Below are 56,370 nucleotides of genomic sequence, written 5' to 3' on the forward strand. Positions count from 1 at the left end.
GCCCCGCCAGCCGCGCCGCGCCGTCCGCGGCCTGGCTCGCGCCGGCGGCGAGGCTCGTGGCCCCCGCGGCCGCGGAGCGCGTGCCCGTGCCGAGCGTGCCGACTCCGTTCGCCAGCGACTGCGCGCCCGACTGCAGGCTGGCCGCTCCGGTCGCGAGCGACTGCGCGCCCGCGTCGGCCGATGAGGCGCCGTTCGCGAGGCGTGCGGCACCGGCGCTCGCGGACGCGGCGCCGTCGTCGAGATCCGATGCGCCGGCGGCGAGGTCACCGGCGCCGGCCGCGAGCTCGGACGCGCCCGCGGCGAGCTCGGCCGAGCCCTCGTGCGCCTGGCCGGCGCCGTCCGCGAGCTTCGTCGATCCGCTCGCGATCTGCGACGTCGTCACGAAGTAGAGCAGGATCATGGCCGCGAGGGCCACGCTGAGCACGATGACGGCGACACGCATGCCGACGCCGTGGGTGTGGGTTTCTGTTCTCGTCATTGAGAGCACTCCGGTTCAGCGCCTGGGGGGTAGGCGCGGTAGACGTCGACGACCGGTGATCCGGCCGCGCGGCGACACAGCGGCAGGGTGTCGGATCCCGCCTTCGTCGGAGGGGTCCGGCCTGCTGTCGCGAGTGCAGTGTATGAACGGCGCGAGTCACGCACACGGTCGTCGTCGAAGGAACCCAGTTTCAGGTGCCCTGAGACTCAGTTTCGTTGTGCGATGGGCACAATCGACGCGTGCGGGCTACAGCCGCACGACCTCGGTCACCCGCACCACTGCGGTGCCCGCCTCCTCCGACGCGGCGAGGTCCACCACGCCGCGGATGCGCCAGTCGTGATCCCCCGCCGGGTCGTCGATCGTCTGCTCCACGCGCCAGAGCCCCGACTCCGCGGCATCCGTCTCGTCCACGGTCACGAGTCGCGGCGACCGGGCCGCGCCCCCCGTGAGGATCTCGTCGTGGTCGTCGAAGTAGGCGTCGAGCGCGGCCGGCCAGTCCACCTCGGGGTCGAGCTCGACGAGCTCCTCGTCGCGCTGCAGCGCGGCGAGCTGCACCCTCCGGAACAGCTCGTTGCGCACCAGCACTCCGAACGCGCGGCGGTTGGTGAGCACCGACGGCGGGGCGGGCGGAACCACCGGCGCCGACGGATCGTCGACAGGGTTGATCAGCGCCTCCCACTCGTCGACGAGGCTCGAGTCGACCTGCCGCACGACCTCGCCGAGCCACGCGACCAGGTCGTGCAGATCATCGGTCTGCGCCTCCGCGGGCACGGTCTGGCGCACCGCACGGTACGCGTCCGACAGGTACCGCAGCACCAGTCCCTCGCTGCGGGCGAGCTGGTACAGCGAGATGAGCTCCGAGAACGACAGCGCCCGCTCGAACATGTCGCGCACGACCGACTTGGGTGACAGCTCGAAGTCGCGCACCCACGGCTGGCTCGACGCGAACACCTCGTACGACTGCGCGAGCAACTCCTCGAGCGGCTTCGGATAGGTGACCTCTTCGAGGAGGGCCATGCGCTCGTCGTACTCGATGCCGTCGGCCTTCATCGCGGCGACGGCCTCGCCGCGCGCCTTGAACTCCTGCTGCGACAGGATCGGCCGCGGGTCGTCGAGCGTCGCCTCGATGACGCTCACGACGTCGAGCGCGTAATGCCCCGTCCCCGTGCCGCCACCGGTCACTGAGCCTGTCGACGTGTCGTCGGGGTCGAGCAGCTCGATCGCGGCGAGGGCGAACGGCGACAGCGGCTGGTTCAACGCGAAGTTGGGCTGCAGATCGACGGTGAGACGGATGCTGGGCTCCGAGGCATCCGGACCCGCCGAGCGGTCGATCTCGACCACGTCGGCGGTCAGCAGCGTCCGGAAGATCGCGATCGCGCGCCGCGCGAGCTCGTACCGCCGGGCGCGCGGCTCGTGGTTGTCGAACACGAGGCTGCGCACATTCGCGAACACGTCGCCGCCGCGGGCGATGACGTTGATGAGCATCGCGGCGGTGAGCTGCAGCTGGGGCACGAGGGGTTCGGGCTCGGCCTCGACGAGGCGCTCGAACGATCCGAGGCCCCAGTTGACGACGCCCGTCGGCGCCTTCTTGCGCACGATCTTCTTGCGCTTGGCGGGGTCGTCGCCGGCCTTGCGGAGTGCGGCCTCGTTCTCGATCTCCCACTCGGGCGCCATCACGACGACGGTGCCCGAGGTGTCGTAGCCGGCGCGTCCCGCGCGCCCGGCGACCTGGTGGAACTCGCGCGCGGAGAGCTGGCGCATCTTCGTGCCGTCGAACTTCGACAGCGCCGTGATGAGCACGGTGCGGATCGGCACGTTGATGCCGACGCCCAGGGTGTCGGTGCCGCAGATCACGCGCAGCAGGCCGCGCTGGGCGAGCGTCTCGACGAGCCGGCGGTAGCGCGGCAGCATGCCCGCGTGGTGCACGCCGATGCCCGCACGCACGTAGCGCGAGAGCGTGCGGCCGAACGCGGTGGTGAAGCGGAACCCGCCGATCGCCTCCGCGATCGCGTCCCGCTGCTCACGCGAGACGACCTTGATCGACGACAGCGCCTGCGCCCGCTCCATCGCGGCGGCCTGCGAGAAGTGCACGATGTACACCGGCGCCTCGCCGGTCTGCAGCAGTTCCTCGACGGTCTCGTGCGCGGGCGTGCGCGCGTAGGAGAAGTGCAGCGGCACCGGACGCTCGACGCCGGTGATGCGCGAGACTGTGCGACCGGTGCGGCGCTCGAGGTCCTCGGCGATCGTCGTGACGTCACCGAGTGTCGCCGACATGAGCACGAACTGCGCGCGCGGCAGGAGCAGCAGCGGCACCTGCCAGGCCCACCCGCGATCGGGGTCGCCGTAGTAGTGGAACTCGTCCATCACGACCTGGTCGACCGCGGCATCCGCGCCCTGCCGCAGCGAGAGGTTCGCGAGGATCTCCGCGGTGCAGCACACGATCGGGGCATCCGGATTCACCGACGAGTCGCCGGTCACCATGCCGACGTTCGCGGCACCGAAGATCTCGACGAGCGCGAAGAACTTCTCGCTCACGAGCGCCTTGATCGGCGCGGTGTAGTAGGTGCGACCGCCACGGGCGACGCACGCCGCGTGGGCCGCGACCGCCACCAGCGACTTGCCCGTGCCCGTCGGCGTCGACAGGATCACATGCGAGCCCGACACGATCTCGATGACCGCCTCGTCCTGCGCCGGGTACAGCGCGAAGCCCTGATCCCCCGCCCACTCCACGAACGCGTCGTACAGCGCGTCGGCGTCGGGCGCCCCCGCGGGCGCACCCGAGGCCTCGGCCGCGGCACTGATGGTCTCGAGAAGCGTCACCGTCTGAGTCTGCCAGGCCGCTGGGCCCACGCGCCCCGAGGAGAGGACGTGGGGACATCCGTCCCGGCGGTCGCCGCCGTCCCCCTGCGCTTCGCACGCACGTCGGGATGACGGATGCCGCGGGTCGCGGCATCCGTCATCCCTCGAGTCAGCGCCCGAGAACCCCGAGGATCACGTCGGTGTAGGCGGTGTACCCCGCGTACGTCGGGTGCAGGTAGCCCGCCGGGTCGCCCACCGGGTCGAGCCCGAACCACGGGTCGCTGGGCACGCCCGGCACGAGCTGCACGCCGTGCCCGGCGAACGCGTCGACCACGTCGGCGTAGTGCACGTTCGCGCCGCCCGCTGCGGCGGCGCCGACGGCGCCCTGGATCGCGGCGTTGAGCGCGTCGGTCGCACCGTTCACCGCGGCGACGAGGGCGGCGAGCTGGGCGAACTGCGGGGCGCCGGGCGGCGCCGCGAGCAGGTGCGGGTAGCCGGTGACGACGATGGTCGCATTCGGCGAGCGCTGGGCGACGGATCCGATCAGCGAGCTGAGCGGCATCACGATCCCCGGCGCGGAACCGACCGCCATCTGGATCGCAGCGAGGCACGGCGCAGGGTCTCCGCCCGCCGCGGCTGCCGCGCAGGCGCCGTAGACCTGGTCGAGGTCGAGATCGTTCGCGCCGACGGTGAGCGTGACGACAGTCGTGCCGCGGTTGACCTGCGACAGCTGCGCCATGGTGTCGGCGATCGTGGCGCCCGAGCATCCGGCGTTTCGCAGCAGGTTGAACTTCGGCGCCTGGTCGAGCTGGGCCGCGTACCCTCCGCCCGTCCGGGCGCAGGCGTCCAGTGGGACGCCGCCACCCTGGCCCGCGGCGATGGAGTCGCCGAGGGCGACGTGTTTGGCGACCAGCAGCGGCGAGGCCGTGGCAGGCCCCGCCGCCCCCGCGACGAGCACGACGGCCCCCAGTGCGACGGCCGCGAGCGCGGCCAGAATGCGTCGTTTCATGATTCCCCTTCGAATCCTCACCGGATCGATTCCCCCGAATCGGCCCGCGCAGAGTGCGGACGAGGCCGACGATAGACCCCTGGCAACCGTCCCGCCAGGGGTCCGCCTGTGCGCGCGGTGGCGGAATCGCGCGGCGGACCCGTACGTTGAGAAGGACGACGGAGGGACTGAAGTGACCGAGACGCAAACGCAGACCATCGTGACCCGCAACGACGAGGATCGCCGCTATGAGGTGCACGTCGACGATGTGCTGGCCGGCTTCACCGTTTTCCGCATCGACCCGAAGGGCCGGCTGCACTTCCCTCACACCGAGGTCGACCCCGCCTTCCGCGGCCGCGGTCTCGCGCAGATCGTCGTCTCGGAGGCGATGGCGGATGTCGCGCGCCGGGACGAGACCGTCGTGCCGCACTGCCCGGTGGTGGTGAAGTACCTCCGTACGCACGACGTACCCGGGCTCACGATCGAGTGGCCCGACCAGCCGCACCCGGAGTGATCGGGGCCGGCGACATGACCCGACTGGACGCCGACGACGCGGTCGCCACCGAATCCGCGGTCGAGTGTGCGGGTCCGCGCACTCTGCTGCTCGAGGCGCGCGAGGTGCCGCTCGGCGGCGTGCGCGCGATGTCGGTGCACCGCGCGCTCCCGCAGCGTGAGCTCCCGCTCGTGGGCGCCTGGTGCTTCCTCGACCGATTCGGCCCGCAGGAGACGCGCATGCGCGTCGAACCCCACCCGCACATCGGCCTGCAGACAGTGACCTGGCCCTACCTCGGCGATGTACGCCACCGCGACTCCGTCGGCAGCGACGTCGTCGTGCGTCGCGGAGCCCTCAACCTCATGACGAGCGGGGCGGGCATCGCCCACTCCGAGTACTCGGTCGGCGAGGATGCCGCACCCCTCGACGCCCTTCAGCTCTGGGTGGCGCTCCCCGAGTCGCGTCGCCACGGCGGACCCTCGTTCGAGCAGCATGCGGTGCTGCCCGAGGTGGAGCTCGCGCCCGTCACCGGCGACGCGGGTTCGGCCACCGTCGTGCTCGGCGAGCTCGCGGGCGTCGCGTCGCCGGCCACCGTCTACACGCCGATCGTCGGCGCTGAGCTGCGGATCCCCGCGGGCTCGACGGTGACGGTGCCGCTCGACCCCGCGTGGGAGCACGCGCTCGTCGCCGTCTACGGACAGGCCACCGTCGCGGCGGATACCGGCGACGACGTCGTGGTCGACGCGGCGCACCTCCTCTACCTCGGCACGCACCGCGACGACGTCGTGATCTCTAGCCCGGCCGGGGCGACGCTGTTCCTCCTCGGCGGCGAACCGTTCGAGGACGACGTCGTGATGTGGTGGAACTTCGTCGGCCGCACCCACGAAGAGATCGTCGAGGCCCGCGAGGCCTGGGAGGCGGGCTCCGACCGCTTCGGCCGCGTCGTCGACCACGGCGACGAGCGCATCCCCGCTCCGCCCATGCCCGCCGTGCGCCTGACCCGGCGGCGCCGGCGCCTGTAACCCCGGGCGGGGACGAGCTTCAGAGGGAATGGATGCTGCGGCCCGCAGCTGGGCCCGCGCGCCCGGAGGCTCGGGGCGACGCGCCAGCGGCGCCTGGAGGGGACGTGGGGACCACGATCCACAGACGCGAAGGGCGCCCGGGCCGAAGCCCGGGCGCCCCCGCTGTATCGGTAGGGGTTACGGCACGTCGACCGAGACCACCGTGCGCACCTGCGAGTCGCCGTAGCGGACGACGCCCAGGTAGCTGCCCTTGTCGAGACCCGACCACGACAGGTTGTACGTCGCGGGCGTGCCCTGCTGGGCGGCCAGCGTGCTCGGGTTCGCGGTGAGCGAGCCGACGCCGCCGGGGCCGACGAGCGCGCTCGTCGCCGTCCAGGTGAACGGCGCGGTGAACGCGTAGACGTTGGCCGAGATCACGTAGTACCCGGCGGTCGGATGCGTGATCTGCACCGCCTCGTCCGCGGACGCCGTGGCCGACTGCCAGCGCTCGTAGTAGCGCAGGTCGGTCGGGCTCACCACGCGGTAGACCGTGAGGTCGAGGTCGGTGCCCGAGGTGTCGACCGACGAGTTCAGCGCGAACTTCGCCACATCGATGCCCGCCGGTACCTGGATGAGCACGTTCGTGGTGCCGCCGTTCGCCTCGCCGGTCTTCTCGGTGCCGTCGATGAGCACGTCGGCCTTGGCGAGGCCGAGCACCGTCAGCGGCAGCTGCCCGGTGAAGCCCGGGGTCACGGTGATGTCGAGGTCACCCTCGGCGCCGGTGCCCGCCGCCGTCGGCGGCGCGTCGGCGCTGACCGGGTAGACCGCGATGGGAGAGCGCACCGTGTTGCCGGCGCCCGTCCACGTGAGGAAGCCGGTCGCCCACTTCTCGAGCGACGCACCGGCCGTCGTGAAGGTCACCGTGAAGGACTTCGACTCGCCGACCTCGAGGTCGAGCGTCGCGGGTTCGACCACGGCGTTCACGCCCGGGACGTTCACCGACGCCGTATAGGTGCCGGCCGTGGTGGCCGTCACCGTGCGCGTGATCGTCTGCGTGCCCGCGAGCGCGCCGATGCCGATCGAGGCGATGTTCAGGTCGCTCGGGTCGATCGGGTCGACGCCGTCGAAGTAGTCCTGCCCGAGGGCGCCCTCGAGGTACGCGGCCCAGTCGACGATGCCGTTCTCGTACACGAGACCCGGGTTGAAGTACCGCTTCGGGTCGACGTGACCCGCACCCTGCGCGAACGTGTCGGCCGTCTGCTGACCGTTCGCGTCGACGAGGTTGTACGCCGTCGTCATGAGCGCGGACTTGATCTTCGCGGGCGACGCCAGCGGCTCCTCGCCGAGGTACAGCGCACCGAGGCCGGCCACCTGCGGCGACGACATCGACGTGCCCGACTTGAAGCCGAACGTGGGCTTCTCCTTGGGACCGTTGTGGGTGGCCGCGAGGATCGCGACGCCCGGAGCCGACACGTCCGGCTTGATGACGTCACGGCCGTCCGCGAGGATCGGGCCGCGGCTCGAGAAGCCCGCGATCTGCGGGGTCGGGGTCACCTTGCCGGTCACGTTGTCGCCCACGAGCGTCGCCGTCGCGCCGGCACCCGCGGTGCGGACGTCCTCGAGCAGCGCGGCACGGTACTGCGCGTCGATGTGGACGGTCGGCACCGAGTGGAAGTCGTTGTCGAGCGATCCGGCGGTCACGTTGACGAGGATCATCGCCGTGCCACCCGCTGCCTTGACCTCCTGCGACTTCTCGACGCGGGCGTTGGTGCCGCGGTCGCAGATCACCGTCTTGCCCGCAGCCTTGGCCGGGTCGAGCGTCCCGAGGAAGCACAGCGCCGCCTCGTTCGGCGCCGCGCCCGCCTTGGCGATGTCACCCGCGTAGACGACCGGTCCGGTCAGCTCCTTGCCGAACGGCACCGTCACCGATGCGCCCGCGGCCTGGAAGCCGTTGGGCAGCTTGACCGTGCCCTCGTAGGTCGGGATGGTCGATGCCGCGACCGTCGTGTACCAGGGCGAACCGTGGTCGGCGGTCGAGGCGCCCGGGCCGTCGTTGCCGGCGCTCACCGCGACGAAGACGCCCGCCGCGGCCGCGCCGAGGAACGCGTAGTCGTCGGCGCTCAGCACGGTGGATGCCGCGCCGCCGCCGATCGAGTAGTTGATCACGTCGACGCCGTCGGCGACGGCCTTGTCGATGGCCGCGATCAGGTCGCTGCCTGCGCAGATGTCGTCGGTGGTGACCAGGTCGTCCGGTCCGACGTAGCAGGCCTTGTACGCCGCGACCTTGGCCGCCGGCGCGACACCCGAGATCTTGCCGAAGCCGATGCCCTCGACCGACGCGTCGACGCCGAAGTTGCCGGCCGCGGTGCTCGCGGTGTGCGAGCCGTGGCCGTCGCCGTCACGGGGCGACAGGAAGTCGTAGCTGAAGTCGAAGCCCGACGCCGCCGCACCCGCGGAGAAGTACTGCGCTCCGATGAGCTTGGTGTTGTAGTGGCGCTTGTCCCAGCTCTGGGCGATCGTGATCGGTCCGCGGAACTGGCCGCCGTCCGCCTTGTCGAAGACGATCGTGTCGCCGTTCTCCGTGTACGGGACGCCCGTCGCGCCCTTCTTCTTGAGCTGGTCGCCCGCGAACGAGGGGTTCTCGGGCGCGATGCCCGTGTCGATCACACCGACGACGACGCCCTTGCCGGCCTCGCCCACGCCGCCGACGGCATCCCAGATGCCGCCCGTGCCGGTCGTGTTCGAACCGAGGCCGAGGAACTCCGTCGAGGGGACGGCGGCCGTGGGGTGGTGGATCTCGTCGGGGAAGACGCCCAGCACGCCCTTGTCTGCGCTCAGCTCGGCGACCTGCTTCGCCGTCAGCGCGGCGCTGAAGCCGTTGACGGTGACGCCGTACGACTGCTGAGGCGTGACGCCGGCCTCGGCCGCGACATCCGCCTGCTGCTTCTTCAGGTGCGCGAGGTACTTCTTCGAGTTCGTCGAATTGGCGTCCAGCTGCTTGCCCTTGTCGGGCTTGGTGCGCTGGATGCCGGTAGTGCCGCCCTCGTAGGTGGCGAGGGGCGCGTCCTTGAGGAGGACGATGTACTGGCCATCCTCGGCGTTGATGGGGGTCGGGGTGTTCACCTCCTCCGGGACGCTGCCGAAACTGGCGGTGGCGGTGCCCGTGAACAGTGCGGCGAGTGTGACGACCGCGGCTGCTCTGACGGAGGATCGACCCATACGTGGCCTCCATTGATATGTGGGGAGTCGCTGCGCCACATCGTCGGGGCGCAGCGGATTCAAACGTAACTGCCAGGTGAATCTCAGTTAATGAGAGCTCAGTGAGAATCGCGAGGCCGCATCCCAGTACGCTGGGCAGGTGGCTGCCCGCACCCGGATTTCGACGAGCGTTCTGCTCACCTGCGCCGCCATCGGCGTCGCGACCGGCGTTCTGCAGGCGGGCGCGGGAGCGATCAGCGGCTTCGTCTCGGCCGGTGCGCCGATCCTCTACGGACTCGTCCTCGGCGTGCACGTGCTGCCCGGTGTCGTGGCACAGGAACTGCTGCGCCGGCCGTGGGTCGCGCTGATCACGCACATGGTCGCGGCCCTCGTCGCGAGCGCGGTCGTGCCGCTCTGGATCGGCCGCTACATCGGCACCGCCCTCCTCATCGGGGGACTGCAGGAGATCATCGCCGCGACCTCGCGCTACAAGCGCTGGGAGCCGTGGCGCTTCTTCCTCTCGGCGGTCATCGTCGGCGCCGTCATCGCGGCCGCGATCTGGTTCGCGGCCGACGTGACCCGCTTCCCCCTGTGGGGTCAGATCGTCTACGTGGCGCTGTTCATCGTCGGCCCGGTGGCATGGACCGCCGTGGGTCTCGCGATCGGCTCCGCGCTGCGGCGCGCGGGGGTCGCCCGGCGCAGTCAGCTCTGAGGCATCCGTCGCCTGGAGCCGTTTCGCCGCCGCGCGGTCGGCCGGTAGGTTAGGGAAGGCTAAGTTTCCCTCGACGATCGGATGCCCGTGTCTCCTGCCGTGCCGCTGCTGCGCGTGCGCGAGCTCGGCATCACCCACGACGGCGAGATCACCCCGGCGCCGGCATCCGTCTCCTTCGACGTCGCCCCCGGCGAGGTCGTGCTGCTGCTCGGCCCCAGTGGGTCCGGCAAGTCGACTCTGACGCTTGCCCTCAACGGGCTGCTGCCGCAGGCCGTGCCGGCGACCGTCACCGGATCGGTCGAGGTCGACGGACTCGACACGCAGGCGACGCCCGTCGCCGAGCTCAGCACCCGCGTCGGCATGGTCTTCCAGGACCCGGACGCACAGCTCGTGACCGGAACGCTCCTCGACGAAGTGGCCTTCGGGCCGGAGAATCTCCGGATGCCGGTGGCCGAGGTGCTCGCCCGCGCCGAGGAGGCTCTCCGCCGGGTGGGCCTCTGGGAGCGCCGACGCGAGAACCCCGACCGCCTGTCGGGCGGCGGACGCCAGCGGCTCGCGATCGCGTGCGCCCTCGCCATGGGATCGCCGCTCCTCGTGCTCGACGAGCCGACCGCCAATCTCGACCCCGCCGGGATCGAGGAGGTCTACGCCGCCCTCGCCGAGCTCGTCGCAGCCGGCGACCGGGCGATCCTCCTCGTCGAGCACAACCTCGACGCCGCCGTCGGCTTCGTCGACCGGGTCGTGGTGCTCGACCACGACGGCTTGATCGTCGACGACGGCTCGGTGGATGACGTGCTGCGCGGCCGCGCCGAGGACCTCCACGCGATGGGCGTGTGGCTGCCGGTCTCGACGATCGCCGCCCTGCGGCTCCGCCGCGCGGGCTTCCGCCTCGACCCGCTGCCGCTGACCCCCGACGAGCTCCGGGCGGCTCTCGACGCCGAACCCGGTGGAGACCGCGAGTCCGAAGTGCTTCGTCTGCGGGCGCCGGAGCGCCCTCCGCTCGACGACCGGGGCGCGGAGTCCCTCATCACCGTCCGAGGCCTCACGCTCCGCCGCGGCCGCACCGAGGTGCTCCACGATGTCGACCTCGACATCCCCCGCGGGGCGTTCGTCGCGGTCGTCGGGGCGAACGGCGCCGGAAAGACGAGCCTCATCCAGGCCCTCGCGGGGGTCGTCTCGCCCCCCAAGGGCACGGTGCACGTCGACGGGCTCGACGTCGGCCGCGCCGACGCCCGCACCCTGAGCTCGCGCATCGGGTTCGTGTTCCAGAACCCCGAGCATCAGTTCATCGCGCACACCGTGTTCGACGAGATCGCGCACGGACTGAGGCGCCAGCACCTCTCGGACGACGAGGTCCGCGCCCGCACCGCGGCGCTCCTCGAGCGGTTCGGCCTCACGGCCAAGGCGGAGAGCCACCCGTTCCTGCTCTCGGGTGGGCAGAAGCGCCGCCTCTCGGTCGGCACGGCCCTGGTGGCCGGCGCGCCGGTGCTCGTGCTCGACGAGCCGACGTTCGGGCAGGACCGCGCCCGTGCCGACGAGCTCCTCTCCCTTCTCTCCGAGCTCAACGCCGAGGGCACCACGATCATCGTGGTCACCCACGACATGCAGCTCGTGACCGACTACGCGGACCGCGCCGTCATCCTGGCCGACGGCCGCGTGCTCGCCGAAGGACCCACCGCCGACCTCTTCGCCGACGACGCGCTCATCGCCCGCGCGGGTCTGCGCCCGCCGCCGCTCCGCCGCGCGCTCCAGGGCGTGCAGCGGCATCCCGAGCTCTCCCGGATCGCCCGCCTCGCCGACCTCCCCGGCTCCGCCGCCGCGCGGTCCGAACTCCTCAGATTCGGCGGGCACCCGCGCGAAGACGTCGATCCGGCCCCTGCTGTCGCAGAAACTGAGGAGTTCAGACACGGCGCGACTCCGGCCCCGCACGCCACGGGAGGTGCCGCGTGACCGACACCGGCCCGCTCACCGCGGCGACGGCTGCGCACTCGACGTTCGATCCGTACGCGCGGCGGGTCGAGGCATCCGCTGTCCGCTTCCTGTACGGGATGAACCCGCTCGCGAAGCTCGCCGCGCCGCTGCCCGCGATGGCGCTGCTGGTGTTCGTGCGGGATCTCGCGACCCCTGCCGCGTTCCTCGCGCTCGCGTACGTCGTGCTGCTGGTGGGGGTGTCGTTCACGCAGCGCCTCGCGGCGATCCTGTTCCTCGCGCTGCCGCTCAGCGCGCTCGTCATCGGCTTCGGGTTCTCGCTGTGGACCGATGCCTCGAAGGTCGACCAGTCGGTCGTGGTGTGGCAGCTCGGCGGCTGGACCATGTACGGCGGCGCGCTCGAAGTGGGCTTCGCCACGGGTCTGCGCCTCGCCGCGATCCTCGCCCTCACGCTCATCGCGGGGCTCTCGACCAGCGGACCCGACCTGGTGCGCGCGTCGGTGCAGCAGCTGCGCGTGCCCTACCGCATCGGGTACACGGCGCTGGCGGCGTTCCGTTTCGTGCCGCGCTTCGGGCACGAGCTCGACGTCATCCGCCAGGCGCATCGCGTGCGCGGCGCCCACGGCGGACGCGGGCCCTTCGCCGCGATCGCCCGCTGGTTCGGGTACGTCGTGCCGCTCATGGCCGGCGCCATCCGTCACGCCGAGCGGGTCGCCCTCGCGATGGACGCCCGGGCGTTCGGCGCGCACCCCGACCGCACCGAGCGGTACCTCGTGCCGTGGCGCGTGCGCGACACCGTGTTCGTGCTCGCCTTCTGGCTCGCGTCCGCCGCACTGTTCGCCGTCTTCTTCCCCTGGGGCCTCTGACCCCCTCGCCCTCCCGACAAGGAGCATCGACATGGCTCATCCTCGACTGGTCAAGCCCGAGACGCAGGGGCTCGTGCACCTCACGGTGCTGCGCACCGAGCGCCTCTCCCCGCACTGGCTGCGCGTGACGCTCGGTGGTGGCGAGATCGATCGGTTCCGCGCGATGGGCTACGACCAGTGGTTCCGGCTGTTCCTGCCGCTCGGCGGTGACGAGGGCCTCGAGCGCCTGCCCGCGAAGGCGAACAAGATGTTCGGCTACCTCAAGTACCGCCGCATCCCCGACGGCGTGCGGCCGGTCATGCGCAACTACACCGTGCGCGCGTTCCGCCCCGCGACGGCGACCGCGGGCGCCGAGATCGACGTCGACTTCGTGCTGCACGGCTCCGCGGCCGACGGCACCGCGGGGCCCGCGTCGCGCTGGGCGGAGTCCTGCCAGGCGGGCGAGAGCGTCGTCGTGATCGACGAGGGCCTCACCTTCAACCCCGACCGCGGGACCGACCGCGTCGTCCTGGTCTCCGATGAGACCGGTCTGCCGGCGATCGCGGGCATCTGCGCCGCGCTGCCGTCGCACGCGACCGGCCTCGCGATCGTGGAGGTGCCCTCCGCCGAGGATGCGCTCGACTTCCCGCATCCGGCCGGAGTCACGGTGCGCTGGATCGTCCGCGACCACGACGTGAAGCCCGGAACCCTGGCGCTGCAGGCCCTCCGCGACGCATCGATTCCGGATGCTGCGATCCACGCGTACATCGTCGGCGAGCAGGCTCTCGCGACCGAGGGTCGCCGGCACCTCGTCGGCGAGCGCGGCGTCTCGAAGGACCTCGTGAGCTTCTGCGGCTACTGGCGCGTGGGCGCCGCGTCGCCCGCCCCGAAGTCTCAGCGCGCGACGGCCGAGGCCCACTCGTGAGCGGGCCCGCCACCCCGACGCCCGCCGCGTCCACCCCGCCGCGCAGCACCCGCGGTCGCGTCACCACCGCGTACCTGCTGACGTGCGCCGCCATCGGCGTCGCCGGCGGCGTGATGCTGTGGGGCGCCGGCTGGATCTCGACCGTGCTGTTCGCGACGGTGCCGTTCGTCTCGGTCGCGATCGCCGGGCTCTGGCTGCTCCCCGCGACGGTCGCGCTGCGCCTGCTCGAGCGCCCGCTCGCCGGCATCCTCGTCGGCGTGATCTCCGGGCTCGTCGTGTTCCCGTTCCTCGGGGCGGCGATCTGGTGGGCGTTCTTCGCCGAGCTCGCGTTCCTGGTGACCCTCTACCGCTCGTGGCGCACCTGGCAGTACTACGCCGGCGCCGTCTTCGTCGGCGCGATCTACCCCGTGCTCGCGGCCGCGTCGTTCAACCTGTGGGCGATGGAGCCGTGGGCGCTCATCACCTTCTTCGCCCTCACGATCGCCAGCTGCGTCGCGGGCGTCGCGCTCGGCATCCTCGTGGCCGACCGCCTCCGCAAGGCCGGCGTCGCCAAGCTCGCCCGCCGTCGGGGGCTGGCCTCGCGCGGCCTCGGCCGCGGTGCCGGTCCGGCCGGCCAGCACTGACCCGACGGGCTCACTGCCCCTGCACCTCGTTTCTGGCGACTCGCCAAGATGCACGGCCCTGACGGTGCTTTCCGGCGACTCGCCAAGATGCACGGCCCTGACCGCGCTCTCTGGCGACTCGCCAAATTCGAGCGTTCCAACGGCGTGCCACGGTTCTGGCCACTCGCCAAAACAGCACGGGCCTCACGGTGCTTTCTGGCGACTCGCCAAATCCGGCCAGCACTGACCCGACGGGCTCCCCCCGCACATCGTTTCTGGCGACTCGCCAAAGATGCACGGCCCTGACCGCGCTTTCTGGCGACTCGCCAAATCCGGGCGGCGCGTCGACGCCGGGGGCGACGACGAACGGATGCCGCGACCCCGTGCCTCCGCAGAGGCGCCGGGTCGCGGCATCCGTTATCGAGTGAGCGTCAGCGCTTGCCGACGATCTGGCGCGAGACCAGGTCGCGCATGATCTCGTTCGTGCCGCCGTAGATGCGGTGCACGCGGGCGTCGAGGTAGGCGCGGGCGATCGGGTACTCGGTGATGTAGCCGTAGCCGCCGTGCAGCTGCACACCGACGTCGAGGAGCTCGGCCTCGCGGTCGGTCGTCCAGAACTTGACCTTGGCTGCCTCTTCGGCGGTGAGCTTCTGGTCCTTGTAGAGCAGCATCGCGCGGTCCACGTAAGCCCACATCACGTCGACGGTCGTCGCCATGTCAGCGAGCTTGAAGCGTGTGTTCTGGAAGTCGGCGATCCGCTCGCCGAACGCCTCGCGGCTGATGACGTAGTCGCGGGTCCACGCGAACGCGGCCTCGCCGGCGGCGGCAGCGGCGACACCGATCGACAGACGCTCGAGCGGCAGGTTCATCATGAGCTGGATGAACCCGAGGCCCTCCTTGCCGCCGATGAGGTTCTCCTCCGGCACGAAGACGTCGGTGAACGAGAGCTCGGCGGTGTCCCAGCCGTGGAAGCCCATCTTCTCGAGCTTCTTGCCGTGGTCGAAGCCCTGCATGCCGTCCTCGAGGATCAGCAGGCTGAAGGCGTCGGGGCGATTGCCCTCGCCGGTCTTCACGAACGTCACGACCATGTCGGCGGTCTTGCCCGACGAGATGAACGTCTTCGCGCCGTTGACGATGTACCCGCCTTCGACGCGCTTGGCGGTGGTCTTGATGCCGCGCAGGTCGCTGCCGGCGCCGGGCTCGGTCATCGCGAGAGCGCCGAGGATCTCGCCGGTCGCCATGCCGGGGAGCCACTTCTCCTTCTGCTCCTGCGTGCCCATGTGCACGATGTACGGCACGGCGAGGTCGTCCTGGATGCCGAGCGCGCCGGCGAGCGAGCCCAGGCCTGCGCCGATCGTCTCTTCGAGCACGATCGAGCGGAAGCGGTAGTCCTGCAGCATGCCCGCGCCGCCGAACTCTTCGGGCACCGACAGGCCGATGATGCCGGCCTCGCCCGCGGCGAGCATGGTCGCGCGGTCGATCTCGCCGTCCGCGTCCCACTGCTTGCGCTTCTCGTCCGACGCGTAGCGCTTGACGAACTCCTTGACGACGTCGCGGAACGCCTCGTGGTCCTCGTCGTAGATCTCGCGCTCCATGGTGCGCCTTCCTCTCGTCTTCGAGTCTGTGTGGAGACGCACCCCCGGTGGAATTGCATCTCACCTTCAATGGTACTCAGTTTCAGTCGCGACGGATGCCTCGGCCCGCGGCATCCGTGATCCGCAGAGTAGTGGCGACGCCCGACGTCAGCCGAGGTAGTCGGGAGCCGGGTCGAGGGCGAAGAACTCCTCGAGCGAGGTCCAGCCGCCGTCGTGATAGGCCTTCGCGAGCTCAGGGCCGACGTAGCGGAGGTGCCACGGCTCGGGGAGGTAGCCGGTCACCGGCGTGGCTCCCTCGGCATAGCGGACGATCCACCCGTGCTCCCACGAGTGCTCGGCGACGAACTGACCCTGCGGCGTCGCGGCGATCTGATCGAGCGTCCCGCACGAGCCGGCGCACGCGACGACGTCGGCGCTGAGTCCCAGCTGGTGCTCGCTGTATCCGGGCCGCGCGCTCACCTGGTCGGCGCGCTCGCCCTTCTCGGCGAAGTGCCGTCCGTACGTCTGCTGCTGGGTCTGGTACGACCGGAACCCGCTCTCGAGCGCGATCTCGCCGACTCCGGCGTTGCGGGCGGCGGTGACGAGGGAGGCGAGAGCGGATGCTGCGTCAGACCGCAGCGCGCCGCCCTCGATGTTGCGCACCCCGTCGGGGAGCACGAGCGCGCTGGGGCGGTAGTCGATCGGGCTGGCCGGGCGGATCTTGTCCATGACGGTCCAGACGCGGGCGGAGTCGCCGAGGTCCACGCACGGCGCCCGGCCTTCGACGACCGCTGCGCGGAACGCCTCGCCGCCGCCGGCTGCGACGATCGCGGCCTCGTCGTCGCCGCGCTGTACCGCGGCGGCCACGTCGGGCAGCGAGCAGATGTCGGCCGCGGGCGGGGATTCCTCGACCTGGGGAACCGGAAGCTGCTCGATCTCGGGCAGCTCCATCGTCATCGTCAGCGCCGCGTCGGCGCCGGCGGCCTGCGGCTCGGACGGGAGCATCATCGCGGTCATCGCCGCCGACCCGAGCAGCAATGCGGCACCGGTGGCGAGCCCCGCCACCAGGATCAGCCGCTTCGTCAGCCGACGCGGCCGCGCATGCCGGACGGGCTGCGCACTCTCGTCGACCTCGAGCAATCCGTCGGCGCGCGCGGCACGACGCTCGCTGACGACGGGCCGGGGCGAGCGCACGGCGCGTCGGCGTCCGCGCACCCGCGCCTCGGGAACGCGGTGAGGCGTCGAGTCGGTCCGGTGCGCCGCGGCGCCCGTCGGGCGGAGGTCGAGCGGCAGCGTGGACGGTGCGCCCGCCGAGATCGAACCCGGCACGAACTCGTCGCTCGGCAACTCGAACGCCAGGAAGTCGTCGGCGGGATCGGCGACCGGCGCGCGCACGTCGGCGGGGGCGGATTCCGCTGCGCGGGCACGCCTCGCAGCCTCTTCGCGCATCGCTCGGGCTGCGCGACGAGTCTCGGGGGCGGCTCGGGGGGTAGCGAGCCCGCCAGGCTCCGTCACGTCTGCCATTCTTACCCGCGACGGCCGGTTTTGGCCAGGCAAGCGGGATCCGTCTCGTCGATGTTCTAGACACGGCAGTGCTGGTCTTGACTTAAGTTCGAAGCTTTGTTCTCATGGATGCATGCGGTGGCAAGGTCAGGAATTGGGCGTGGCGGATGCTGCGGCCCTGCCCGGCCTCGAACAGCTGAACGGCCTGGTGCGCTCGGTGACGACCCCGGAGTTCGCGGGCGTGACGTTCCACGAGGTGCTCTGCAAGTCCGCCCTCAACCACGTGCCGGGCGCCTCCGCGATGCCGTTCGACTGGACCGTGAACCCGTACAGGGGCTGCAGCCATGCCTGCGTATACTGCTTCGCCCGCGGCACCCACGAGTACCTCGAGCTCGATGCGGGGCGGGACTTCGACACGCAGGTCGTGGTGAAGGTGAACGTCGCCGAGGTGCTCGAGAAGGAGCTCCGGCGGGGCACCTGGCAACACGATCCGGTCATGCTCGGCACGAACACCGATCCGTATCAGCGCGCGGAGGGGCGCTACAAGCTGATGCCCGGGATCGTGTCGGCCCTGGCCGAGTCGGGTACGCCGTTCTCCATCCTCACGAAGGGCACGCTCCTGCGGCGAGATCTGCCTCTGCTGACGGATGCCGCGAACCAGGTGCATGTGACGATCGCGATGTCGATCGCGGTGTTCGACGACGAGCTGCAGCACCTCATCGAACCCGGCACGCCCAATGCGACCGCGCGCCTCGAGACGGTGCGCGCGGCGACCGAGGCGGGTTTCCGCGTCACGGTGTTCCTGATGCCGATCATCCCGCACCTCACCGACTCGATCGCGGCGATCGACCACGCGCTCGCCCGCATCAAAGCAGCGGGAGCGGTGCGGGTCGTCTACGGTGCACTGCACCTGCGGCCCGGCGCGAAGCAGTGGTTCCTCGAGTGGCTCGCCGAGCGGCACCCCGAGCTCGTCTCGTCGTATCGGGGGCTCTATCCTGGCGCGACGGCGTACGCGCCGAAGGCCTATCGATCCTGGCTCGCCAAGCGGGTGCGCCCGTTGCTGCGCGTCCACGGCCTCGACGGCCAGGCCGAGGAAGAGAATCCGCGTGGCGCGCCCGTGGCGGGCCTCGCCGACCGAGCCGATGCCCGCAGCGCGCCGCCGATCACCGCCCCCGCGCGGGCGCCGCCGCCGCGACGTCGTTGCGGGCGGCGTCCTCCCGCGCCCAGCCTGGGGCCGAGGCATCCGCTCGGCTCTTCTGAGTCCCGCCCGCTGACGGCGGGGAGACGGAGAGTGCCGATCGCCGCGCGCACAGAATCGGAGGTCCCGTCCGACACGCCGAGGACGAATGCCGCCACCCGGCGTGTCACCGAGGACCTCCGATTCTGTGCGCTCGAGGGCGCTACGCCGCAACCGAGACCGCGCTCGGCTCCCCGGCCGGCGCGACCTCGACGACATCTCTCGAGCGCACGGCGAGCGGAGTGCGGACGTGGCCCAGCACGGCGTCGAGCACGACGTCGTCGGTGAGGATGCGGTTGTGCCCGAGGCCCTTCGTCGCGAGCAGCTTCGCCCCGGGGTTGGCTGCGACGACCCGTCCCGCCTCGGCGAACGGCACGACGCGGTCGCCGTGGTCGTGGGCGACGAGGAGTGGCACCCCGGCCGGCAAAGGGCGCCGCACGCCCGACAGCCAGCCGAACGGGTCGGGCTCGCCGGGGAAGTACCGGGTCGCGAAGAGTTCGCGCATGCTCGCCGCGACCGCATCGGAGTACCCGAGCATGCCCTGGAACTGACTCAGCAGCAGGTCGGCGTCGGCGGGCGCGGCGATCGTCACGACGCGCGCCGCATCGATGCCGGCGGCGACGCCGACCAGCGTCGCGAGACCGCCGAACGAGTGCCCGACCATGGCGTCGAACCCGCCGTGCCGCTCCTGGAGCGCGGCGAACACGTCGAGCCAGTCGACGAGATAGGTGTGACGACCGCCCGAGCCTCCATGCGCGGGCGCGTCGAACGAGACGACCCGATACCCGTCGGCGCGGAGTTCGCGCACGAGCACCGAGAACTGGCTGGCGCGGCCGTTCCAGCCGTGCGCCAGCACGACCGTGCGCGGACCGGCGCCCCACTCGTAGGTGTCGACGTCGACACCACGGCGGTCGATGCCGGCGATGCGCACCGCCTGCCGGCGCGCACTCATCATCGTGGCCTCGTCGTCGGCGTGCACGGGTCGCGGCTTCACGACATGACCGAAGAGCGGCATGGCCACGGCGGCTCCCCACCGCGGCGAGAGGGCGGCCGCGGCGCGAACGGAGGTGCCGGCGGCGGCGAGTGCGAGATTCATGATGCTCCGATCAGAAGAATACGAACGATCGTACTTATGAACACGAACGATCGTACGGTAATCTCGAGCTGTGACACAAGCCCCCGTCGACCGACGCCGCCTCCGAGGCGACGAGTCGCGGCGCGCCGTGCTGTCGCACGCGGTCGACACCGCGACGGTCGACGGCCTGGACGGCCTCACGATCGGGCGGCTGGCGGATGCCTCGGGGCACAGCAAGAGCGGCATCGCGACCCTGTTCGGCTCGAAGGAGCAGCTGCAGCTCGCGGTCGTGGCAGCCGCGCGTGAGGTCTTCATCGACCGCGTCGTCGCGCCGGCCCGCGCGCGCACACCGCGCGGCCTGATCCGGGTGTGCACCCTACTGGGCGACTGGCTGGACTACTCCCGCGATCGCGTGTTCCGCGGCGGCTGCTTCTTCGCCGCGACCTCCGTGGAGTTCGACGCGAAGCCGGGCGTCGTGCGCGACGCGATCGTCGCAGCCTCGAGCGAGTGGGAGGACTACCTCACCGTGAGCATCGAGTACGCGATGGCTGCCGGCGAGCTGCCTCTCCTCGACGATGCGCGTCAGCTCACGTTCGAGATGGTGTCGTTCCTCGAGGCGGCGAACACCCGCTCACTGCTCCACACGAGCGAGGAGCCCTATCGTCGCGCCGAAGTCGCGCTCCGCTCGCGCCTCACCTCCCTCGGCGGCGACCCCGAGCTCATCGCCTCGATCGGCGCCGCGCCCGCCGCCTGATCCTCGCGCGCCGCCCGGCGCAGCGAGAGTGGCCATTGTGGTCGCGGCCACGACCGAAGCAGCGATAGCGACCACCTCGGCGAACCGGTGCCCGACCGGGTTGGCCGCATGCGCCCGCCGACACACAGGATTCCCGCCGAAACACGGGCCGTCACCCCCGGTCTCAGCCGAAGCCCCCTGTCTCGCCGACATCCCGTCGCACGCGACAGCGCCCACCGTCCCCGCGACCTCATCCGCCACCCCGTCCTCATTTGAGGACCAGAGCCGAAATGCGGACCCACACGCCGCACCCCGGCCCTCACATCGGCCGACGACCTCAAATGAGGAACGGACGCCCCTGGACCCGAACAACAACCGACCGCCCACAACGTCAGACGAGGAGTGGATGCTGTGGCCCCGGCCCACAACCGCCCACCCCGTCCTCAATTGAGGACCAGAGCCGAGATGCGGACCCACCCGCCGCACCCCGGCCCTCACATCGGCCCACGACCTCAAATGAGGAACGGATGCCACGCGCCGCGCTCCGACAACCCCCGACCACCCACGACCACCCACGACCTCACACGAGGAACGGATGCTGCGACCCAGCGCCCACCCCGAGCACAGCGACAGCGGGCGCCCCGACCGGGACGCCCGCTGCGCGGCGAGGGCTTCAGCGCTTCCAGGGACTGTGCTTGCCTCCGGGCACGTCGTTGCGGCTCCACCACTGCGCGGTATAGGTGACGCCGGCGTAGACGACCTGGTCGCCCTTGTCGTAGATGGTGTCGGCGTACCAGTCCTGGACGGTGGCGGGGCTCACGCCGCACGCGGTGAGCGTGGCCCACGGTCCGCGCGGCGAGGCGCCGGGCTGGTCGCCCTTCGCGTACCACTGCGCCTGGAACACACGACCGTCGAGGAACACGAGCTCGCCCCCGCGGTACGTGGTCTGCGCGTTCCAGGGCTGGGCGGCAGCATCCGGAGTCGTCGCGCACTGCAGCCCCTCCGCACCCGCGACCGGGCCGGGGGCAGCGGCGCGCAGCACCTCAGCCGACGCGGCGGAGAGGTCTCCCGCGACGTCGTTGCCGACCTCCCAGAAGTCGACGCCGCCGAGGCCCTTCGAGATCGCCCAGGAGGTCTTCTCGGCCACCGCCACCTCGTCGTCGAACGACCAGAACTGGCGGGCGGCGACGTCGTAGCCCCACGTGGCGTTGAAGCGGCCGTCGGCGGTGTACTCGTGGTGGATCTCGAGGTCGCGCGCCTTCAGCTGGTCCCACGTGATCTGGGTGAGGCCGCTGCCCGAGAGGGTCCAGGGCTGGGGTTCGGCATCCGTCCAGCCCTGGCCATAGGCGGCGAGGCCGAGGTTGAGCTGCGCCGGATCGATGCCCGCGTTGACGTACGAGGCGACGACGGTGTCGAGGCCGAGCCCCCAGTTGTGGGCGGGGTCGCCGTAGACGTTGCCTTGGTGTCCGGTCTCCGCGGTCCACGAGCCCCACAGGTCGTAGCCCTGGAGGTTCGCGAAGTCGAGGTACTCGAAGAGCTCGGGATCGTTCCAGCCGCCCGCAGCGATCTGGGTCTGTCCCGCCGGCAGGAACGCCGAGATCTCGTAGTCCTCGCCGGTCTCGGCCCCGACGGCGTTCAGCTGCGAACGGAGCTCCTTCACGAACGCGAGGAAGTTCGCCTTGTCGTTCACGGGGTCGACCGTGTTGCCGACCTCCTGCGCCCAGTCGGGGGCGCCGGGCCACTCCCAGTCGAGGTCGAACCCGTCGAAGACGCCCGCGGCCGCGCCCGCGCCGCCGCGCCCTCCGATCGCGGGCAGGTTGCCGCGGATGTAGAGGTCGATGCACGACTCGGCGAGCGCCGAGCGGAGCTCCGGCGTCGCGACCGCCTTCGAGAACGACTTCGACCACGACCAGCCGCCGAGCGACACGTTGACCTTGAGGTCGGGGTACAGGCGCTTGAGCTGGGCCAGCTGGTTGAAGTTTCCGGCGAGCTTCTGCTTCTTGGTGTCAGCGATGCCGAGGACCGACTGCGCCGCGGTGAACGCGTGCACGAAGTCGCTGTCGGCGTCGCCTGCGGTGTCGGTCTGACCGGGGCCGGGTGCCGCGGTGTCGGAGATGAAGCACGTGTACGGCTCGACGCCGTCGAGGCCCTGCACACCAGCGGCCCGTGCGGAATCGAGCGCGGCCTGGTCTCCGGCGACGTTGCCGAAGGAGTAGTTGAGGTGGGTGAGGTTCGCGCCGGCGCCGCCGTCGACGAACAGGCGCTTCAGCGTGGCCTGCGCCTCGCCGGTCGCCCGCCATTGGCCGTAGTAGCCGACGTTGCGGTACGCGTTGATGGTGGTCGTCGGGGTGGGGTCGTCCGTCGCGGCGACCGCGGGCGACGCGGCGAGGAGGCCCACGGCGAGCGCTCCGGTGATCGCGGCGGCGAGCGCCGGCAGGGGATGTTTCGACACACAAGCTCCTTCGGTTGTGGGGGGGAGGCATCCGTTCGGAATTAGGCAACCGTCCTAACAAATACCATGGTCACCATTCTGACATCGAACGCCCCTGCACCGGAAGACCTGGGCGCACACCGAGGCCCTGGTGCGTCTCCCCCGGTTGCGACACGATGTCCCAATGGCCCGATTCCTGGTGACGGCCATGCCATTCACCGGGCATGTCCTCCCGCTGCGTTCGGTCGCCCAGGCGCTGGTCGCACGCGGCCACGACGTGCGCTTCTACACCGGGAGCGCCTTCCGCGCGCTGATCGAGGCATCCGGAGCCGTCCATGTGCCGTGGCGCGCAGCGCCGGACTTCGACGAGAACGATCTGCGCGCGACCTTCCCCCGGCTCGAGGGGCGCAAGGGCCTCCGCCAGGTCTTCGCGAACCTCGAAGACGTCATGATCAACACCGCCCCGGCACAGGTCGCCGACCTGCAGGCGGAGTGGGACCGCGCGCCGTGGGACGCGATCGTCGCCGACGACACCTCGATCGGCGCTGCCCTCTTCGCCGACCGGTCCGGCTGCCCGCGGGCCACGATCGCGGTCGTGCCGCTCCACCTCACCAGCCGACAGGGGCCACCGAGCGGCATGGGGCTCACGCCGGGCCGCAATCCGATCATGAAGACACGGGATGCTGCGCTCCGGGGCATCGCACCGCTCGCGATGCGTCCGCTGACCAAGCCCATCGTGCGCGCGCGCGTCGAGGTCGGCCTGCCCGCGGAGCCCCTCACCTTCGAGCAGACGGTGCTGTCACCCCTGCGCATCCTCGCGAGCGGATCACCCCTGCTCGACTTCGGCCGCACCGACCGGCCCGCACACCTCGACTTCGTCGGTCTGCTGACCGCGCCGCCCTCCGCAGTCACGCCGCTCCCAGCCTGGTGGGGTGATCTCGACGGCCGCACGGTGGTCCATGTCACGCAGGGCACGCAGAACATCGACCCCACCGACCTCATCCGCCCCGCGCTCGACGCGCTCGCCGAACGCGACGTGCTCGTCGTCGTGTCGACCGGGGTGCGCGGACGCGACGAGCTTCCGTTTCCCGTTCCGCCGAACGCGCGGATCGCCGGATTCCTCCCTTATGACGCACTCCTCCCCCGCACCGCCGTGGTGGTCACCAACGGCGGCTGGGGCGGCACGCTCACCGCGCTCAGCCACGGCATCCCGCTCGTCATCGCGGGCGGCGACCTCGACAAGCCCGAGATCGCGGCGCGTGTCGCGTGGGCCGGCGCGGGCGTCGACCTCCGCACCGGCACGCCCACCTCGGCGCAGGTCGCGGCCGGCTTCGAGCGCGCCTCGACGGACACCGCGATGAGGGATGCCGCCACCCGCGTCGCAGGCGAGCTCAGGTCGCTCGGCGGAGCGCCGCGTGCAGCCGAACTGCTCGAAGGGTTCGCGGCCCGGTCGGGGCGGTGAGCGACATGACGTCAGCGCCCGGCGAGCTCCTCGAGCAGGTCGTCGCCGGGGCGCACCTCGTCGAACGGCGCCTCGATGTCGGCCCGGTCGAGCAGGTCGGCGAGCCGCTCGCGGCGCGCGCGCGTCACCAGCGTGACGACGGTGCCCGAGCGTCCCGCGCGGCCCGTGCGGCCCGAACGGTGCAGGTACGTCTTGTACTCGTCGGGCGCGTCGGCCTGCACCACGAGATCGATGTCGTCCACGTGGATGCCGCGGGCTGCGACATCCGTCGCCACCAGCACGTCGATGCGACCCGACGTGAGCTTCTCGAGGTTGCGCGTGCGGCGGGCCTGGTCGAGGTCGCCGTGGAGCGCGAGCGCGCGGATGCCCACGTCGTCCAGCTGGTCGGCGAGCATCTCGGCGAACGCGCGCGTGCGCGTGAAGACGAGCGTCTTGCCGCTGCGGTCGACCAGCGTGCGCAGGATGTCGCGCTTGTCGCGGTGGTCGACCACGAGCACACGATGATCGATGGTGCCGGTCCGCTGGGTCTCGCCGGCGACCTCGTACACCGCCGGCTCGCTGAGGAACTCCTTCACCAGCGACGACACCTCGCCGTCGAGCGTCGCCGAGAACAGCAGACGCTGCGCGTCGCGGGACGTGCGGCGCATGATGCGCTGCACCGGCTCGAGGAAACCCAGATCGCACATGTGGTCGGCCTCGTCGAGCACCGCGATGCGCACCTGCGAGAGGTCGAGAGCACGCGACTCCACCAGGTCTTCGATGCGCCCCGGCGTGCCGATGACGATGTCGATGCCTCGCTTCAGCGCGCCGAGCTGACGCGCCTTGGGCACACCGCCGTAGATCTGCGTGGTGAAGAGGCCGACGCTGCGGGCGATCGGCTGGACCGTCGCGTCGATCTGCAGCGCGAGCTCACGCGTGGGCGCGAGGATCAGCGCGCGCGGCGCGCGACCGAACTCGCGCTTCTCCCGGGCCTGCGACCGCAGCACGCTCTCGACGAGCGGCGCGCCGAACGCGATGGTCTTGCCGGACCCGGTGCGGCCTCGCGCGAGCACATCGTGACCGGCGAGGATCGCCGGGATCGTCGCCGCCTGGATGGGGAACGGATGCTGCGCCCCGAGCTCCGCGATCGTCTTGACGATGTTCTGCCCCAGGCCGAGATCGGCGAACGTCACGTCCCCGACCTCGCCGGGTGCGACCGCGGCGGCCTCGAGCCGCTCGTGCACGACGTCGCGGTGCCCCGAGTCCTCGCGGCGCGGAGCGGCATCCCGGCGCTGAGCGGCATCCCGGCGCGGAGCAGCCCTCCGGGCACCGGCGTCCCGCCGCGCACCGTCGTCGCGGCGAGGTGCAGCGTCCCGGCGCGGCGGCTCGCCGCGCCCCGAGTCACGACGGTCGTCGCGGTCACGCCCCGGTCGCCCGCGGTCGTCCCGCGAGTGCGTGCGGATCGTCCGTGCCTCATCCCGGCCCGCGCGCTCCTGCTCGGTCCAGCGGCGCTTCGGCGGCGTGGCGTCCGTGGATTCGGTGCGGTGTCCGCGGTGCCCGGCGCTGCGGCTCCCCGGCTTGCCCGACGACGATTCGCCGGGCCGGCGCTTGCCGTCCTGAGCGTCGCGACCCTCGCTCGCCGCGCGGTACTTCGGGTTGTACCGGGGGTCGAAGTTCTTCGCCGCGCGACCGCCGCCGGGCTTGTTGTTCTTGGGCATCCGGCTCCTCCAGGTGCGGGTCCGCGGCACCCGCGCGCCGTCCACGCGGCGCGGCGCGTGAACCGGCCCGTCCAGCGTACCCGGCACGATGCCTGCACCAGAGAGTCGCCATATACCACCGACCAGCGCTTTCCCGGCTCTGCGGGATACAGTTTCGGTATGCGGTTCGCCGCTGAACTGGGGAATTGCCGTCTTGACCAACGGGCCCCGGACCGGGGGTTCTTTGGGGGGATGTCCGGCTTCGGGCACGCCGTGCAGAACCGATCGTGAGTCGAATGCCTCCCACGACCCTTTCCGACGCTCCACCGGTCACCGTCCCGCCCGCGCGCGCGGCGGTCGCCGTCATTGCGCCGACCCTCACCCGAGTCGACCCCGAACCCGCCGTCGCCCGGGCGCTCCCGCACGCCGCGACGAGCACCTCCATCGACGCGCCTTCCCTCTCGACGACGACGACCACCGCTGTCGCGGCCACGGCCACCGCCGTCACGACCACCACCGTCGCCACGATCCCCGCCGCACCCGAGGCGGCGAAGGACGATCCCGCGCACATCGCCCACCGCATCGGCCGGCTCGCCGTGCTGTCGCTCCCGGTCGGGGTCGCCGTCGCGATCCTGACGACGCACGACGCCACGTGGTGGCAGCTCCACTTCTCCCAGCTCGGCACCCACACCGACTTCTCGGGCCGCACCTTCAACAGCATCACCATCTTCTCCGGCTTCCTCCTCGCGGTGTACGGCGTGCTGATCGCGGTGGCGCTGCCCAGCGGCATCCGTCGTCCCGCCTCACGCGCGTTCCGCGGATCGATCGTGTCGGCGGGGCTCTTCCTGACCGGCGTGGGGCTCGTGCCGATCCCGGTGAGCCCGGTGGGGCACGACCTCATCGCCACCGCGCTCGGGCTGTCGTTCGTCTCGACCGTCGCGACGGGACTTGCAATTCCTGGTCGCAGTCGCCGATTCCGCCGGGCCACCATGCTGTGCGTCGCGCTCCTCGCGACGGGCATGGGTGTGCTCACCGCCGGTCTCATCACCCTCGCGCTCTTCGAGTTCGTGGCCTTCGTGACGATGGGCTTCTGGCTGCTGTCGCTGCCGCGCGCACTCGCCCTCGCACCGGCGCCCGCGCCCGTCCTGGTGACCACCACGATGCCCGCATCCGCAGAATGGATGGCATGGCAGAACCCGTGGCCCACCCCATCACCGTCGCGATCGAACGGCGCATCGATCCCTCTCGCACCGTCGAAGCCACAAGCTGGATGCAAGCCGGCACCGATCTCGCCGCAGGCTTCGCGGGGTTCCTCGGTTCCGGCTGGGTCCGCGCAGGCGAAGGCAGCGACCTCTGGTACATGCTCTACCGCTACCGCGACATCCCGACCCTCGAAGCCTGGGAGGACTCGCCGCAGCGGTCTTGGTGGCTCGACTCCGGCCGTGCCTTCGCGAGCGAAGTCAGGGTCGAGCGACGCACCGGCATCGAGGGATGGTTCGACGCTCCGTTCGCCACGCACGTCGAGTCGAGGCATCCGGGTCACCCGACTTCACCGGTCACCGGCCCGGTGCAGCAGCCCATCCCGGCCGCTCCGCCGCGCTGGAAGCAGGCCGTCACGATCTGGCTCGGCTTCTTCCCCACGAACCTCCTCGCGTCGTGGCTTCTCGGGTTCGTCCCGGGCTTCGCGGAGTGGCCGCTGATCGCTCGCGTGCTCCTCTCGACGGTGCTGCTCACCCCCGTCATGACGTACGCGGTGCTTCCGTGGGTGACACGGATGCTGCGCCCCTGGCTGCAGCGCGGCGCTTGACGAATCCGTGACCGAATCTTCCTGCGCCGATCACCCTCGACGTTCTCGCGCGGTCGTACTCTGACCTCGTGAGCACTGTGAACACCTCGCCGGTGCCGGGCGCCGCTCCTCCGACGCCCGGTCGCAAGGCAGAATCCGAAGCGGTCTACGCCGCGTTCGGCGCCGGCATCGTCGGCGCGATCTACGGCCTCCTCGTCGGGATCCTCGCCCCCGACGTCCAGCTGGGCAGCCAGGCCGACTCGCTCGCATTCTGGGCCGCATGCGGCGCCGCGGTCGTCGCGGCCGTCGCCTCCACCGTCGAATACTGGCGCTCCCGCAACCGCCCCGGCCAGGAGTGGCGGCAATCGCTGCCGTCGTGGAAGTACATCGTCAACACGATCTCGGTCGTCATCGTGCACACGGCGCTGGCGTTCGTCGCCGTGTACGCGCTGGGACGCCTGCTCGCGATGGGATTCATCGGGCTGCCGATCATCACGTTCTGGGCGGTCGTGCTGATGGCGATCACGCTCGGCCTCACGACCTGGTTCGTGTACCTGTCCGTGTCGGCGATGACGACGCAGCGCATGTCGTCGCTGCTGCTCACGTTCATCGCGATCGGCACGCTCACCGCCATGGTGACCACGCCCGACCCCACCTGGTGGAAGCTCCACTTCAGCCAGCTCGGCACTTTCGAGGACGACCTCTCGAGCTGGGTGTTCAACGGCACCCTCATCGCCGCGGGCCTGCTCGTGACGACGTTCGCCGTCTACGTCGCCAACGACATGCGCGAGCTCACCGAGGCGGGTGTGCTCCAGAACCCCCGCGGGATGCGGACGGTCCCGGTGCTCTTCGTGATCATGGGCATCATGCTCGCGTGCGTGGGCATCTTCCCCGTCGACGTGAACATGCCGGCGCACAACCTCTCGGCATCGGGCATGGCCGTGATGTACCTGGTGCTGCTCATCGGCGGGCCCCGCTTCTTCCGAGGGATGCCCCGCACCTACTTCGTCGCGTCGTGGACGTTCCTCGCGGCGATGGTGGTCTCGGTGATCCTCTTCATCCCCGCGGTCGGGTACTTCTCGCTTACCGCGTTCGAGATCATCGTCTTCGCGCTGATCTTCGGCTGGATCGCGGTCTTCATCCGGTTCCTGGGCGTCGCCGGCCGCAAGGACTGACGCGGGTCAGGACTCGCTGGGCGCGAGGAAGACGCCGATGCGGCTGCCGTCGAAGACGAACTGCAGGGCGCTGCCGGCGGGGAAGCGGTCGCGGAGCTGCTGCGGCGCGTTGCTGTCGATGACGAACTGGACGGTGGCGGGAAACGCGCCCGCGCGGCAGCCGTTGTACATGATCCCCGAGAGCGACCACGAGTTCGTGTCGGCGTCGAGCTCGGGCATCTGCTCGGTCGCCACCACGGCGAAGCAGTCGGTGCCCATGCCGGTGTAGCCGCCGGTGCTCTCGAACAGGGTGAGACCGTAGTACTCGAATGCCATCGAGCTCGGACCGGCGCCGAACCAGCCCGCCGGGACCTCGATGAACGGATCGGGCTCGAGCGTGTCGACCTGCGTCGCACCGCTGGAGGCTTCGACCGGCGGTGCGGACGTCAGCGAATACGTGAGCCCGGCGGCCAGGGCCGCGGCCCCGAGCACGGAGAGCGCCCAGAGCGCCACGGACTGGCTCGACAGGCGACGGGGCTTTCGGCGCCTGGCGGACGCAGGCATGTCCGACTCGGTCTCGCTCGACTCGCCGATGGCGAAGAGCTCGGCGCCATCGTCGGCCGGCGGCAGCACCGGCGCCTCGACAGGGGTGGGCTCGACGTGCGCCTGCACCTCGGACGGCCCGTCCGGCGCCCCGGCGTCCGGCGCATCGCGGCTCGCCTCCAGCTCGCGGAGCCGCTGCAGCGCGGCGGGATCCTGCTCGATGTCGGCGGAGGGGCCATAGGCGCGGGCGCGCAGCGTGCGCAGCTCGTCGAGGGTCGCGGCATCCATCTCGTGCATCGTCTCACGCCGCGGGCCGCGGGCTGGATGGCTGGTCCGGTGCGGGACTAGCGTCGTCCTCGAGCGATCGCACACCACCTGCGGAGGCATCCGATGCTGAACCACGTCGCCGACGGCGTTCTCACCCACGAGAGCGAGTTCATCCAGACCCAGGCCACGGTCGTGCAGGGGCGCGACGGCGTACTCCTGGTCGACCCGGGCATCACGCGCGCCGATATGGCGGATCTCGCGCACGACCTCCGCGAACTGGGTCGGCCGGTCGTGGCGGCCTTCTCGACGCACCCCGACTGGGACCACGTGCTCTGGCACGCCGATCTCGGCGACGCGCCGCGCTGGGGCACGGCCCGGGGCGCAGCATCCATCCGCGAAGTGCTGTCGATGGCGGACTGGAAGGAGCAGATCGCCGAGGGGCTGCCGCCGGAGTACGCCGACGACATCCCGACGGAGCTGCTCGGCCACATCACGGGCCTCCCCGAGGGGACCACGCACCTCCCTTGGGACGGCCCAGCCGTGCGTGTCCTCGAGCACCGCGCGCATGCGCCTGGGCACGCCGCACTGCTTGTCGAGGCAAGCGGCGTGCTCGTCGCGGGCGACATGCTCTCCGACATCCTGATGCCGTTCCTCGATCTGCAGGCCGACGACCCGATCGGCGACTACCTCGCCGCGCTCGACATGTTCGAGAGCGTCGCCGACGACGTCACGGCCGTCATCCCCGGGCACGGCTCCGTCGGCGGCGCCGGCGCGCTGCGCCCGCGCCTCGCCCAGGACCGCGCGTACGTCGAGGCCCTGCGCGACGGCCGCACTCCCGACGATTCGCGCATCGGCCCGTCGGCACCGTTGGACTGGCTCGTCGACGTGCACGACTGGCAGGTGCAGGCGATCGCCGAGCGCCGCTGACGGCGCTCAGTCGGCGGGATCACGGACGAAGACGTCCACCGTGTCCTCGCGGAATCGGAAGTCGACGTTGCTCCCGTCGGGCAGCCACTGCCCGAACTCGTCCGCTTCCTGCGCGACGCTCAGGGTCAGCGCGACGTCCGTGCCCGGCGGGGCGCACTTGATGGAGAACCTGCCGCTCGCGGCGAGGTCCCAGACGATGAAGCAGACCTTTCCGGCGTGGTCCTCGACCGACCACACGCGCACGCCGTGGTACGGCTCGAAGCGACGCAGCGTCGAGGGAACCGGGCCCCTCCCCTGGGCGCTCAGCACCCGGATGATGTCGCTGTTCGCCTCGACGGCGATCTGCTGCAGCGTCGCGTCGGGACGCGGCGCGAGGCTCCACACCGCCGTGCCGACGACCCCGAAGAGGACGATCGCCCCCGCGATGAGCCACGCACGACCCGGGCGCGAGGCGTTCGGCGATGTCTCGATCATCGACGGCTCCGGGGCGACCGCCGCGGCCTCGACCGTCGTCGGACCCGCGGCTCGCATCGCGGTGGCTGCGGACAGGTGGGCTGCCTCCAGTTCGGCCAGCCGAGCCATCGCCGCCGGGTCCACCGCGATGTCGGCGTCCGGGCCGTACGCTCGCGCGCGCAGTTCCGCGAGCTCGCGTGCGTTGTCTGACGGGCGCGAGCTTCCTTCCGTGAGCTCGGGCGACTCGGGGCCGGAATCGGGTGCGGATGGCCTTCCGTCCACAGCCTCAAGGTACCCCTCAGGCTGTGTCGGGGGGCCGTCAGGCTCGACGAACCCCGGCGCGGCATCCTCCGCTGGGCGATCTCCGCTGGGCGATCCCCGCCGTCGTGCTGCCGACGCTGCTCGTCCCTGTCGCGATGTGCATTCCGGCGGCCATCGGCGTCGGCGCCGGGGTGGTCGTGCAGTCGGTCATCGTCCTCATCGGCGAGGCAGGAGCGCGGCGCCGAGTCGTGTCCGCCCGAGTCCGCGTCACCGACGCGGGTCGGTGGCGAGCATCGACATCAGGATCGAGTCGACCCACTCGCCGTCCCACAGCATCGTGTCGCGGGCGCGGCCCTCGACGACGAAGCCGATCTTCTCGTACGAGCGCTGCGCGCCGGGGTTGAAGCTGAAGACGTCGAGCGAGATGCGGTGGATGCCGACGGTGTCGAACGCCCACTCGACGACGGCGCGGCCGGCCTCGGTGCCGAAGCCCTGCCCGCGCACGCCGCTCGAGACGAGGCCGATGCGGTAGTTCATCGCGAAGTTGTCGTCGTCGAGGTCGTTGAGCACGACCTCGCCGAGGTAGGCGCCCGACTCGTCGAGGATCGCGAAGTCCGCGCGGTCGTCGGCCCCGACGAGTCGCTCGAGATGCGCGAGCACCTGCTCGCGCGTGAACTCCGTGCGCGTGCCGGTGAGCTTCATGGCCTCCGCATCCTGAAGGGCCGCCATGACCTCATCGAGGTACTCGGGGCCGTGCTGCACGAGGGTCAGCCGCGGCGTGCGCAGAACGGGCTGTGCGGCGAGGGATTCGGCGATCGACACGGGTTCAGGCTACTGACCCGACGGCGCATCGCGGCGACCGCCCCCGAGCGGCCGTGATGGGTGGACAATCAAGCCATGGCACGCGGCGCGTGGACGCAGGAAGCACGCCTCGAAGCTGCCGCGGTACGGGTCGAGAAGCAACTGCACCGTGACGGAGTGGTCGAAGCGCGACGCTTCGCCGTGCGCACCGAAGCCCGGGCGATCGTCGTCGCGGCACTCGCTTTCGGCATCGGCCTCGCCGCCGGAGCACTGGGGTTCTGGGGCCGCGCCGCACACGTGTGGGAAGGGGCGTCGGTCGGCGCCGCAGGCATCGTGGTCGCAGCATCCGTCACGCTCGCGGCCGCGTCGGTGAGCTATCGCCTTGCCGCCCGCGATCCGCGGCAGGCCTGGCTGAAAGGCGTCACGCGTGCTCGGCGGGCGTGGATGACAGCGGCTGTCGGGGTCTCGCTCGCGGCGGTGTTCGGCATGCTCCAGTGGATGCTGTTCCACGCCGCATCGATGATCTGGCCGGGGGCCGCGGTCGACACGCTGACCGCGACGATGATCGTCGCGTTCGTGGCCGGCGGATGCGGCTACACGGCGTTCGCGGTCGCGGCACACGTCACCGCGACCCGGCTCGTGCTGCTGCTGTTTGCCGTTGTGGCGACCGGGTTCACGGTGAGCGTCGCGACCACGCAGGACGACGAGTGGTACCGGCTCAACTTCAGCGAACTCGGCGGCCGGGGCGGGATCACCTCCGCGGTGTTCAACGCGACCTTGATCATCGCGGGTGGGGTCACGGCGCTGCTCGCGATGTACCTCTTGACGAGCCTGCAGGCGTGGGCGCGCACCGAATCCCGGGTGACCCGTACACGGGCCGTCATCGTCTACTTCGTGTTCCTTGCGCTGGCGGCGTGCTTCCTGGGTGCCGCACTCGTGCCGGTCACGTTCAGCCAGGTCGGCCACAACATCTTCGCCATCGGAATGGCCATCGTCTTCGGAGCGTTCCTGCTCGGCCTGCGCTGGGTGCTGCCGTGCCTGCGCTGGCCGATGATCGCGCTCGCGTACGCGGTCGCGGCGGGCATCCTCTTCTCGGCGAGCCTGTTCTGGATCGGGTACTACACCCTCGCCACGCACGAGATGGTCTGCGCCGGCCTCGTCGTCGGGTGGCTGCTGCTCTTCACGCGCACGCTCGCCACGGCAGAGCGCGCGGATTCGGCGGCGGCGGAGACGGATGCTGCCACCTGACGTCTGCGGGTCGCTTGGACAGGCGGGCGCCCGACCCGGCAGCCGGTTCGCATCCGGCAACGTAACGATCGCGGAGTGACCCGGATCGGGATCGGTAGCGTGGGCGGCATGACCCGCGTGTGGCTGACCGATTGGGAGTGGGCGTGTTGCGGGGACGCGTTCGCCGTCGGCGACGAGGTCGACTTCGGCATCCGGGCCCGCACGCCGGACGCATTCCTCACGGAGCTGCTGGGCCGGCCGCTCGCCGCAACGGTGGACGCGGTCGAGTCGCACCACGAGGAGGGGTTCGCCGATCGCGTGCGCGGGCGCGTCGTCGCCGTGCACGCGGTCACCCACGAGGTCGAGGAACGGCAGTCTCTGCGGCGTCCTGGTCACGGCGCGCCGCCGGACGCGGTCATGCCGCCGGAGGGCGAGGAGTGGCCGATGGTCACGCGCGACCTCGGCGGCGGTGCGTTCGCCGCATCGCGACCGTCCCGGTTCATGATCGAGATCGTGCCGGTGCCGGACACGGCCGCCCTCGAGCCCGTTCCCGGCGTCCGGCTCGCGGGTGCAGAGGAAGGCGCTCCCCCGCAGCTGGGCGACGTGCCACCTGCGCGGTCGACGCGCTCCCTCGCCGGGTGGCTCGTCGACGTCGAAGATCGCGTGGGCGCGGCGGGGTAGGCTCCGGGTGCCGGCCGAGGACGAGGAGTGACCGATGAAGCGGCGTCTCTACGTCGGAGCGATGATCCTCGTCGCCACCGCGATCGTCGCGGGGTGTTCGACTGTTCCCGATCCACCCGGCGCAGTCGGGGAGAACTATCCCGGCACCTGCATGCCGGCGGAGTTCTCGTGGCCCACCGACTTCCTCGACGCCCTGCCGGGAGAGTCGCCCGCGGTCGGCGGCACCATCGTCGGCCTGCGCCTCGAGTACGTCGATTCCGCGTGGGTGTGGCGCCTTCGGAGCGTCGACACGAAACAGGATGGGTTCGGCGAGCGTGTGGACGACCCGAGCTACGGCAAGGAGTCGATCGTCGACGTCCGGACGATGCGACTGATCGCCTCCCACGAGACAGAACTCACCGAGGCGGAACAACGGATGCTGGGCACGAGCGCCGTCGCCGCTGCTCAACTCTCCGGGGAGCAGTGGCCGAGCCCACTCATCATCGAGATGGCCCGGGTCATGGAGGACGGCACCCCGACGTGGCGGATCACGACGTGCGATACCGCCACCAACGAGCACTCCGTGATGACGGTGGACTAGCGCTGAGGCGCCCCGCCGATCCGTAGCGGATACCCGCCCGCTCACTGCAAATCGAACTCGCCGACAGGCTTTCGCGCAAGCGCGCCCGCATCTTCGGGATGGCGCAGCCGCCCCGCGAGCAGCAGCGCCGCCGCGGGGACGAGCAGGCAGACAGCGATCGCGAGCCGAAGTCCCGCCCACTCGGCGATCGCTCCCACGAGCAGCGGCGAGGCGAGGAGACCGACCCGCATCACCGTCGCCGCGGCGGCGAGGCCGGTGCCGGGGTCGAGTCCGGGCGCGCGTTCAGAGGCGTCCATCGCGAGCGGAATCATCGGCGCGATTCCGAGCCCGAGCAGGCCGAGGCCGAGGGCGACGACCCAGGTCTCGGGAGCGAATACGGCGGTGACGAGTCCGACGAATGCCGCCACGGACCCCACCCGCACCGTGCCGACGGCACCGATGCGGTCGACGAGCGCGTCGGACGCGAACCTGCCCAGTGTGAGCGCGCCCATCAGCGCGGCGAACGGGATCGCTGCTTCGGCGACGCCGGCACCGGTCTCCGCGACCACATAGACCCCGCCCCACGTGGATCCGAGGTCCTCGAGGAAGGCGCCGATGGCAGCGATAGCGCACGCGGCGATGAGCATCGCGCTGAGCCGACCACGCCGATGGGAGTGCGGCTGCTCCGTTCGCGGGGCCGGCTCGGTGGGCAGCCGAACGAGCGGCAGCGCGCCGAGGCTTCCCACGATGATGACGGCACCCATGACGGGCAGGTGGACGGAGATCGGGATCGCGAGCTGAAGGGCGAGCGCGCCGAGCAGTGCGCCCGCGATCGCTCCGGCGCTCCACGCCCCGTGGAGGCCGTTGATGATCGACCGGCCCATCAGTCGCTGGATGGCGAGCCCGTGTGCGTTGTTTCCGACATCGCCCGTCGCGTCCCCGAACCCGATCGCGAACAGCGCCACCGCGAGGACGACCGGCGTGCCGGCGAAGCCCGCCCCGACCAGCAGGGCGCCGAGGATCGCGGATGACGTGACGGCGACCGGCACCGCGCCGAGGCGATTCACCAGCCTGCCCGCGAGGAGGCTCCCGACGACGGACCCCACGGGCCCGCACGCGACCATCAGGCCGAACGCCAACTCACCCAGGCCGAATCGATCCTTCAGCTCCGGGTAGCGGGTCACGATCGTCGCGAACACCAACGCGTTCGCGATGAAGAGCATCGAGACCCCGCGCCGCGCAGCCGATACTCGCGCAAGGGTGATCGGCGCGGTCATCCCTGGATTCTAGGGCGCTCCGCGTCGGTGCATCGCCCGATCTGCGCATCCCGCCTGCGACGGCCCGCAAGAAATTTCGCGAGCGATGTAGAGATCGCGTGTTCGGTTCCGTCTCCTATCTGAAGCGGCCAGAATGGGCCGCACGAATGGGAGGCTGTCATGGCCAAGTATCTGATGCTCAAGCACTACCGGGGCGGGCGCCCTTCGGTGAACTCGGTCCCGATGGATCAGCTCACGCCGGACGAGTGGGCCGCGCACGTCAAGTACATGCAGGACATGGAAGAGCGTCTCATCGCGTCGGGCGAACTGGTTTCGTCCGAGGGCCTCGCCTTCGAGGGAGCATGGGTCCGCTTCGACGGGGAAGGCCGCCCGCCGGTCGTCGACGGCCCGTTCCCCGAGACCAAGGACCTCATCGCCGGCTGGATGATGATCGACGTCGACTCCTACCAGCGCGCGCTCGACCTGGCCTCCGAGCTGTCCGCGGCGCCGTGGGCCGGCGGCACGCCTCTCGGCGAATGGCTCGAGCTTCGCGAGGTGATGAGCGCGCCGCCCGCCGACGTCGGATGACCGAGACGGATGCTGCGGCTCTGCGCCGCGCGATCCCCGAGGTCGTCGGCATCCTCGTCCGGCGCGGCGCGGACTTCGCGTCGGCCGAGGACGCCGTGCAGACCGCTCTGCTGCGCGCACTCGAGCGACCGGGTCGAGACGGAGTCCGCGACATCCGTGCGTGGCTCGTCACCGTCGCGTGGCGCGCGTTCCTCGATCAGGTGCGCAGCGATGCGGCACGCACCGCGCGCGAGGAACGGCTCGCGCAGGAGCCCGAGCCCGGCCCCGTCGCGCATCACGACGACACGCTCGGGCTCTACTTCCTCTGCACCCATCCGGTCCTCACCCCGACATCGGCGATCGCACTCACGCTTCGGGCCGTCGCGGGCCTGACGACACGGCAGATCGCTGATGCCTTCCTCGTGCCGGAGGCGACGATGGCGCAGCGGATCAGCCGGGCGAAGCAGCGGCTCGTCGGCATCCCGCTGGATCAGCCGGGTGATCTGTCCCGCGTGATGCGTGTGCTGTACCTGCTCTTCAACGAGGGCTACTCGGGCGAGATCGACATCGCCGCCGAGGCGATCCGCGTGACCCGGCAGCTCGCCGTGCTCACCGACGAGCCCGAGGTGGACGGTCTCCTCGCACTCATGCTGCTGCACCATGCGCGGCAGCCCGCGCGTGTGCGGGGGGGGCGGCTCATCCCGCTCGCCGAGCAGGATCGCAGGCTCTGGGACGTGGATGCGATCACGGAGGGCGTCGCCATCCTGCAGTCGGCCCTCGCCTGCGACCGGCTGGGTCAGTACCAGGCGCAGGCCGCGATCGCGGCGCTGCACGCCGATGCGCAGACGGCCGCCGAGACCGACTGGGTGCAGATCGTGGAGTGGTACGACGAGCTGCTGGCGTTCGGGGATTCGCCCGTCATCCGCCTGAACCGGGCGGTCGCGGTCGGCGAGGCGGACGGGCCGCAGGCGGGCCTCGCAGCCCTCCACTCCGTGGGCGACGATGTGCCGCGGTATCACGCCGCGCTCGCGTACCTCCACGAACGGGCTGGCGAGACGGATGCCTCCGCCGGCGAATACGCGGAGGCCGCACGCCGCGCGACCAGCGCCCTCGAGCAGCAGCACCTGCTGCGCGAGGCGGAGCGCCTGCGTCAGGCTCGGCGGTAGGCCCCGACCATCGGGCAGTCGAACGGGTCGCGCGCGGCGAGACCGACGCGGTTGAGGTACGCGATGACGATGCCGTACGAACGCCACAGCGTCGTCTCGGTGTACGGCACGCCGAGATGGCGGCACTGATCCATCACGATCTCGCGGGCGCGGGCCAGATGCGGGCGGGGCATGTTCGGGAACAGGTGGTGCTCGATCTGGTAGTTGAGACCTCCCATGAGCATGGTCGCCCACCAGCCGCCGCTGATGTTGCGCGAGGTGCGCACCTGCTTGCTGAAGAAGTCGAGCTTCGCGTCCTTGGCGATGATGGCCATGCCCTTGTGGTTCGGCGCGAACGAGGCGCCCATGTAGACGCCGAAGACGGCCAGCTGCACACCGAAGAACGCGAACGCCATCCCCAGCGGAAGGAAGAGGAACACCGGCGTCCAGATCACCGCGAAGCGCGCGGTGATGAGCGCGAGCTCGATCCACCGGTCCTTGGCGCCATCGCGCGAGAACAGGTGCCGGAACGCGTGCGCGTGCAGGTTGATGCCTTCGAGCGTGAGCAGGGGGAAGAACAGCCACCCCTGCTTGCGCGTCACCAGAGCGCGCCAGCGACCGGCGGACGCAGCATCCGTCTCGAGAAACGAGATCGTGTCGATCTCGATGTCGGGGTCCTTGCCCACCCGGTTGGGGTTCGCGTGGTGGCGATTGTGCTTGTTGTTCCACCAGGAGAGGCTGATGCCCACGATGCCGGCGGCGAGGAAGCGCGCGAGCCGGTCGTTCGCGGGCCCCGACGCGAGGATCTGCTTGTGCGCCGCCTCGTGGGCGAGGAACGCGACCTGCGTGAACAGGATGCCGAGGGCGCCGGCCATCAGGAGCTGGTACCAGGTCTGCCCGAGCAGGACGAAGCCGGTGATGACGCCGCCGAAGCCCAGGAGCAGGCCGACGCCGACGAGGGCATAGAACCACTCGGCACGACGGAGGAGCCCGGTCTCACGGACGACCTGCGACACCTCGGTGTACGCACGGGTCATCGGGGGGAACTCGGCGGTGCCTGCGTACGTCTGACGGACGGGACCGAGCCGGGACTCGAGAGCGGTGGAGGAGATGATGCACCAGTTCCGATGGGGACCGTTCGGCCGTTGAAAAGCCAGAGGCGGTTGCCCATCGCTGCCCTCAGGCTACGCGGCGCCACATGAGCGCGAGGGAATACTCCCTGTTTCATCGGTGATGCCCAGGTGAACGACAGCGCCCGCCCAGGCCGAAGCCGGGGCGGGCGCCTGTGAACGCGGGAGCGTCAGAGCGGACGGATGTTCGCCGCCTGCATGCCCTTGGGGCCCTGCTCGGCGTCGAACTCCACCTTCTGGTCTTCGCGGAGCTCCTTGAAACCGCTGCCTGCGATCGCGCTGAAGTGTGCGAAGAGATCGGCCGAGCCGTCATCGGGAGCGATGAAGCCGTAGCCCTTCTCGGAGTTGAACCATTTCACGGTGCCAGTGGCCATCGTGTCTTTCCTATTCTTCGGGCCGCCGGAGCGACCGGGGGTGCCGCGCCGACGAATGCGGTGCGGACGATCGGGAACCGGTGCCGGGATCGACAACGGAGAGGGTACGGATGCTGCGACCGCCGCGCGCGCGCCATCCGGCGTCGCATGGAGCCCGAGGTCTTCACCTCGGGGTCCGTGTGCGCGGAAACCGCGCGGCGTCGTGTCGATGAAGCCAGCGTATTCGTCGGAGCGCGTCGCGACATAGACATCGTCGTCTGCCTGTCGCCAGGCGAGCGCCTGGAGGTGGGAGTGCATGGTGAGGAATTTCGGTCGTTGGCGCGAAGCGGTGAGGCTTCGCGACGGCGGCGTGCAGAAGCCGCGGGAAGGATGAGACGTTCAGATCCGCGTCTCTACGATGAGGCAGAGAGGTGAACGCGAGGTTCCCCGAAGGGAACTCGCAACTATAGCATGCGCGTCTCCACGCGCCCAAAGCGGGTAGCCGGGGGCGCGCGTCAGGGGTACGGTCGCGGTGTCGTCCGATTCCGGTGGAAAGAGGCGGTGCCGCGATCTCCAGGCCCCAAGCCGCAGTCACCCTGCCCAGTCCGCGCAGGGTGCAAGGCACGTACTACACGCTGATGCTCGGCAACACCCTCGCCGCGTCGCTCATCTGGGGCGTCAACACGCTGTTCCTGCTCGACGCCGGGCTCTCCAACCTCGAGGCATTCGCAGCGAATGCCTTCTTCAGTGCCGGGATGCTCATCTTCGAGATCCCCACGGGCGTCGTGGCGGACACCGTCGGACGTCGGGCGTCGTACCTGCTCGGCACGGTCACGCTGGCCGTGACGACGATCCTGTATTGGATGCTGTGGGTCTGGCAATCGCCGTTCTGGGCGTGGGCGCTCGTGTCGGTGCTGCTCGGTCTCGGCTTCACGTTCTTCTCGGGAGCTGTGGATGCGTGGCTCGTCGACGCGTTGAAGGCGACCAGCTACACGGGCAGCCTCGAGACCGTCTTCGGTCGGGCGCAGATCGTGGGCGGCGTCGCGATGCTGTCGGGTTCCGTGCTGGGCGGTGTCATCGCCCAGGTGACGAACCTCGGCGTTCCCTTCCTGCTCCGCGGCGCCATCCTGCTGGTGATGTTCGTCGTCGCCGCGCTGCTGATGCGTGACCTGGGCTTCACACCGGATCGGAGCGAGAGCCCGTTGCGCGCGACCCGCACCGTCCTGCGCGCCTCGATCCGCTACGGCCTCGGCGATCCCCCCGTGCGCTGGCTGATGCTCGCGAGCCCGTTCACCGCAGGCGTCGGCATCTATGTGTTCTATGCGCTGCAGCCCTACCTCCTGGAGCTGTGGGGCGACAAGGAGGCGTACACCGTCGCCGGACTCGCGGCGGCGCTGGTGTCGGGCACCGCCATCCTCGGCGGCACCCTCGCCCCCTGGGTGCGCAAGCTCTTCCGCCGGCGCACCTCGACGATCCTGCTCGCGACGATCACCAGCGCCCTGGTGCTGGTCGGCATCGGATTCGTGCGCAACTTCTGGGTCGCCGTCGTGCTCGTCGCGCTCTGGGGGGTCGCGTCGGCGATCGACGACCCCGTGCATCGCGCCTACCTCAACGACATGATCCCGTCGAAGCAGCGCGCCACCGTCCTCTCATTCGATTCGCTCATGGGCTCCGCCGGCGGCGTCGCCGTCCAGCCGGTGCTGGGACGGGTGGCGGACGTCGGCGGCTACGGCGCGTCGCTGGTCTGGAGCGGCGTGATCTCTGCGGTGGCCGTCCCCTTCATCCTGTTGAGCCGTGCGCAGAGGCCCGCCGCCGACACGGCGCGCGAGGTCACACCTCAGACGCCCCAGTAGGTCAGGACGGCCTCGCAGAAGTCGTCGTTCGTGCCCGTCGAGCCGAAGATCTGCTCCTGGTCGATCACCTCGTCGGTCGCGGTGTCGATGGTCAGGCGCAACCGGATCTGCCCGGAGTTCTTTGCGAGGAGCTTGCCGTCGCTGCCGATGGTCCGCTCACCGCCGGTGAGGAGCTGGGTGACGGTGAGCGTCCCGTCGCCGTTGTCGACGACCTTGTGGTCCTTGGAGAGGGTGTTGGGCTGGATGTCGGTGACGGTCATCCCGTTGTAGGTGAACGTGCGCACGACGGTGAGCTTCTCGTGGAACCACAACAGCCCGTCCTTGCCCCGATTCGTGACGACGCCGGACCCGGTCTGGTCGTAGGTGAACGTGGGCTGCAGCCCGACGCCGCAGAAGTCGTCTGCGACGCCGCTGTCCGAGAAGTCGAGACTGTAGCGCTCGAGGACGCCCGCATTCGCTGGGGCGGCCGCGGCGATGACGAGTCCGCCGGCGAGGAGCGCGGCGGCGAGGGGAGTGAGCTTCCTGAACATGGTGGTGCCCTTCGGGTGAGCGGACATGCGGACGGACGGTGTCCGCGCACGGTCACGCGCAGTTTCCCGAGAGGACCGGCTGCGTTGACGCCCTCCTTGCGCCAGAGGGTACTCCGGAGGTCGACGCGCCGACAGGTCGCCCGAGTGTCAGAGCTCGCGTGGGCGGCGGGGGTCGCGTGTGGGGATCAGCAGCACGATGCCGAGCAGCAGACTGACGCCGAGGGCGATCATCTCCCCGACGGCGTCGAGCATCGGCATGTGGCTCAGGTGAAGCGCGTGGTAGGCGAAATGCAGCGCGCCGAAGATCGTCCACGCGATCCCGAGGACGCGATAAGCAAGTTCGCTGCGCCAGATGAGGCATCCGATGCTGGCTCCCCCGAGGGCGAGATACATCGCTCCGACGTCGCGGATGAGGTGCTCGTTGAACGGGCCGTCGACGGAGACCCACGATCCGAGAACTCCTGGGAAGGAGTCATAGAAGGACTGGGGAAAGAAGTACGCCCACACCCCGACGAAGCAGGCGAGGAGTGCGGACAGCGCGGCGGCCGCGGCGTGTAGTCGTCTCACACACACTTCGACGACGCAGCTCGCCGGAATGTGTCATCGCATCGCGGACTCACCACTCACGCGAGTCGCCCGAGTTGTCGTGGCCCAAGCGCAGGAAGCCGGGCACACCGGGGCGGTGGTGGGTCCTCCCGCCGTCGACGGGGGCCGTCTCGTGCCCGGCCAACTGGTGGATCCACGGCGGCTGCTGCTCCAGCGTCACCGACCCCGCCCCGGTCGTGAAGTATGCGGCGATGGGAGGACTCGCGACGAACGCAGCGGCCACGACGACGCCATCGCGGATGCGCACCAGCGCATCGCGTGCCAGCAGATCGCGCATGAGCGTGGCGAACGCGCCGGGATCGACGGATGCTGCCTCCCTCGGCGCGCCCGGCACCTCCGCGCTCAGCTGGCCGACGACCGCCTCACGCTGCGCGGTGGAAAGCCGGAAGTAGGCGGCGGCGTACGCGTTGTCAGCGACGCTCGCCGGCACGTTCCCGAGGACGTACGCGTATCGCGCGATCTGCTCGTCCGGGGTGATCGGCTGCTGAGCATGCCGCTTCTTCACGGTTCCTCCCACATGATGAGCGCCAGAGTACGCTCACCGTCGACCACCGTCGATGACCGGTGCACGGTCCAGCGCCGAGGTCAGGCTCGTGTTCACGCGAGCCTGTACTCCGCGCCAGGAGTCAGTACCGCAGGCGGTAACGAAGGTGCACCACTCCCCCCTCGCCCGAAAGGGCTCTGACCCTCTCGAGTTCCGTGGGTCGATGGCTCGATGCTTCGAACAGCCGGCGCCCTTCCCCGAGCAGCACGGGGACCAGGTGGATCTCGATCTGGTCCAGCAGCCGGGCGGCGATCGCGCGCTGCGCCGTGGTGGCGCCGTGCACCAGCACATCCTGATCTCCGGCGGCACGTCGAGCCTCACCGAAGGCCTCCGCGATGTCGTTCGTGTACGTCACGAGCGGCAACGAGCTCGCCCATGCCGGAACCGGCCGACGACTGAGCACCCAGATCGGCACACCGTCGTGATGGTCACCGTCCCAGCCCTGGGCAGGTTCGAAGGTGCCGCGGCCGGCCACCACAGCGCCGGTGGACATGAACTCCTCCACGATCCGGGAGTTCACCGCACCTTCGGGCGGGAACGCCCACTCATGGAGCCTGTCGCCGCCGTCGCCGAGTCCGTTCTCATCGGTCTCGTTCGGCCCGGCGATGTAGCCGTCGAGCGACATGGACATGTACAGCACGGTGTCACCCATTCCGACTCCGATCTTGGTCGATAGACGAATTGTCCACCCGTGCGCGTGGCCGCGGAGAGCCGATCGGCGCTGGGGTGCGTGCCGGTACGAGCGGGTCAGGCTCGCACCGCGGTCATGGTCTGGCGTCGCCGGCGGTGGGAGACTCCCGGTATGACCACGCCGTTGGTGGATCTGCTGGGCACGCACATCAAGTGGGGCACGGTCCCGGGCGCCGTCGCCGTGCTCGCCGTCGGCGACGAACCCGTCGAACCCGTCGCGGTCGGTCGCGCCGCGGTCGGCGGAGCGGAGATGCGCCCGGACGCGATCATGCGGATACAGTCCATGACGAAGGCGATCACCAGCGTCTCGGCGCTGCGTCTGGTCGCGTCCGGCCGCCTGGGGCTCGACGACAGCGTCGAACCCTGGCTGCCTGAGCTCGCCGAACGCCGTGTGCTGGTCTCGCCGGACGCGATGCTCTCCGACACGGTGCCCGCGTCGCGGCCGATCACTCTGCGCGATCTTCTGACCAACACCAGCGGATACGGGATGATCCCCGTCCCTTCGCCGCTGCAGCAGGCGATGGCCGAGAACGGCACCGAGGCGGGCGCCGATCCTGTCGCGATGGGCGCCGACGAGTGGCTGGCGCGGCTGGCCGAACTGCCGCTCGCCTTCCAACCGGGACAGGGATGGCGCTATCACCACTCGTTCGCCATCCTGGGCATCCTCATCTCCCGCGTCACCGGTCGCCCGACCGGCGATCATCTCCGCGACGACCTGACCGGTCCGCTCGGAATGGTGGACACGGCGTTCTGGGCTCCGCTCGACCAGGCCCATCGGCTGCCTGCCGCATACCGGCACACCGATGACGGACTGACCGAGACCGAACCGGCCGGAGGCGGGTTCTACGCCGGCGCCCCACCCTTCGACGTCAGTCACGCCGAACTGGTCTCGACCGCCGACGACTACCTGGCATTCCTGCGGATGCTGGTGCACGGCGGAATCGCGCAGACCGGCGACGCCCGGGGAGAGCGCATGCTGCCCGCCGACCTCGCCGCCGCCATGATCCGCGACCAGACCCCGCCCGCGGCCAAAGCCCCGGACAGCTTCTTCTCCCCGACCTTCTGGGACGAGATGGGATGGGGGTTCGGGGTCGGCATCGAGGCGACCGGCCCGCACGCCGGGCGGTTCACCTGGTCTGGTGGACAAGGAACCAACTTCTCCGTCGACCCCGACGGCACGATCGGGATCCTTCTCACCCAGGTCGAACTCGGCGATCCCGTCATCGAGCTGATCAGAGAGTTCCAGACGCTGCACGGATGACCCGAGGGCATGGCCCGCACTCAGCGGCGAGGGATGAGACGAAGGGTGGATGCCGCGGCTTCCGCGGTCACCATGCTCCGGGCTGCGAGATCGCCGTACTTGCTGCGGTATGCGGCATCGACGGTCGCAGCATCCGTGTCACCGATCCCTTCGACGGTCACGTCGACCGTGGTGTCGCCGACACGGACCCGTGCCGCCCCCGATCGCACGGCCCCGCCGTACCAACCGGTCTCGCGCCGATGCCACGTGCGAACGAAGACCTCGGCCCCGGCGACCACGACCCAGATCGTCGTCCAGCGGCCGAAGCCGCCGTCGCCGCGCGACGCCGAGACCTCGATCTCGATCGCTCCCGAAAGGACGCGCAACTCCTCGGACGACCACTCTCGCGATGGCTTCGAGGTCATGTGCGCCATTCTCAACCGGCGGCGGCGCCTTCGCCACCCGCGATGAGACCGCGCCGCAAGGCGACGATGGACGACGCGCACTGCGGTGAGAGCGCCCGCGCCCTGAGTGAGCACGGGTGATCAGCGAGGCAAGGGGTCGGGTCCCGTTGCCGTGACCAGACGTTGCGGGATCCACCCCTCCACATGATTGATGCCGTCGAACGTGCCGCCCTGCAGTTCCACCACCGCACGCAGCGACCGGCGGTGGAACTTCACGTGGGTGAAGTCCTCGAAGAGGATGTAGTACGGCTCGTTCCACTCGTTCTGGAACTGCTGTCCTGTCAGCACTGCCCGATGCTGCCGAGAGAAGGCGTCGACGTCGTCGCCGATCACCACGCCGAAGTGCTCCATCCCCATCTTGTACACACGCTGGTGCACCGGAGGGATGAGCTCGATCAGCGGAATCTCCTTCCCACCACCGGCTCTCAGCGGTTCGGCGAGCAGGATCAGGGAGATCGGCCGCCCGTTCCACACGTTCTCGAAACTGGCCACCGCATGGCGTTCGAGGAGTGTCCGCTGGTGAACGTAGAGCTCCCACTCCGGGACCCGCACCGCGAGGTGGCCAAGCTCGTACGCCGAAATGTCGATGCCCCGCTCGCGCAGGCGGGCTCCCTGCCGGGCGACGAAGCCCGCGTAGTCGCCGATCACGTCGGCCACAGGATCGACCATCACCGCCTCCTTCCACCCGCCGGGCGGCTCGGATGCGGCGAAAGTAGCAGGCTGCAGCTCGCCGAGCCAGCCCTCATCGCCGATCACGGGACGTGTAACGCGTGTTACATTTGCACGCGTGACGGATCTGCACCATCGGCGAGGAGCGCTGGCGCCGCTGTATCTCGCCGGGTTCACGACCGCGTTCGGTGCCCATGGCGTGGCCAGCGTCCTGGGGGCCGAATCCGAAGACATCGGCCTCTCCCTCCTCGGGCTCGGAGCGGTGCTGGCCCTGTACGACGTCGCCGAGGTGTTCCTCAAGCCGATCTTCGGCGCGCTGAGCGACAGGATCGGCGCGAAACCGGTCATCGTCGGCGGCCTCCTGGCCTTCGTGACTGCGTCGCTGCTCGCTCTCACCAGCCCCGCCCCGCTCGTTCTGGCCTTGGCCCGGCTGGGGCAGGGCGCCGCCGCAGCCGCCTTCTCCCCGGCATCCTCCGCCGCCGTCGCGCGGCTGGCGGGCAAGGAGCGGCTGGGCAAGTACTTCGGCCGCTACGGCGCGTGGAAGAGCCTCGGATACGTGCTGGGGCCGCTCATCGGCGTCGCTCTGGTCTACGCGCTCGGCATCCAGGCCCTCTACATCGCACTCGGCGCCCTGGCCGCCGGCGCCGCGGTCTGGGTATTGCTCGCCATGCCCGCGCTCCCCGTCATGCCGCGGCCCCGCTACACGATCCTCGATCTCGTCCGGCAGACCACCGAGCGCAGCTTCCTCGTGCCCACCCTCCTGCTGGCCACCAGCACGGCCGTTCTCGGCGTGGCGGTCGGATTCCTGCCGCTTCTCGCGACGCGGCTCGGCCTGCACCCCCTGACCGGAGCGGCCGCGGTAGCCGTACTCGCCCTCGTCTCGACGGTCGCCCAGCCCGTGATCGGACGACTGCGGGACGCCGGACGCCTCACCACCCGTCTCGGCACGACGGCCGGCCTCGCGATCGCGGCCGCGACGACGGTGCCCCTCGCGCTCGCCCCCTCGATCATGACGCTGTTCACGGCCGCCGTCGCATACGGCCTGATGGTGGGAACCGTCACGCCGCTCGCCTTCGCGCACCTCGCCGCGGCCACGCCGGAGGAGCGCATGGGACGGACGATGGGCAACGCGGAGCTCGGTCGAGAGCTCGGCGACGCCGGCGGCCCCCTCCTCGTCGGTGCCGTGGCCACCGCGTGGACGCTCCCTGCCGCGCTCCTCGTCCTCGCCGGCGTCACGGTCGGCGCCGGCACGATCGGCTGGACGACCCTCGGCGCACGAGCGAAGGACGCCGACACGGCGTGACCGTGGTGGGGACTCGCCACCGCGGTCGCCGGCGGCGTATCGGTTGGTCACCGGCGCCCGGGATAATGCGGTGCATGACGGTGCGGGTGTGCCGTCATGAAGGGAGCTGACGGTGATGGATGGCGTGCCGGTCGAAGGTCTGCGGGAGTACATCGAGCATCTGCGTCAGGAGGGCTACTCGGTGCGCGACGGGCACACCGCGGATCCGGATCTGATCGACCCGCACGGGAACCCGGTCTACACCTGGCAGGAGGGCTATCCGTACGGCGACCTGATGGACCGCGACGCGTACGAGTTCGAGAAGTACCGGCTGCAGATCGAGCTGCTCAAGTTCCAGTACTGGCTGGAAGACAACGGCCGGCGGGCGATCATCCTGTTCGAAGGACGGGATGCCGCGGGCAAGGGCGGCACCATCAAGCGCTTCACTGAGCACCTCAACCCCCGCACCGCGCGGGTCGTCGCGCTCAGCAAGCCGACCGAGCGGGAACTCGGGCAGTGGTACTTCCAGCGCTACATCGAACACCTGCCGACGGCGGGCGAGATCGTGATGTTCGACCGCTCCTGGTACAACCGGGCGGGGGTGGAACGTGTGATGGGCTTCTGCACCGACGAGGAGTACCAGCAGTTCATGACGCAGGCGCCTCAATTCGAGCGGATGCTGGTGGACTCCGGCATCCACGTCACCAAGTTCTGGTTCTCGGTGTCGCGCACCGAGCAGCGCACGCGGTTCGCGATCCGCCAGCTCGACCCGGTGAGGCGCTGGAAGCTGTCGCCGATGGACCTGGCATCGCTCGACCGCTGGGAGGACTACACCCGCGCGAAGGAGGAGATGTTCCGTCGCACCGATAAGAAGCACGGTCCCTGGATCATCGTGCGCTCCAACGACAAGAAGCGCGCCCGCCTGAACGCGATGCGCTTCTTCCTCCGCCAGTTCGACTACGACGGACGCGACGACAAGGTCATCGGCACGCCCGACCCGCGCCTGGTGATGCGCGGCATCCGCGAGACCGCCGACGAGTAGCGAAGAGCGGCGCAAGAGAAGTTGCCGTCGGGGCATCCGTCGCCCAAGCTGTTGCGATGAGCGCTGCGCTGGACGATGGCCCGTTCTTCCATGGCACGAAAGCCGACCTGCGGATCGGTGATCTCCTGACCGCGGGCTTCCGCTCGAACTATCGGCCGGAGATCGTCATGAATCACGTCTACTTCACCGCGCTGCCCGACGGCGCCGGTCTGGCTGCCGAACTCGCACCCGGTGGCGGCGCGCCCCGTGTGTACATCGTCGAGCCCACCGGAGAGTTCGAGAACGATCCGAACGTCACCGACAAGAAGTTCCCCGGCAACCCCACCCGCTCGTACCGCAGCGCCTCGCCATTGAAGGTCGTCGGCGAGACCGATGACTGGACCCGCCAGACCCCCGAAGCTCTCCGCGCATGGCGCGACCGGCTCGCAGCGCTCGCCGCGGATGAGCGCGGCGAGATCATCAACTGACGCGACGGAACACCCGCACGCCGGACGCCCGCGCGACGACCCCTGTTGACCGCCCTCGAAGGTGGGTCCAGGATGGGGACCGTTCGGCGCCATGAGGGGTATCGCGCCGACCTCGCCGGGGGTCTCCTCGGTCGGATACGTCAGCTACAAGGGAGTAGAGATGTTCCGTAAGGCTGCTGTCGCCACCGTGTCGGCTCTCGTTCTGACCGGGCTGGTTGCCGCTCCGAGTTACGCGAGTCCACCGACGCCGAGCGGCGACGACCGACTCGCGGTGTACTCGGGCACCGTCGATGCCGATGGCCTCGCCGCCATCGTCGACCTCGGCGTCGACCGCAGCGAGCTCGTCATGACGCCCAGTGCGGACGGTTCCGGGCTCGTCGACGTGCAGGTCATCCTGAGCGGCGGCCAGGTCGATGCCCTCGCGGCCGGGGGCACCGATCTGCAGGTCCAGGCCGACCCGTCCCGTCAGCGTCGGTCGCTCCAGCAGACCGACGGCGTCTTCCGGATGTACAGCGGCGACGGCGGCATCCTCGAAGAGCTCATGGCGCAGGCTGCCGCGCACCCCAAGATCGCCGAGTTCCGCGTCATCGGTGAGACGGCCCAAGGCAAGGAGATCGGCGCCGTGCGCGTGACCAAGAACGTGGCGAAGACCAAGGACGGCAAGAAGCCGACCACGGTGTACGTCGCCGCCCAGCACGCTCGCGAGTGGATCACGCCCGAGATGGTGCGCCGGCTGCTCGACCTCTATCTGAGCCAGTACGGCACCGACGACCGCATCACCGATCTGGTGGACGACACCGAGCTGTGGTTCGTCCCCGTCGCGAACCCGGATGGCTACGACTTCACGTTCGAGGACGGCCAGCGGCTGTGGCGCAAGAACCTCCGCGACAACGACGGGAACGGTGAGATCACGGTCGGCGACGGTGTCGATCTGAACCGCAACTCGGCGACGCGGTGGGGCTACGACAACGAGGGCTCCTCGCCGAACCCTGCGAGCGACACCTACCGCGGGCCCTCGCCGGCATCCGAACCCGAGACGCAGGCGCTCGACGGACTGTTCGCCGACATCACGCCGCAGTTCATGATCAACTACCACTCCGCCGCCGAACTTCTGCTGCACGGCATCGGCTGGCAGGTGGCGACGCCCTCGCCGGATGACGTGATCTACGAGGCCATGGTGGGCGACGACGAGAACCCCGCGGTCCCCGGCTACGACCCCGACATCTCGGCGGAGCTCTACACGACCAACGGCGACCTCGACTCGCACATGCAGGAGGCGCACGGGACGCTGGGCTTCACCCCGGAGATGTCGACGTGCGAGGCGGCCGTGAACTCCGTCCCCGACGACGACTGGACCGAGGACGATTGCCAGTTCCTGGGCTTCGACTTCCCCGACGACGAGGCCCTCATCCAGGCCGAGTTCGAGAAGAACATCCCCTTCGCTCTGGCCGTGGCCGAGTCGGCGATCGACCCCGACGACCCCGTCTCCGTCGTGGGCCGCGACGCGGAGGACTTCCGTGTCGACTCGTTCACGGTGTCGTACGGCGACCCGCAGACCGTGGCGGTCTGGGCGAAGAAGGCGCTGAAGGCCAAGAAGATGACCTACTCGATCAACGGCGGAAGGCCCCAGAAGGTGGACGTCACCGAGTGGGCCGGCGGCGAGCGCTACGGGTCAGAGAACGTGGACTACTACGCCGAGTACCGCGGCGTCGTGACGGGCGCGAAACCGGGTGACACCGTCGAGGTGTGGTTCACCGGCACGGCCACAGGCAAGGACATCCCGAAGGGCCAGCAGGGGGCGGGCCCGCGCGAGAGCGAGCACTTCACGTACACGGTCGCGCAAGACACCGGAAACTCCGTGCTGATCGTCGCTAACGAGGACTACACCGGCGTGAACCCGACCTACCCGGCGGGCACGAACGCGCCGAAGTACGTCGGCGAGTACGTCGATGCCCTGGTCGCCAACGGCGTCACCCCCGACGTGTGGGATGTCGACGCGCAGGGCGTCCCCCACGACCTCGGCGTGCTGGGTCACTACGACGCGGTGCTCTGGTACCTCGGCGACAACCGGCTGACCCAGGATCCCGAGGATGAGCTCACGCAGTACGGGTCTGCGCAGCTTCCCGACCTCTCGGTCGCCGAACGGCAGCAGTACCTGACCATCGCCATGCGGGACTATCTCAACGAGGGCGGCAAGGTCGCCTACACCGGTGAGACCACGGCCTACTACGGCATCGGCGCGAGCATGTTCGGCGGCATCTACTACGGTCTGGACGGCCACCCCGATCAGGACTGCGTGGTCACCGTCGATCCGTTCGCGGACTGCCTGCTCCTGGCCGACGACTTCACCCAGTACTGGATGGGTGCGTACGATCGCGCGCCGCTGGCGGCCGAGGGCGTGGCGGGCACCGCTGAGCCGCTCGACGGCTTCCAGGCCCTGTTCGGCGGACCGGCCACGGTCGACAATCCGATCGAGGAGGTCGGCGCCTTCACTCCGACCAGCGAACGACTGCCGGTCGCCGACTTCCCGCAGTTCGAGAGCTGGGCGGCGGCGGACTACACCGATGTGACGGGCAGGCTCGTCGCGGTCGAGGGAGCCCTGGCAGCCGCGGCCACGCACGTCGACGACGGCTACCAGCGATTGGGGCGGACCTTCGACCTCACCGGCGTGACCGCCGCCGACGCGCCGAGGTTCGAGGCGCACATCGCCTACGACACCGAAGAAGGCTACGACAACGTGATCGTGGAGGTGCACACGGTCGGTTCGGATGACTGGACGACCCTCCCCGACCTCAACGGCAACACCTCCACCGACGTCCCGACGGAGTGCGAAGCGGGCTTCTACATGGGCGAGCACGCGCAGCTCGAGCACTACCTCACGCTCGGCGACCCCTGCCTGCCCACGGGCACGACAGGCCAATGGAACTCCTTCACCGGCACGTCGGGCGGCTGGATTCCCGTGGCGTTCGATCTCAGCGCGTACGCGGGCAAGAACATCGAGGTGGTCGTGAGTTACGTCACCGACCCGTCCACCGGCGGTGCTGGCCTCATCGTCGACGACACCAGGCTCGTCGTCGGGGGAGCGCCGACGCAGGCCGAGGGCTTCGAAGCCGGCTTCGGCGCCTGGTCGGTGCTCGGTGCGCCCGACGGGAGCCCCGCGAACGCGAGCGACTTCGAGATCGCGGACGGCCTCGGCGACGTCGTCGCGGTCACGGCGACGCCCGACACCCTGCTCTTCGGCTTCGGCCTCGAGCAGCTCGAGTCGGATGCCGCTCGTGCCGACGTCGTCGCGCGGATGCTGGCGCACTTCGCCGGATAGTCGTCGGGTGACGGATGCTGCGCCCCGGGGTTCGCCCTTCGGCGCAGCATCCGTCACCAGACGCAAGAGGCCGCGCCGCCCCTGAAGGGACGACGCGGCCTCTGGTGCGGAGCGGTGTGTCAGAGCGTCGCGGCGAACGGATCGAAGTCCGCGGGCACCGACGGCACGGAGTCGACGGTGGTGCCGATCTCGATGGACTGGCCGGACTCGACGGACTGCTCTGCGGAGAGCATGACGTCGAGCACGTGGAGTCCGAGCTGGCCGCTGGCGACGTGCGGGCGGTCCTCGGCGATGGCGCGCACCATGTCGAGGAGGCCGAGGCCGCGCCCGACGACGGCGCCCTGCTGCGGGACGTCGATCCACTCCTGCTCGAACTTCGCACCGTCGCGCAGCACGCCGAGCGGCTTCACGTAGGCGATGCGGCCCTCGAACTGGTTGGGGTCGGGCAGCACGATCGTGCCTTCGGTGCCGTGCACCTCGAAGACGCCGTGGCGCTCGAGTGCCGAGTCGAAGCTCAGCAGGCTCTGCGCCTGCTGACCCGCCTCGAACACCGTCGTCAGCTGAACCGTCGTCGGCACCTCCACGGTGAAGTTGGTGCCGGCGATGGGGCCGAGGTGGACCGTGCGCTCGTCGCGCGCACGCAGTCCCGCCGCGAACACGCGGGCCACCGGTCCGAGGAGGCTCACCAGACCGCTGATGTAGTACGGCCCCATGTCCAGCAGCGGGCCGGCGCCCGTGCTGAAGAGGAACGCGGGATCCGGATGCCACAGGTCGGGGCCCTGCGTCTGGAACGCGGTCTGCGCGAACAGCGGCTCGCCGATCACGCCTTCCGCGATCGCGCGCTTGGCCGTCTGGAAGCCCGGTCCGAGGATCGTGTCGGGCGCCGAGCCGACGCGCAGCCCGGCGGCGTCCGCGGCCGCCAGGATGCGGGAGACGTCACCGATGTCGAGCCCGACCGGCTTCTCAGTCCACACGTGCTTGCCGGCGTTGATCGCGGCCTCGGAGACCTCGACGTGCGCCGCCGGAATGGTGAGGTTCACGACGACCTGGACGTCCGGGTGGTCGAGCACCGCAGAGGCATCGCCGTGAACCGGCACGCCGTACTCATCGGCCTTGTTCTGCGCGCGGTCCGGCAGCAGGTCGCCGACAGCCAGGACCTCGACGTCCGGGAAGGACGTGAGGTTCTTGAGATACGTGTCGCTGATGACGCCGGCGCCGATGATGCCGACTCCGACGCGGGTCATCGGACGAAGCCGCCGTCCTGCAGGAACGCGTACGACGCCGCGATGTCGGCGAAGACGTCGCCCGGAGCGTTGTCGTACTCGATGACCGCGTACTTCACCGAGGTGGCGGCATTCAGCGCGTCGGAGAGCGCGACGACGCCGTCGCCCGGGTGGGTCTGCTGCAGGCTCTTCGAGGTGAAGGCCGGCGCGTCCGGGGCGAACGGGTTGCTGGCGGGCACCAGTCCGTCCTTGATGTGGAGCGCGACGAGGCGGTCGCCGATCGCACGGGTCAGCGCCGTGACGTCCTGTCCGCCCACGGCGGCCCAGTACAGGTCGAGCTCGATGGCGACGCGGTCGTCGGTCAGCTCGAGGAAGCGCTCGAACGCGGTCTGGCCGCCGAACGAGGCCAGGAACTCCTGCGCGTGGTTGTGGTAGCCGACCGTGAGACCGAACCCGGCGGCGATGTCGACGAGGTCGTTGAGGCGGCGAGCGGTGTCGGCGACGCCTTCCTCGGTCAGCCAGCGGTCGGTCGGCACCATCGGGTCGATGACCGTGGTGGCGCCGATCGTCGCGGCTGCCTCGAAGACGACCTCCGGAGCGGGCGTGGGGATCGAGCCGTCCGGAGTCCACAGCTCGTCCGACAGCAGCGGGGCGTGACCGGTGGGCGACGCGAGGCCGGCCGCGTCCAGTGCCGCGCGGATCTCCTGCGGGCGACGGACGAAGTCGAAGGCCTCGACGTTCTTCAGACCGATCGCGGCGAGCTTGTCCAGCGAGCCGGACATGTCGGCGGAGAAGGCGGCGGCCAGGGTGTAGAGCTGCACCGAGCTCTCGGGTCGAGTCACTTCGGACCCCTTTCGTACATCTTCGTGCGGATCGGCTGAACCGTGCCAAGGCAGATTAGCACAAAACCTCCACGTGGAGGTTTTTACCTCGCTTGTCCACCCGTGAAGGGCGGCGGGCGGCCGGCGCATCCGCGTGAGAGCCCTCGCCCGGCGGAGGGATGATGGACTCATGCCGGCCGCTCACCGTCCCGGACTTCGCATCAACGCGCGGGTCACCATCCCGGAGTCCGAGTTGTCCTGGCGGTTCTCGCGTTCCTCGGGCCCGGGCGGGCAAGGCGTGAACACGGCCGACTCCCGTGCGGAACTCGTCTGGGATGCGGCAGCATCAGCCGCCCTCTCCCCCGTTCAGCGAGAGCGCCTCCTCACGCACTTGCACGGCCGCTTGGTGGGCGGAGTGCTGACGATCGCGGCGTCCGAGCACCGCGAGCAATTGCGCAACCGAGATGCCGCACGCGCACGGCTGGCCGCAGTCGTCGCCGACGCCCTGCGGCCGCCCCCACCGGCGCGACGAGCCACCATACCCAGTCGCGGAGCCAAGGAGCGACGCCTGAAGGCGAAGAAACAGCGAACCGACGTCAAGCGGCTCCGTCGACCACCCGACGACTGATCACCGACGCGGTGCTTCTCCCGCAGGCCTCAGTCGCGGGACGTCGCGTTCACACTGCCCGAGCGTTCCTGTCCGCTCAGGCGCGCGATCGCGGCCATCATGCGCTCGGTGATCTCGCGACGAGCCTTGCCGTCCGGCACGCCCTCGAGGTCGGCCAAGTCGAGCGGTTCTCCGAAGCGCACCTCCAGGCGCGGCTTTCCCGGCAGCAGGTGGCTGAGCGGCTTGACGGTGCCGGTCCCGATCAGTCCGACGGGCACGACCGCGGCACCTGTGTCGCGGGCCATCCACGCCGCGCCACCGTGACCCTGGTGCAGCTTCCCGTCGCGGGAGCGGGTCCCCTCGGGGAACACCGCGAACACGCTCCCGGCCCGCAGGATGCTGCTGCCCGCGTCGAGCGCGGCGCGGGCGTCGCGACCGGTCGCCCGGTACACCGGGACACCGCCGATCGAGGTGAAGAACCAGCGCTTGACGCGGCCGAGCACCCCGGAGCCCGTGAAGTACGACGACTTGATGAGGAACTGCACAGGGCGGGCCGCGGAGGTCGGGATGATCACCGTGTCGAGCGACGCGAGGTGGTTGCTCGCCAGCAGCACCGGCCCATGCTCAGGCACGTTCCCTCGACCGACGATGCGCGGGCGGTACATCAGCCAGAACAACGGCCGCAGGACCACCCGCCCGAGGAAGTAGATGGCGCCGGGTCGCGGTGCAGGGCCGGGGTTCGGAGGTACAGGCGCTGTCACCTCGCCACCCTATCCGTCATCGTCGGGTGCGATCCGCGTGCGGGAGAGGGTGATCGGCGGTGACTGCCGCGCTCCGCACGGGGTGCGTCCTTGCGTGCAGCGAACGCCGCGAGCACTTCGCCCCACTGACGCGGACTGCGCTCACGTCAGCACGTCTCGGGTCGTGAACCGCCAGACCGCGAGTGCCCCCGCGACGACGATCCAGACCGCTTGCAGAAGAGCGTTGTCGAGGAACGAGTCCCACGAGATCGGCGAGCGCAGCAGGTCGCCGAAGTCGAGCCAACGGTCGGTGAAGAGGTAGGGGTGAACCGCCGACAGCTGCGGGATCTGGCCGACGATCTGCGCCGCGACAGCGAGGATCGCGGTGGCCGCCATGGCGCCGACCGGCACCGTCGTGAGGGTCGAGAGCAGCACGCCGATCGCCGCGAGCCCCAGCATCGATACCGACACGTCCGCGACGACGGCAAGACACCGAGCCAGCCCCTCGGCGAGGCTCACCTGTGTTCCGCTCAGCAGGGTCAGCGGGCCGGCGCCGAAGAGGATCGCGCCGACGATCACGCCCACCGCGACCACCGCGAAGGTCGCGATCACGCAGAAGACAGCGGCGGCGACGTACTTGACCGCGAGGAGCGCGACCCGCCCCGATGGCGCGACGAGCAGGTAGCGGAGGGTGCCGAGGCTCGCCTCGCCGGCGATCGTGTCGCCGGCGACCACGCTGATCGTGAGCGGGAGGAAGAGCGGGATCGCGATCGTCAGCGCGGCAAGGCCGACGAAGACGCCGTTGTCGGTGATCTGGTCGAGGAACGCCGGCCCGCGGCCCGCACGGGTGCCGCCCGCGATCCGCACCGCGACGCCGAGGAGGATGGGGACGAGGCACAGCGCTCCGAGCATCATCCACGTGCGAAGCCGGCGGAAGAGCGTCGCCAGCTCACTTCCGAGAAGACCTGGAACCCCGCTCCCGCGCGCAACGCTGCCCGCCCCAGACGCCGTCGGAGCAGTGTCCGTCGGGCCCGTGGCGGCATCACGCGACGACATCGAAGCCCTGCCCCGTCAGCTCGACGAATCGGTCCTCGAGGCTCGTCCTCTCGACCGTGATGCCGCGCACCCGCACGTCGGCGCGCACGAGGGCGGCGACGAGGTCTTCAGGCTCGGGTCCGTGCTCGCCGAGCGTGCCGACGAGGGTGAAGGGCGCAGCATCCGTCGTCTGAATCCCCGCGTTCGCGAGCACTTCTCTCGCGCGCGCGACATCAGGGGTCTGCAGCTGCAGGCGGCCTGTGCCGTCGCCGCGGCGCAGCTCGTCGAGCGTGCCCGATGCGACGAGCCGCCCCGCGCTCATGATCCCGGCGTGCGTGCACACCTGCTCGACCTCGGCGAGCAGGTGGCTCGAGACGAACACGGTCGCCCCCTCGCCGGCCAGCGAGCGGATGAGCCCGCGCACCTCACGTGTCCCCTGCGGGTCGAGTCCGTTCGTCGGCTCGTCC

The 56,370-nt window shown here is 70.4% G+C and carries 49 protein-coding genes and 3 pseudogenes (1 of these 52 only partly in view); 26 read left to right on the top strand and 26 right to left on the bottom strand.

Going from position 1 to position 56,370, the window contains the following annotated elements; translation table 11 throughout:
- From ACLBXX_RS00005 to ACLBXX_RS00015, 3 genes and pseudogenes are all read right to left on the bottom strand, one after another.
- Positions 1 to 478 (bottom strand): annotated as a pseudogene (locus ACLBXX_RS00005) (hypothetical protein); the annotation flags it as partial.
- A gap of 246 nt (positions 479 to 724) precedes the next feature.
- A complete protein-coding gene (locus ACLBXX_RS00010; RefSeq protein ID WP_447656271.1) occupies positions 725 to 3,298 on the bottom strand; it encodes a DEAD/DEAH box helicase in 2,574 nt (857 codons plus the stop codon).
- A 148-nt stretch (positions 3,299 to 3,446) separates the two neighbouring features.
- Positions 3,447 to 4,286: a GDSL-type esterase/lipase family protein gene (locus tag ACLBXX_RS00015; protein ID WP_387143356.1), complete on the bottom strand. Its 840-nt coding sequence runs from the start codon at positions 4,284 to 4,286 to the stop codon at positions 3,447 to 3,449.
- A gap of 172 nt (positions 4,287 to 4,458) precedes the next feature.
- Here ACLBXX_RS00015 and ACLBXX_RS00020 point away from each other — a divergent pair, with 172 nt between their 5' ends.
- Together ACLBXX_RS00020 and ACLBXX_RS00025 are read left to right on the top strand one after the other, a co-directional pair.
- Positions 4,459 to 4,779: a GNAT family N-acetyltransferase gene (locus tag ACLBXX_RS00020; protein WP_447656272.1), complete on the top strand. Its 321-nt coding sequence runs from the start codon at positions 4,459 to 4,461 to the stop codon at positions 4,777 to 4,779.
- A gap of 14 nt (positions 4,780 to 4,793) precedes the next feature.
- Positions 4,794 to 5,780, top strand: a complete 987-nt coding sequence (locus ACLBXX_RS00025) for a pirin family protein (protein ID WP_447656273.1) — start codon at positions 4,794 to 4,796, stop codon at positions 5,778 to 5,780.
- Positions 5,781 to 5,957: 177 nt separating this feature from the next.
- Here ACLBXX_RS00025 and ACLBXX_RS00030 read toward each other — a convergent pair whose 3' ends face one another.
- The gene (locus ACLBXX_RS00030; protein ID WP_447656274.1) at positions 5,958 to 8,978 is read right to left on the bottom strand and encodes a S8 family serine peptidase; all 3,021 of its coding nucleotides are present in this window, start codon (positions 8,976 to 8,978) and stop codon (positions 5,958 to 5,960) included.
- A gap of 139 nt (positions 8,979 to 9,117) precedes the next feature.
- Here ACLBXX_RS00030 and ACLBXX_RS00035 point away from each other — a divergent pair, with 139 nt between their 5' ends.
- The 5 genes from ACLBXX_RS00035 to ACLBXX_RS00055 all read left to right on the top strand — a co-directional run bounded on the left by ACLBXX_RS00035 (position 9,118) and on the right by ACLBXX_RS00055 (position 13,991).
- Positions 9,118 to 9,669 (top strand): ECF transporter S component, encoded by a 552-nt coding sequence (locus ACLBXX_RS00035; RefSeq protein ID WP_310287520.1) that lies wholly within the window; start codon positions 9,118 to 9,120, stop codon positions 9,667 to 9,669.
- Between the two features lie 81 nt (positions 9,670 to 9,750).
- Positions 9,751 to 11,619, top strand: coding sequence for an ABC transporter ATP-binding protein (locus tag ACLBXX_RS00040; protein ID WP_447656275.1), 1,869 nt, complete (start codon positions 9,751 to 9,753; stop codon positions 11,617 to 11,619).
- Positions 11,616 to 12,464, top strand: a complete 849-nt coding sequence (locus ACLBXX_RS00045) for an energy-coupling factor transporter transmembrane component T (protein ID WP_447656276.1) — start codon at positions 11,616 to 11,618, stop codon at positions 12,462 to 12,464. The genes ACLBXX_RS00040 and ACLBXX_RS00045 overlap by 4 nt, the downstream gene beginning before the upstream one ends.
- A 31-nt stretch (positions 12,465 to 12,495) precedes the next feature.
- Entirely contained in the window at positions 12,496 to 13,368 is an 873-nt protein-coding gene (locus ACLBXX_RS00050) for a siderophore-interacting protein (RefSeq protein ID WP_447656277.1), read from the top strand.
- A complete protein-coding gene (locus ACLBXX_RS00055) occupies positions 13,365 to 13,991 on the top strand; it encodes an ECF transporter S component (protein WP_447656278.1) in 627 nt (208 codons plus the stop codon). Before ACLBXX_RS00050 ends, ACLBXX_RS00055 begins: the two co-directional genes overlap by 4 nt.
- Positions 13,992 to 14,401: 410 nt before the next feature.
- Here the strand turns inward: ACLBXX_RS00055 and ACLBXX_RS00060 are convergent, their stop codons facing one another.
- Positions 14,402 to 15,565, bottom strand: coding sequence for an acyl-CoA dehydrogenase family protein (locus tag ACLBXX_RS00060; RefSeq protein WP_447656279.1), 1,164 nt, complete (start codon positions 15,563 to 15,565; stop codon positions 14,402 to 14,404).
- A 147-nt stretch (positions 15,566 to 15,712) separates the two neighbouring features.
- Positions 15,713 to 17,059, bottom strand: coding sequence for a M15 family metallopeptidase (locus ACLBXX_RS00065; RefSeq protein ID WP_447656280.1), 1,347 nt, complete (start codon positions 17,057 to 17,059; stop codon positions 15,713 to 15,715).
- Between the two features lie 121 nt (positions 17,060 to 17,180).
- On the opposite strand from ACLBXX_RS00065, the pseudogene ACLBXX_RS00070 reads away from it, so the two are divergent.
- Positions 17,181 to 18,224: pseudogene (locus tag ACLBXX_RS00070) on the top strand (Rv2578c family radical SAM protein); the annotation flags it as partial.
- 223 nt (positions 18,225 to 18,447) lie between these two features.
- Here ACLBXX_RS00070 and ACLBXX_RS00075 read toward each other — a convergent pair.
- Complete coding sequence (locus ACLBXX_RS00075; protein WP_447656281.1) at positions 18,448 to 19,380, bottom strand: alpha/beta hydrolase family protein; 933 nt, start codon at positions 19,378 to 19,380, stop codon at positions 18,448 to 18,450.
- A gap of 70 nt (positions 19,381 to 19,450) precedes the next feature.
- Here ACLBXX_RS00075 and ACLBXX_RS00080 point away from each other — a divergent pair, with 70 nt between their 5' ends.
- Positions 19,451 to 20,113: a TetR/AcrR family transcriptional regulator gene (locus ACLBXX_RS00080; RefSeq protein ID WP_447656282.1), complete on the top strand. Its 663-nt coding sequence runs from the start codon at positions 19,451 to 19,453 to the stop codon at positions 20,111 to 20,113.
- 652 nt (positions 20,114 to 20,765) lie between these two features.
- On the opposite strand, the gene ACLBXX_RS00085 is transcribed toward ACLBXX_RS00080, so the two are convergent.
- Complete coding sequence (locus tag ACLBXX_RS00085) at positions 20,766 to 22,544, bottom strand: glycosyl hydrolase family 18 protein (protein ID WP_447656283.1); 1,779 nt, start codon at positions 22,542 to 22,544, stop codon at positions 20,766 to 20,768.
- A 163-nt stretch (positions 22,545 to 22,707) separates the two neighbouring features.
- Between ACLBXX_RS00085 and ACLBXX_RS00090 the strand changes: the two genes are divergently transcribed.
- Positions 22,708 to 23,985: a glycosyltransferase gene (locus tag ACLBXX_RS00090; protein ID WP_447656284.1), complete on the top strand. Its 1,278-nt coding sequence runs from the start codon at positions 22,708 to 22,710 to the stop codon at positions 23,983 to 23,985.
- An 11-nt stretch (positions 23,986 to 23,996) separates the two neighbouring features.
- On the opposite strand, the gene ACLBXX_RS00095 is transcribed toward ACLBXX_RS00090, so the two are convergent.
- Positions 23,997 to 25,682 (bottom strand): DEAD/DEAH box helicase, encoded by a 1,686-nt coding sequence (locus tag ACLBXX_RS00095; protein ID WP_447656285.1) that lies wholly within the window; start codon positions 25,680 to 25,682, stop codon positions 23,997 to 23,999.
- Positions 25,683 to 25,957: 275 nt separating this feature from the next.
- Between ACLBXX_RS00095 and ACLBXX_RS00100 the strand changes: the two are divergent.
- The 3 genes and pseudogenes from ACLBXX_RS00100 to ACLBXX_RS00110 all read left to right on the top strand — a co-directional run.
- A pseudogene (locus tag ACLBXX_RS00100) lies at positions 25,958 to 26,704 on the top strand (hypothetical protein); the annotation flags it as partial.
- Between the two features lie 134 nt (positions 26,705 to 26,838).
- Positions 26,839 to 27,468, top strand: a complete 630-nt coding sequence (locus tag ACLBXX_RS00105) for an antibiotic biosynthesis monooxygenase (protein ID WP_447656286.1) — start codon at positions 26,839 to 26,841, stop codon at positions 27,466 to 27,468.
- Positions 27,469 to 27,536: 68 nt separating this feature from the next.
- Positions 27,537 to 28,622 (top strand): DUF998 domain-containing protein, encoded by a 1,086-nt coding sequence (locus ACLBXX_RS00110; RefSeq protein ID WP_447656287.1) that lies wholly within the window; start codon positions 27,537 to 27,539, stop codon positions 28,620 to 28,622.
- A 6-nt stretch (positions 28,623 to 28,628) separates the two neighbouring features.
- Here ACLBXX_RS00110 and ACLBXX_RS00115 read toward each other — a convergent pair whose 3' ends face one another.
- The gene (locus tag ACLBXX_RS00115) at positions 28,629 to 29,432 is read right to left on the bottom strand and encodes a hypothetical protein (RefSeq protein ID WP_447656288.1); all 804 of its coding nucleotides are present in this window, start codon (positions 29,430 to 29,432) and stop codon (positions 28,629 to 28,631) included.
- A gap of 102 nt (positions 29,433 to 29,534) precedes the next feature.
- Between ACLBXX_RS00115 and ACLBXX_RS00120 the strand changes: the two genes are divergently transcribed.
- Positions 29,535 to 30,338, top strand: coding sequence for an MBL fold metallo-hydrolase (locus tag ACLBXX_RS00120; protein ID WP_447656289.1), 804 nt, complete (start codon positions 29,535 to 29,537; stop codon positions 30,336 to 30,338).
- 6 nt (positions 30,339 to 30,344) lie between these two features.
- On the opposite strand, the gene ACLBXX_RS00125 is transcribed toward ACLBXX_RS00120, so the two are convergent.
- Together ACLBXX_RS00125 and ACLBXX_RS00130 are read right to left on the bottom strand one after the other, a co-directional pair.
- Positions 30,345 to 31,073, bottom strand: coding sequence for a hypothetical protein (locus tag ACLBXX_RS00125; protein WP_447656290.1), 729 nt, complete (start codon positions 31,071 to 31,073; stop codon positions 30,345 to 30,347).
- A gap of 246 nt (positions 31,074 to 31,319) precedes the next feature.
- Positions 31,320 to 31,874: a GNAT family N-acetyltransferase gene (locus ACLBXX_RS00130; protein WP_447656291.1), complete on the bottom strand. Its 555-nt coding sequence runs from the start codon at positions 31,872 to 31,874 to the stop codon at positions 31,320 to 31,322.
- 75 nt (positions 31,875 to 31,949) lie between these two features.
- On the opposite strand from ACLBXX_RS00130, the gene ACLBXX_RS00135 reads away from it, so the two are divergent.
- The 3 genes from ACLBXX_RS00135 (at position 31,950) to ACLBXX_RS00145 (ending at position 34,341) form a co-directional block, all read left to right on the top strand.
- A complete protein-coding gene (locus tag ACLBXX_RS00135) occupies positions 31,950 to 33,101 on the top strand; it encodes a hypothetical protein (RefSeq protein WP_447656292.1) in 1,152 nt (383 codons plus the stop codon).
- Between the two features lie 108 nt (positions 33,102 to 33,209).
- Entirely contained in the window at positions 33,210 to 33,761 is a 552-nt protein-coding gene (locus ACLBXX_RS00140; protein ID WP_447656293.1) for a DUF6578 domain-containing protein, read from the top strand.
- Between the two features lie 34 nt (positions 33,762 to 33,795).
- Positions 33,796 to 34,341, top strand: coding sequence for a hypothetical protein (locus ACLBXX_RS00145; protein WP_447656294.1), 546 nt, complete (start codon positions 33,796 to 33,798; stop codon positions 34,339 to 34,341).
- 41 nt (positions 34,342 to 34,382) lie between these two features.
- Here the strand turns inward: ACLBXX_RS00145 and ACLBXX_RS00150 are convergent, their stop codons facing one another.
- Positions 34,383 to 35,597, bottom strand: coding sequence for an MFS transporter (locus tag ACLBXX_RS00150; protein WP_447656295.1), 1,215 nt, complete (start codon positions 35,595 to 35,597; stop codon positions 34,383 to 34,385).
- A gap of 159 nt (positions 35,598 to 35,756) precedes the next feature.
- Here ACLBXX_RS00150 and ACLBXX_RS00155 point away from each other — a divergent pair, with 159 nt between their 5' ends.
- Together ACLBXX_RS00155 and ACLBXX_RS00160 are read left to right on the top strand one after the other, a co-directional pair.
- Positions 35,757 to 36,164 (top strand): YciI family protein, encoded by a 408-nt coding sequence (locus tag ACLBXX_RS00155; protein ID WP_310287479.1) that lies wholly within the window; start codon positions 35,757 to 35,759, stop codon positions 36,162 to 36,164.
- On the top strand, positions 36,161 to 37,309 hold the full coding sequence (locus tag ACLBXX_RS00160; RefSeq protein ID WP_447656296.1) for an RNA polymerase sigma factor: 1,149 nt from the start codon (positions 36,161 to 36,163) through the stop codon (positions 37,307 to 37,309). Before ACLBXX_RS00155 ends, ACLBXX_RS00160 begins: the two co-directional genes overlap by 4 nt.
- Here the strand turns inward: ACLBXX_RS00160 and ACLBXX_RS00165 are convergent.
- Positions 37,294 to 38,325, bottom strand: coding sequence for a fatty acid desaturase family protein (locus tag ACLBXX_RS00165; protein ID WP_447656297.1), 1,032 nt, complete (start codon positions 38,323 to 38,325; stop codon positions 37,294 to 37,296). The two genes, ACLBXX_RS00160 and ACLBXX_RS00165, sit on opposite strands and share 16 nt — an antisense overlap.
- A 263-nt stretch (positions 38,326 to 38,588) precedes the next feature.
- Positions 38,589 to 38,792, bottom strand: coding sequence for a cold-shock protein (locus tag ACLBXX_RS00170; RefSeq protein WP_159849084.1), 204 nt, complete (start codon positions 38,790 to 38,792; stop codon positions 38,589 to 38,591).
- A 617-nt stretch (positions 38,793 to 39,409) separates the two neighbouring features.
- Here ACLBXX_RS00170 and ACLBXX_RS00175 point away from each other — a divergent pair.
- Entirely contained in the window at positions 39,410 to 40,624 is a 1,215-nt protein-coding gene (locus ACLBXX_RS00175; protein ID WP_447656449.1) for an MFS transporter, read from the top strand.
- Here the strand turns inward: ACLBXX_RS00175 and ACLBXX_RS00180 are convergent.
- From ACLBXX_RS00180 to ACLBXX_RS00195, 4 genes are all read right to left on the bottom strand, one after another.
- A complete protein-coding gene (locus ACLBXX_RS00180) occupies positions 40,609 to 41,154 on the bottom strand; it encodes a hypothetical protein (protein WP_447656298.1) in 546 nt (181 codons plus the stop codon). The two genes, ACLBXX_RS00175 and ACLBXX_RS00180, sit on opposite strands and share 16 nt — an antisense overlap.
- Before the next feature lie 147 nt (positions 41,155 to 41,301).
- Complete coding sequence (locus ACLBXX_RS00185; protein WP_447656299.1) at positions 41,302 to 41,721, bottom strand: hypothetical protein; 420 nt, start codon at positions 41,719 to 41,721, stop codon at positions 41,302 to 41,304.
- A 49-nt stretch (positions 41,722 to 41,770) separates the two neighbouring features.
- Complete coding sequence (locus ACLBXX_RS00190) at positions 41,771 to 42,265, bottom strand: hypothetical protein (protein ID WP_447656301.1); 495 nt, start codon at positions 42,263 to 42,265, stop codon at positions 41,771 to 41,773.
- A gap of 121 nt (positions 42,266 to 42,386) precedes the next feature.
- On the bottom strand, positions 42,387 to 42,956 hold the full coding sequence (locus tag ACLBXX_RS00195) for a dihydrofolate reductase family protein (protein WP_447656302.1): 570 nt from the start codon (positions 42,954 to 42,956) through the stop codon (positions 42,387 to 42,389).
- Positions 42,957 to 43,106: 150 nt separating this feature from the next.
- Here ACLBXX_RS00195 and ACLBXX_RS00200 point away from each other — a divergent pair, with 150 nt between their 5' ends.
- Positions 43,107 to 44,255, top strand: coding sequence for a serine hydrolase domain-containing protein (locus tag ACLBXX_RS00200; RefSeq protein ID WP_447656303.1), 1,149 nt, complete (start codon positions 43,107 to 43,109; stop codon positions 44,253 to 44,255).
- A 20-nt stretch (positions 44,256 to 44,275) separates the two neighbouring features.
- Here ACLBXX_RS00200 and ACLBXX_RS00205 read toward each other — a convergent pair whose 3' ends face one another.
- Both ACLBXX_RS00205 and ACLBXX_RS00210 read right to left on the bottom strand, forming a co-directional pair.
- On the bottom strand, positions 44,276 to 44,659 hold the full coding sequence (locus tag ACLBXX_RS00205) for a DUF2255 family protein (RefSeq protein WP_447656305.1): 384 nt from the start codon (positions 44,657 to 44,659) through the stop codon (positions 44,276 to 44,278).
- A gap of 120 nt (positions 44,660 to 44,779) precedes the next feature.
- The gene (locus ACLBXX_RS00210) at positions 44,780 to 45,454 is read right to left on the bottom strand and encodes a VOC family protein (protein ID WP_447656306.1); all 675 of its coding nucleotides are present in this window, start codon (positions 45,452 to 45,454) and stop codon (positions 44,780 to 44,782) included.
- Positions 45,455 to 45,485: 31 nt separating this feature from the next.
- On the opposite strand from ACLBXX_RS00210, the gene ACLBXX_RS00215 reads away from it, so the two are divergent.
- The 4 genes from ACLBXX_RS00215 to ACLBXX_RS00230 all read left to right on the top strand — a co-directional run bounded on the left by ACLBXX_RS00215 (position 45,486) and on the right by ACLBXX_RS00230 (position 51,477).
- On the top strand, positions 45,486 to 46,670 hold the full coding sequence (locus tag ACLBXX_RS00215) for an MFS transporter (protein WP_447656307.1): 1,185 nt from the start codon (positions 45,486 to 45,488) through the stop codon (positions 46,668 to 46,670).
- A 115-nt stretch (positions 46,671 to 46,785) separates the two neighbouring features.
- Positions 46,786 to 47,691, top strand: a complete 906-nt coding sequence (ppk2, locus tag ACLBXX_RS00220; RefSeq protein WP_310244997.1) for a polyphosphate kinase 2 — start codon at positions 46,786 to 46,788, stop codon at positions 47,689 to 47,691.
- 56 nt (positions 47,692 to 47,747) lie between these two features.
- The gene (gene arr / locus ACLBXX_RS00225; RefSeq protein ID WP_447656309.1) at positions 47,748 to 48,158 is read left to right on the top strand and encodes an NAD(+)--rifampin ADP-ribosyltransferase; all 411 of its coding nucleotides are present in this window, start codon (positions 47,748 to 47,750) and stop codon (positions 48,156 to 48,158) included.
- A 160-nt stretch (positions 48,159 to 48,318) separates the two neighbouring features.
- Complete coding sequence (locus tag ACLBXX_RS00230) at positions 48,319 to 51,477, top strand: M14 family zinc carboxypeptidase (RefSeq protein WP_447656310.1); 3,159 nt, start codon at positions 48,319 to 48,321, stop codon at positions 51,475 to 51,477.
- A 119-nt stretch (positions 51,478 to 51,596) separates the two neighbouring features.
- On the opposite strand, the gene ACLBXX_RS00235 is transcribed toward ACLBXX_RS00230, so the two are convergent.
- Together ACLBXX_RS00235 and ACLBXX_RS00240 are read right to left on the bottom strand one after the other, a co-directional pair.
- Positions 51,597 to 52,721: a Gfo/Idh/MocA family protein gene (locus ACLBXX_RS00235; protein WP_447656311.1), complete on the bottom strand. Its 1,125-nt coding sequence runs from the start codon at positions 52,719 to 52,721 to the stop codon at positions 51,597 to 51,599.
- Positions 52,718 to 53,542: a sugar phosphate isomerase/epimerase family protein gene (locus ACLBXX_RS00240; RefSeq protein WP_447656312.1), complete on the bottom strand. Its 825-nt coding sequence runs from the start codon at positions 53,540 to 53,542 to the stop codon at positions 52,718 to 52,720. The genes ACLBXX_RS00235 and ACLBXX_RS00240 overlap by 4 nt, the downstream gene beginning before the upstream one ends.
- A 169-nt stretch (positions 53,543 to 53,711) precedes the next feature.
- On the opposite strand from ACLBXX_RS00240, the gene arfB reads away from it, so the two are divergent.
- Positions 53,712 to 54,149, top strand: coding sequence for an alternative ribosome rescue aminoacyl-tRNA hydrolase ArfB (gene arfB / locus ACLBXX_RS00245; protein ID WP_447656313.1), 438 nt, complete (start codon positions 53,712 to 53,714; stop codon positions 54,147 to 54,149).
- A gap of 29 nt (positions 54,150 to 54,178) precedes the next feature.
- Here arfB and ACLBXX_RS00250 read toward each other — a convergent pair whose 3' ends face one another.
- From ACLBXX_RS00250 to ACLBXX_RS00260, 3 genes are all read right to left on the bottom strand, one after another.
- Positions 54,179 to 54,889, bottom strand: coding sequence for a lysophospholipid acyltransferase family protein (locus tag ACLBXX_RS00250; RefSeq protein ID WP_447656314.1), 711 nt, complete (start codon positions 54,887 to 54,889; stop codon positions 54,179 to 54,181).
- Positions 54,890 to 55,030: 141 nt separating this feature from the next.
- A complete protein-coding gene (locus ACLBXX_RS00255; protein ID WP_447656315.1) occupies positions 55,031 to 55,924 on the bottom strand; it encodes an ABC transporter permease in 894 nt (297 codons plus the stop codon).
- Positions 55,911 to 56,370 carry the 3' end of an ATP-binding cassette domain-containing protein gene (locus tag ACLBXX_RS00260; protein ID WP_447656316.1) on the bottom strand. 482 nt of this gene lie beyond the right edge of the window, so the window shows 460 of its 942 coding nt (coding positions 483-942); its start codon lies beyond the right edge, outside the window — the gene reads right to left on this strand; its stop codon occupies positions 55,911 to 55,913. The genes ACLBXX_RS00255 and ACLBXX_RS00260 overlap by 14 nt, the downstream gene beginning before the upstream one ends.

It is taken from the genome of Microbacterium sp. C23T (assembly GCF_053345975.1).

What these genes read in the sequence shown, in the direction of transcription:
- ACLBXX_RS00015 (WP_387143356.1), bottom strand. Translation starts at nt 4,286, where the DNA reads ATGAAACGACGCATTCTGGCCGCGCTCGCGGCCGTCGCACTGGGGGCC.
- ACLBXX_RS00025 (WP_447656273.1), top strand. Translation starts at nt 4,794, where the DNA reads ATGACCCGACTGGACGCCGACGACGCGGTCGCCACCGAATCCGCGGTC.
- ACLBXX_RS00030 (WP_447656274.1), bottom strand. Translation starts at nt 8,978, where the DNA reads ATGGGTCGATCCTCCGTCAGAGCAGCCGCGGTCGTCACACTCGCCGCA.
- ACLBXX_RS00040 (WP_447656275.1), top strand. Translation starts at nt 9,751, where the DNA reads ATGCCCGTGTCTCCTGCCGTGCCGCTGCTGCGCGTGCGCGAGCTCGGC.
- ACLBXX_RS00050 (WP_447656277.1), top strand. Translation starts at nt 12,496, where the DNA reads ATGGCTCATCCTCGACTGGTCAAGCCCGAGACGCAGGGGCTCGTGCAC.
- ACLBXX_RS00060 (WP_447656279.1), bottom strand. Translation starts at nt 15,565, where the DNA reads ATGGAGCGCGAGATCTACGACGAGGACCACGAGGCGTTCCGCGACGTC.
- ACLBXX_RS00075 (WP_447656281.1), bottom strand. Translation starts at nt 19,380, where the DNA reads ATGAATCTCGCACTCGCCGCCGCCGGCACCTCCGTTCGCGCCGCGGCC.
- ACLBXX_RS00090 (WP_447656284.1), top strand. Translation starts at nt 22,708, where the DNA reads ATGGCCCGATTCCTGGTGACGGCCATGCCATTCACCGGGCATGTCCTC.
- ACLBXX_RS00095 (WP_447656285.1), bottom strand. Translation starts at nt 25,682, where the DNA reads ATGCCCAAGAACAACAAGCCCGGCGGCGGTCGCGCGGCGAAGAACTTC.
- ACLBXX_RS00105 (WP_447656286.1), top strand. Translation starts at nt 26,839, where the DNA reads ATGGATGGCATGGCAGAACCCGTGGCCCACCCCATCACCGTCGCGATC.
- ACLBXX_RS00115 (WP_447656288.1), bottom strand. Translation starts at nt 29,432, where the DNA reads ATGGATGCCGCGACCCTCGACGAGCTGCGCACGCTGCGCGCCCGCGCC.
- ACLBXX_RS00120 (WP_447656289.1), top strand. Translation starts at nt 29,535, where the DNA reads ATGCTGAACCACGTCGCCGACGGCGTTCTCACCCACGAGAGCGAGTTC.
- ACLBXX_RS00135 (WP_447656292.1), top strand. Translation starts at nt 31,950, where the DNA reads ATGGCACGCGGCGCGTGGACGCAGGAAGCACGCCTCGAAGCTGCCGCG.
- ACLBXX_RS00140 (WP_447656293.1), top strand. Translation starts at nt 33,210, where the DNA reads ATGACCCGCGTGTGGCTGACCGATTGGGAGTGGGCGTGTTGCGGGGAC.
- ACLBXX_RS00145 (WP_447656294.1), top strand. Translation starts at nt 33,796, where the DNA reads ATGAAGCGGCGTCTCTACGTCGGAGCGATGATCCTCGTCGCCACCGCG.
- ACLBXX_RS00150 (WP_447656295.1), bottom strand. Translation starts at nt 35,597, where the DNA reads ATGACCGCGCCGATCACCCTTGCGCGAGTATCGGCTGCGCGGCGCGGG.
- ACLBXX_RS00155 (WP_310287479.1), top strand. Translation starts at nt 35,757, where the DNA reads ATGGCCAAGTATCTGATGCTCAAGCACTACCGGGGCGGGCGCCCTTCG.
- ACLBXX_RS00160 (WP_447656296.1), top strand. Translation starts at nt 36,161, where the DNA reads ATGACCGAGACGGATGCTGCGGCTCTGCGCCGCGCGATCCCCGAGGTC.
- ACLBXX_RS00165 (WP_447656297.1), bottom strand. Translation starts at nt 38,325, where the DNA reads ATGACCCGTGCGTACACCGAGGTGTCGCAGGTCGTCCGTGAGACCGGG.
- ACLBXX_RS00170 (WP_159849084.1), bottom strand. Translation starts at nt 38,792, where the DNA reads ATGGCCACTGGCACCGTGAAATGGTTCAACTCCGAGAAGGGCTACGGC.
- ACLBXX_RS00175 (WP_447656449.1), top strand. Translation starts at nt 39,410, where the DNA reads ATGCTCGGCAACACCCTCGCCGCGTCGCTCATCTGGGGCGTCAACACG.
- ACLBXX_RS00180 (WP_447656298.1), bottom strand. Translation starts at nt 41,154, where the DNA reads ATGTTCAGGAAGCTCACTCCCCTCGCCGCCGCGCTCCTCGCCGGCGGA.
- ACLBXX_RS00195 (WP_447656302.1), bottom strand. Translation starts at nt 42,956, where the DNA reads ATGGGTGACACCGTGCTGTACATGTCCATGTCGCTCGACGGCTACATC.
- ACLBXX_RS00200 (WP_447656303.1), top strand. Translation starts at nt 43,107, where the DNA reads ATGACCACGCCGTTGGTGGATCTGCTGGGCACGCACATCAAGTGGGGC.
- ACLBXX_RS00205 (WP_447656305.1), bottom strand. Translation starts at nt 44,659, where the DNA reads ATGACCTCGAAGCCATCGCGAGAGTGGTCGTCCGAGGAGTTGCGCGTC.
- ppk2 (WP_310244997.1), top strand. Translation starts at nt 46,786, where the DNA reads ATGGATGGCGTGCCGGTCGAAGGTCTGCGGGAGTACATCGAGCATCTG.
- arr (WP_447656309.1), top strand. Translation starts at nt 47,748, where the DNA reads ATGAGCGCTGCGCTGGACGATGGCCCGTTCTTCCATGGCACGAAAGCC.
- ACLBXX_RS00230 (WP_447656310.1), top strand. Translation starts at nt 48,319, where the DNA reads ATGTTCCGTAAGGCTGCTGTCGCCACCGTGTCGGCTCTCGTTCTGACC.
- ACLBXX_RS00235 (WP_447656311.1), bottom strand. Translation starts at nt 52,721, where the DNA reads ATGACCCGCGTCGGAGTCGGCATCATCGGCGCCGGCGTCATCAGCGAC.
- arfB (WP_447656313.1), top strand. Translation starts at nt 53,712, where the DNA reads ATGCCGGCCGCTCACCGTCCCGGACTTCGCATCAACGCGCGGGTCACC.
- ACLBXX_RS00255 (WP_447656315.1), bottom strand. Translation starts at nt 55,924, where the DNA reads ATGTCGTCGCGTGATGCCGCCACGGGCCCGACGGACACTGCTCCGACG.